The organism is Serratia sp. Ag1, from assembly GCF_000743355.1.
Classification (GTDB): Bacteria; Pseudomonadota; Gammaproteobacteria; order Enterobacterales; family Enterobacteriaceae; genus Chania.
Genome location: NZ_JQEI01000014.1, coordinates 1 through 57,392, shown reverse-complemented (window position 1 = coordinate 57,392; position 57,392 = coordinate 1). Strand labels below are relative to the sequence as shown.

Below are 57,392 nucleotides of genomic sequence, written 5' to 3'. Positions count from 1 at the left end.
GGAAGAGTAATAACAGGCATTAATAATTCCTTATCTACAGTGGTGACCCACACGACAGATCACATGCAGTACAGATATTTTGATTAGTATTGAGTAAGTTATGCATCATATCTCGCCCACAATTGCCAGATTGACGCACAACTTGATACGCCATTAGAACGCGTACCTTCAGCGGCTTTTTACAGCCTCGCGGATAGTAACATTAAATTTGTAGCGGATAAATAAAGTGCAATCACACCAGCATCAACAGGTTATTACTGCTGGTGATAACCCGTGCCAAAGCGATTTGTAAGACATCAGAATGAACGTTGAACTTGACTTTTAAATAGAATACGCTCAAATTCACCCGGGTAAAATAATAAAACCCGGATATAAAGTGACTATTATGACGATTCCAAGATGCACTGCGTTTTTGCGTGACCAACGTGTTGCTGCTGGTTCTTACTCTGAAGTCGCCAATACGTTGGCAGAACTCGACCTTTCGGCTGGTGGGCTGCTGGTGTTTGATGATACCACCGGGGCGCAAGTCGACTACCCATGGCCGGAAGAAAAGTGCCGTACCGATGAGGCTGCCTCAACAGCCCAACCCTCTGTAGGGCGGCCAAAACTCGGGGTAGTCGCTCGTGAGGTAACTCTCCTGCCCCGCCATTGGGAATGGCTGGCACAACAGCGGGGCGGGGCTTCTGCTGCCCTGCGGCGCCTGGTGGACGAAGCGCGGCACAATACGGCAGAACAAGATCGTGAACGCTTGGCAAAAGAGAGCGGTTACCGTTTCATGACAGCGATAGCCGGGTGCTTACCTGGTTATGAAGAAGCAGTGCGAGCCCTGTTTAGCCATGATGCCAAAGCATTTACCGCACAAATTGCGCATTGGCCAGCCGATATTCAGGCACATTTAGCCTGGATGACCCGAGATGCCTTCACCTCTTGATATCACAGCCACGGCATGATGTATGCCATTACACTCTTTTTTAGTGCAGGGAAACCTTTAAATGCCAACCCGCTCGCAACAAAAGCAGAAACCGCTCTGGCACATCTATCTGATCTTTCTGGTGCCCATGGTACTGTCCAATTTCCTGCAAGGATTTTCTGGCACTCTTAACGGTATCTATATCGGCCAAATGCTTGGCACCCAGGCGCTGGCCGCCATTGCCGGTATGTTTCCCGTGGTGTTCTTCTTTATCTCATTGGTGATTGGTGTCGGTGCCGGTGCATCAGTGCTGATTGGGCAAGCCTGGGGAGCCAATGAGCCCGAGAAGGTGAAAACTATCGCCGGAACAGCACTCATGCTGGGTGTCCTCATTGGTTTACTGGCTGCCGTGTTTGGCTCTTTATTCTCTCGTCAGGCGTTACAAGCGCTGGGAACTCCGCCAGATGTGCTGGAGGAAGCCGTTTCCTACGCCCGCATCATGATGCTGATTATGCCACTGCTGTTGGTGTTTATTCTGTTCACTCAGTTGTTACGCGGCGTCAGTGATACGATTTCTCCGTTGTTGGCACTGCTGTTATCAACCTGCGTTGGTTTAGTACTGACACCCGCATTGATCCTGGGCTGGTTAGGGTTGGCCCCGATGGGGATCCAGAGTGCGGCCCTGGCCGGTATGGTGGGGTACGCGCTAGCAATGGCGTATCTCGCCGTGCGTCTTCGTCGTAAACAACATGTTTTAGCCCCCGATCGTGCCATGTTGGCTGCGTTGAAGCTAGACAAGGCGGTGCTGCGCAAAGTTTTGCGTATTGGCTTGCCGACCGGTTTGCAGATGGTGGTGATTTCACTCTCCGAACTGGCCATTCTAGCGCTGGTTAACCGCCACGGCTCGGATGCTACTGCAGCCTACGGGGCGGTTACACAGATCGTCAATTACGTGCAGTTTCCGGCGCTGTCGATCGCCATTACGGCTTCTATCCTCGGTGCCCAAGCGATCGGCGGCGGACACATGGAGCGGATTAGCCCCATTCTGCGTACCGGCTTATTCATCAATCTCTGGCTGACCGGAACACTGATCGTGCTTAGCTACCTGCTTTCACATTGGCTACTGGGATTGTTCCTCACTAACCCTGATGTCTTGGCACAGGCTGAACATTTGTTACACATTATGCTTTGGAGCATGCTGGTATTTGGTTTTCAGGCTATCGTCGGTGGTATTATGCGCGCCAGCGGCGTAGTAATGGTGCCCGTATCTATTTCGATTCTGTGCATTCTGGTCGTTCAGTTGCCTGCGGCTTACCTGCTCAGTACCCATTTTGGTTTGGAAGGCGTATGGATGGCGTTTCCAATCGCTTATTTGGCCATGCTGGCATTGCAGACCACTTTCTACAGGCTGGTATGGCGACACAAAAAAATCGAACGCTTGGTATAACGTTGTTGATATCCAGAGTTTTTACTTAGGCCCTTTGCTGACCTCCACCATCCACACTTTTTGGGATTTGTTTTATGTCGACCATTTTGCAGTTGTTTCAAGCCGTCGGGCTAGGGTTGGTGTTACTGCTCCCGCTGGCCAACCCGCTGACTACCGTGGCGCTGTTGCTTGGCCTTTCGGGCAATATGACGAGTGAAGAGCGCAATCAGCAGTCACTGATGGCTTCGGTGTATGTTTTCTTGATCATGACGGTGGCGTTCTATGCTGGCCAACTGGTCATGAAAACTTTCGGCATCTCGATTCCGGGCCTGCGTATCGCGGGTGGGCTAATCGTCGCTTTTATCGGCTTCCGTATGCTGTTCCCGCAGCAAACCGCAGGTGAAACGCTGGAGGTGGAAACCAAAAGTAAGGAGCTGCGCAAAAAGACCTCCGCTAATATTGCTTTTGTGCCATTGGCAATGCCGAGCACCGCTGGGCCGGGGACGATTGCGATGATCATCAGTTCAGCCTCAAGCATCAAAGAAAACACGCTGGGGTTTGCTCATTGGGTGTTACTGGTAGCACCGGTGGCTACTTTCTTGGTGGTTTCGGTGATCTTATGGGCCTGCCTACGCAGTTCGACCAGCATTATGCGCTTGGTTGGCAAGAGCGGCATTGAAGCTATCTCACGCCTGATGGGCTTCCTGCTGGTCTGTATGGGCGTTCAGTTTATTATCAACGGCGTACTGGAGATTATTTCCACCTATACGCCAAACGTTATCTAAATACCCCCCAAGGTGAACCAGGTTGGTTCGCCTTACACAACTTAAGCACTGGCTGCTGCAACCAATCGGCGTATTTCCGTCAAGTGCTGTGGGCCGTAGGCACACTGCCCCACTTCGATTTTCGGTTTGTTACGCCCGTGGAAATCACTGCCACAACTGACAAATGCCGAGCGTTCAACGGCAAAGTCATATAATTGGTCAGCTAGCTTCGGCGAATGATAGCTGGAAAACACCTCTAGCCCCATCACCCCAACTTTCAGCATCTTATCAATCACCTGGGTGTGATCCTGCTTAACGTTAGCACCAATATGCGCCACGATCGGTATCCCACCGTTATCGCGAATCACTTCAGCCATCGCGCTCATTGCCGGGTAGGTTACTGGCATGTAGCAGACTTTGCCGGGGCCAAAGAAATCCCAGTAAAAGTTGATCAGTGGCATATCTGCTCTGGCACCGCCAGCACGATAAGGAAGTAGCAGCGGATGACCGTCATTACGTTCATCTTCCAGGATCACTTCCCCCATCTGCTCCTCTTGCGGAATGGCCCCACCGCACACTTGCTCCAACCGCTGTTCATCAAGATAGAAATTCAGTTCACGCAGTTTTTCGAACTTTTGGGGTGTCAATTCACGCTGGATCGCACTGAAATTCTGGTAAATCGCCGCGAAATCCTCAGCAGGGGTAAAGCCATAGCCCAACAGATGGTAGTTACGCCCCTCAAAGGTGCAGTCAATTTCAATGCCGGATAACACATTCAGGGTGGATGACGCCAAGGCCTTGGCTGCTGCTACCGAATCAGCGCGGTTATGGTCGGTCACGGCCAGCGTACTGATCCCCTGTTTCTGGCAACGCGCAATTAACACATCAACCGGTAAATCTGCGTCATCGCTATAGTTAGAATGCATATGCAGGTCAATCTTTTCCATCTTTCCCCCTCAATTCCTGTTGTTTGAGATGCCCATTGATTTTGTTGATTTTATCAACGGCTCATTTGGTCTTTTAAGCAAAGCACACTATGTTTAACCTGAAATCGAAGCACAGATTCATTGGATGACGAGAGCGGTAAGCCAAGCACTGAAGCCCCGCACGTTAGCCATGTTATATCAATCCGCCATACCTATCTGCAGTTCGCACAGTGATTATATTGAGGGAACATCGATGCTAAAAAAATTTCACGTTTTCATTTACCTGTTACTGACTTGCTGGCTGCTCCCTGCCACCGCAGAAACCAACAATAACCCTCAAGTTCAGGTCAGCGACAGTGTTTCTTATCAGTTGATCGGCCATTGGAGCAGCGAACGCCTGAACCAAATCCTCACTGTCGATACCCCCAAGTTTGCCGGAGTCACCGTTCAATACACCCCTGCTCGTAACGCCGTAAACCTGTATCGCATTACCTATCATTCGGTAATACCGGAACTGGGCAACCGGCCAACGGTTGCTTCAGGCTTACTGGCGATCCCTGACACGGCAGAGAAAACTTTCCCACTGCTCTCCTATCAGCACGGCACGGTCTACGGTAAATATCAGGTTCCCTCCTTCCCTGAACAGTCACCAGAAACCCAGTTGATGCTCGCACAATTTGCCGGGCAAGGTTATCTGGTGATTGGTGCTGACTATTTTGGTTTAGGGGTTTCCACAGAGCCTGAAGGCTATATGGTGAAAGGTAGCCACCAGCAGGCCACTTACGACATGTTGATCGCCGCCCAAAGCGTGCTCAAGCACATGGGGTTGAGCAACAATCGTCTGTTTCTTTCCGGCTGGTCACAGGGCGGGTTTGTCACCATGGCCATGCTCGAGAAGCTGGAGAGTGTTGGCATCAAACCTCAGGGCACCACCACCGCCAGTGCGCCCGTTGACGTGTTTGCTCTGATGAACGGTTTTCTGGTTTTCCCACGTAAGTTTGACGCCAGTTGGTTGAACAGCATCATGATCCTATCGGCTTTCGCTTACGAAAATTACTACGGAGTACCAGGCCTGGCCCGCGCCTTGCTCAACGACGACTACTACGAGGTTGCCAAAAAAGCTTATGAGCGCCAGCCATTTAATCCAGAAGACATTCCGACCGACCTGCATAAGCTGATCAGGCTGGAATATTTCAACCCGCAGTATTTTGCTAACTCGGCATATGGCAGGCTGATCGCTGCCGCCCAGGCCTATCGGTGGGTGATTCTGTCTCCGGTGCGTAACTATTACGGTGAAACAGATGAGGCTATTACAGTTGGCGTTGGCCGCATGGCAATGACCTATGCACAAGCGATGGGATCAGGTAACACCAAGGTTGAGGCTATCTCCACGGGGGACACCACTCACCGGGGCACCTTCGCTACTGCGGTTCCGCAATGGAAGTTGTGGTTCGATACCAAGTAGCGGCACTCGGCCCCTGATAAAGCAAGGCCCCATCAGGGGCCTTAGAATGATGATTCAACAAAAGAAGTGAAATATTACTCAGACATCGCCTGATAGGCGGTAGTCACTTTCCAAAGATAGCGCGGTGCCTGCGGTGCCGGGTGCTTCTTTTGGATATGCTGATAGAATTCGTTCGGGCTCATCTGGTTAATACGGTTTACCGCCACGCGTTTGTCAGATGAGAACGTCCTCAACATCGCCCCCGCACCATTCACATAAGAGACAATAGTGGCATAGCGCAACGTTTGCGGATCGGTAATCCCGGCTAGCTGCTGGCTTTGAAGAATATTGATATAGGCTGTTCCCAGATCAATATTAACCGCCGGATCCTTCAATTCGCGTGAACTTGGTTGCCCGTTCTTTCCTTTCAGGCGATAGGCATCACGACCTGCGGTTGAAGCTTTCAACTGCATCAAGCCCACCGCATTGGAGGTGCTGACAACGTTCGGGTTAAACCCGGATTCCACCTGAATAATTGCCTTAATCAGGGTTTCATCAACGCCGTAGTTACTGGCGGCCTGACGGATATAATCATTATACGCAACGGGTGTACCGGTTCGGTTACTGGGTATTTGCGAGGGAGGTTTGAGCCAACCGCCCGTTGTACCAGTGCCTGTTGTGTTGTTCGTTGTTTGCGGTTCGCTGGCGCAACCCGCTAATAGTAGGGTTGCCAGCAGGCAACTGATTTTTGTTTTCACAGAATCCCTCACTCCTTTCAATAAGTTGCGTAGCATATACAACCTGTAAGGACGCCTGTATTACTTTTTTGGTCTATTCTCTGGGTATCCATATACCAAGAGGTGATTTATGAGTCAATCTCCACCCACCTGTTTTGTGGTGACTTTCAACGTTCAGGAAGATGGTTTCGTCGATTTATCCAGGCTGAGCGGGCAACTTACTCGCGAAGGTTTTACCACCTCGATCACTGATGAACGCGGTGTACACCATCAACTGGAGAAAACGAGTTTTGCTTTGACGACACCGTTAGATCAACAGATTGTACAACAGTTGGCTCAGGGGTTCGGGCATGTGGCCCTAGGAAAGCCTCCGCAGGTCAGCGTTGCTACCTCTAGGGACTACGTCAAGCGGTTACATATTGATACATAAAAATGAGATAGTTCACCGTCGCGGATTTCATAACCCGCTGTAGTAACCAAATCTGCGACGGCTCCCACAATCTTTATGGCTGCTGATAAATATCGGGCCGCACGATGTGCCAGGCAAAATTCTCTTTATTGATGGGCTGATAGCCCACTTTCTGATACAACCAAGGAGCACTGTCGGTGACCAGCATAATGCGCCGTAGACGCGGGAATACCGGGTGTTCCAGTGAACATTCCATTAGCCAACGCGCCAGCCCCTGCCGTTCAAATTCTGGCGTAACGAAGACATCACACAGATAGCCAAAAGTGACATAGTCGGTCACCAGGCGGGTAAAACCAATTTGCTGATGCCGATGATAAAGCCCAAAACACAGGCTGTTTTCTATCGACAGACGCACCGTTTCCAGTGAAATTCCCTTTGCCCAACTGCTGGTGGTCAAAAAAGCATGGGTAAAAGCTAAATCCAGTTCACTCTTATCACTGCTGATACGAAACTCACCACGCTGCCACTGCACATTCTGCTCCATCAACGATCCCTCATTATCCTGTTAAGACGCGGCACATAAACATCGCTGAGCGGCTTGTAAGTTGCAATAGTCACGCACTTAAATTTATCAACAGCGTATATACTTTGTACGGAAACACCTCAGTGAAATTATCACCAATAGTTGGTGTTGCTGTGCGCCATGTCGTGTTTTCGCGACAGGAAAGACGCTAGCCTAATGAAATCGCAGGCAACACAGAGGGGAAGACTATGTGGCAAGCCGTTAGTCGTCTGTTAAGTGAGCATTTTGGCAGCGCAGAAATACGCGAAAGGACTGAACTACCCGGAGGAGAAATTCATTCGGCGTGGCGCGTGAGTTACGGTGACAGCGAGGTGTTTGTGAAATGCGATATCCGCGAACTGCTGCCAATCTTCACTGCAGAAGCCGATCAGTTAGCACTTCTGGCGCGCAGTAAAACCGTGCACGTCCCCGAAGTGTACGGCGTCGGTAGCGATCGCGATTACAGTTTTTTGCTGCTCGAGTATCAACCGCTTAAACCGTTAGATGCCCATGGTGCACACTGTCTGGGCCAGCAGTTGGCCCGTTTGCACCAATGGAGCGAGCAACCTCAGTTCGGTCTGGACTTCGATAACGATCTTTCAACCACGCCGCAGCCTAATGCCTGGCAACGCCGCTGGGCCGAATTTTTTGCCGAACAGCGTATCGGTTGGCAACTGCAGTTGGCAGCGGAAAAAGGCATGACCTTCGGCGATATCGATGAAATCATTGATATAGTGTATCAGAGGTTGCAGAACCATCAGCCACAACCGTCCCTACTGCACGGTGATTTATGGCCTAATAACTGCGCACAGGCTGCGAATGGCCCCTTCCTGTTTGACCCCGCCTGTTACTGGGGCGATCGCGAGTGCGATCTGGCGATGCTGCCACTTTATCCAAGCTTGCCGACGCAAATCTATGATGGTTACCAAAGCATCTGGCCACTGGAGGCAGGTTTCATTGAGCGGCAACCGCTGTATCAGCTTTACTATCTGCTCAACCGCAGCAACCTGTTCGGCGGCCAGCACCTGGTGACCGCACAGCGCGCCATCGACTCTTTGCGCTATCCCGACGGTAACTAAGTTAGTAGGGCGCTGATTGCAGCGCCCTACTCCTCAGACCACCGATACTTTAGACAATCCCAGCCATCTGCCCCAACAGCTTAAGCGCAAAATAGGCAACAACGGCGATCACCGTCGGCAGGATGTACAACGGGAAGTACTGCAGAAAGATAGTATGATGCGGCAGCGTGATACGTTCTTCTAACTGCGCACGCGTTTGCCCGTCACTTCCCTTGGCCTGCTCCAAGATCATCTGATCCTCCAGCCCTTCACGGATAAACTTCACCTGCCGCGACATCCGGGCACCAGAAGCCTGCAACGCCAAGCCAACAAAAATCAGCAAATAGATAATGATAAACATCAGGTTGGCACCGCTGAACAAGCTCTTTTCGACGTCTGGCACTGGCGAGTTGTACCAGAAAATATTCAGGAACGAGGTATTAAAACGCAGCATATCAACGATGACATGCGCAAAATCCAGCATCACTGCGTTAATGCCTTTGGTTTTTTCACTGTGCTGATAAACAAAGCTCAACAGTGAAATCAGCGTTGAAAGTAACGCAGGGATAAAAACAACCCACCCGAGAATACGTTTCAGTATGGCAACGCGCCCTGCCTGTTGATACGTCATGTGCTCCCCTTGTTTGTGACGTAACCAGAATGGGCTAAGTCTACCTGTAGTTAATCAAACTCGCCCACCGTTTTCTTTATTAATCAATTACGCATTAGCAAAACGAGCAAAAATGATAGAGTGGTGTGAGTATGATCTTTTACCCGCGCTGTAGGAGCTAATGATTAAATGACTTATTTACAACGCATTGATACCGCTATTTTTGATATGGACGGTTTATTGATCGATTCGGAACCCCTATGGTTACAGGCTGAATTGGATATTTTCGGTTCGTTGGGGCTGGATTTGTCCGATCGTCATAGACTGCCGGACACGTTAGGCCTGCGCATCGATCTGGTGGTAAAAATGTGGTACCAGTCGATGCCGTGGCAAGGGGTGTCACAAGAAGAAGTCGCCGGGCGCATTATCGAGCGAGCCATCGAACTGGTACGTGAGCAGCGCCCGCTGTTGCCTGGTGTGCAACAGGCGCTGGAATTGTGTCGCAGCCTGGATTTGAACATCGGCTTAGCCTCCGCTTCACCATTACATATGCAGCAACAGGTGTTGCAGATGTTCGAGTTGGAAAGCTACTTTGATCAACTGGTTTCTGCCGAATATCTGCCTTACAGCAAACCGCACCCGGAAGTTTATCTGATCGCCGCAGAGCGTTTAGGCAGCGATCCATCGCGCTGCATTACGCTGGAAGACTCCTTCAACGGCATGATTGCCACCAAAGCCGCACGCATGCGTTCCATTGTAATTCCGGCAGAAGAATATCGTCAGGATCCCCGCTGGGCTTTGGCAGATTATAAGCTGCACAGCCTCGAGCAGTTGACTGCCAAACATCTGACCTGACCCTGTTGGCATCGGCCCTGGCCGGTGCCCTCTCTTTTATTCCCCCTTTCTTCCTCATTTTTATTGTAAAACCCCGACTGCGTCATAAAAAATTAAAACAGCGTTTCATTTTTATTGAGTTCATTCGTCATGCGTTTTATGCTGAGGCCATCAAGAAAACGCCGGGCAACCGGTGAGCGCTGTTACTGCCACACAGCGCCTGCTGGCGGCCCGGTGCTTTCTTCCTCAATGGTGAGTTTCAGAGAAGAGAGATACCGCTAATGGACGTTCGTCAAAGCATTCACAGTGACCATGCTAAACAGCTCGATACCGCTGGATTACGCCGCGAATTCCTGATTGAAAACATCTTCGAAGCCGACAATTACACGATGACCTACAGCCATATTGATCGCATCATTGTTGGTGGGGTGCAGCCGGTGAATGCCATCGTCACTCTCGGGGACGATGTGGGCAAGCAGCTAGGGGTTAGCTATTTCCTTGAGCGCCGCGAGTTAGGCATGATTAATATTGGCGGACCAGGCGTAGTGAGAGTGGATGACCACAACTACGAAATTGGCCATCAGGAAGCACTGTATATAGGCAAAGGGGCACAGCACCTTGAGTTCAGCAGCGTGGATGCCCGCCAACCTGCCAAGTTCTATTACAACAGTGCCCCTGCACATACTCATTATCCCAATAAAAAGATCACGTTGGCACAAGCCTCGCCACAAACACTGGGGGACGATGCCACCAGTAATCGCCGTACTATCAATAAATTCATCGTGCCAGACGTTTTACCTACCTGCCAGCTCACCATGGGTCTGACCAAACTGGCAGAGGGCAACCTCTGGAATACCATGCCCTGCCATACTCATGAACGCCGTATGGAAGTGTACTTTTATTTCGATATGGACGATGACTCCGCAGTATTCCACATGATGGGGCAACCACAGGAAACTCGTCATTTAGTGGTACAGAACGAACAAGCGGTGATCTCGCCAAGCTGGTCTATCCATTCTGGCGTAGGCACCAAGCGGTATACCTTTATCTGGGGTATGGTTGGCGAAAATCAGGTCTTTGGTGATATGGATCACGTTGCTACCCGTGATTTGCGCTAAATCTCTTCAGCCACATCTGCCCGGCATCACCCGCCGGGCAGCACGAGAATAGAGTCATGATTTTAAATTCTTTTGATTTAACGGGCAAAGTAGCACTCATCACCGGCTGTAATACCGGTTTGGGCCAAGGTGTAGCGGTTGGGCTGGCTCAGGCGGGGTGCGATATCATTGGCGTCAACCGCAGTGAGCCACAGGAAACGATGGCTAAAGTGACACAACTTGGGCGTCGCTTCCTGAATCTGAACGCCGATCTCGGCAAGATTGACGCCATTCCTGCGTTATTGGCAGAAGCTCTGGGCGAATTCGGCAAAATTGATATTCTGGTTAATAACGCCGGTATCATTCGGCGTGAAGACGCACTCAGCTTCAATGAGAAAGATTGGGACGATGTGATGAACGTCAACATCAAGACCCTGTTCTTTATGTCGCAGGCCGTGGCGAAGCAATTTGTCAGCCAAGGAAACGGTGGCAAGATCATAAATATCGCCTCAATGCTCTCTTTCCAGGGCGGTATTCGAGTTCCGTCCTATACCGCATCAAAAAGTGCCGTCTTGGGTATCACCCGTTTGCTGGCAAACGAATGGGCGCAATATGGCATCAATGTGAATGCGATTGCCCCTGGCTATATGGCCACCAATAACACCCAGCAGTTGCGTACCAACGAGGAACGTAACCAGCAAATTCTGGAACGTATCCCTGCCGGGCGCTGGGGCACACCGGAAGACATTATGGGGCCGATCGTGTTTCTGGCCTCTACCGCTTCTGATTATGTGAATGGTTATACCGTTGCGGTTGACGGAGGCTGGCTAGCACGTTAAATAGCTGCTATCAATACCCATGCCAGGCTCTGCATTGCAGAGCCTTTTTAATGGATCATATTTTATTCAACTTGTTGTAATACCCCGTGAAATAAACAATTAGTTACGTGGTAACATCTTCCGCAACTGTAAAAAAAGCCATATACTGGATAAATTAACAGTTTAGTAACCGGAATAACCACTGCATGACCGCGGAAGGACATCTTATTTTCTCTGTTGCCTGCGCAATCTTCGCTAAAAAAGCAGAGATCACACCTGAATTAGCCACAGGCGATTGGTGGCATATTATTCCTGCTGCATTGCTGACATCATTATTACCGGATATCGACCATCCTAAGTCAGTGTTGGGTCAACGTTTGCGCTGGATCGCCATTCCAATATCGCGCGCTTTCGGTCATCGCGGTTTTACTCACAGCCTGTTGGCCATCATCGGCGGCATGATGCTGTTCCGTTTAGATGTGCCGCGCAGTTGGCCAATCCCCGCTGACGTATTGCATGCGATGATTATTGGATACTTCAGCCATTTACTGGCCGATATGCTTACCCCTGCCGGGGTGCCACTGCTTTGGCCCTGCCGCTGGCGCTTTGGGCTGCCGCTGCTTAACTCGCAGAAAGGTAATCAGTTGGAGCGGGTCTTATGCCTATGCCTGGTCGCGTTTGCACTTTATTGGCAAGGGGGGTACACCTTTCCGGTGCATTCATACTTAGAACAAATAAAAAATATTCGACTGTGATCACAAAAAACCGACGTTTTATTCCTCTTTCAGCCTAAAATTTAAACAAAAACGCGCTAAAAGTTATATTCAATTCCATTTGGATATAAATGAGCTTTCCAGCAAACTGTTACGATATTTACATCGCTACACCTCGGGATGGGTAGCACTTTCAGATTATAAAAAGATGATTGGAGATATGGGATGAATCTACCGCTCGTAATAAACGTGCTGGTTTTTGTCGCCCTCCTTCTGCTCTTGGCGCAAACCCGCCATAAGCAATGGAGTCTGGCAAAGAAAGTTTTGGTCGGTCTGGTGATCGGCGTGGTATTCGGTTTGGCACTGCAAGGGGTTTACGGCTCAGACAATCCGGTGCTGAAAGAATCCATCACCTGGTTCAACATTGTTGGTAACGGTTATGTGCAATTGTTGCAGATGATCGTGATGCCGCTGGTCTTCGCCTCTATCCTGAGTGCCGTCGCCAAGCTGCATAATGCGGCTTCTCTGGGTAAAATCAGCTTCCTGACCATTGGTACTCTGCTGTTCACCACGCTGATAGCCGCTCTGGTGGGGGTGCTGGTTACCAATCTGTTCGGCCTGACTGCCGAAGGCCTGGTGCAAGGCACGCAAGAAAACGCGCGTCTTTTAGCAATCGAGAGCAACTATGTCGGCAAAGTGGCCGATCTGACAGTGCCGCAATTGGTCTTGTCATTTATACCGAAGAACCCGTTTGCCGATCTGACCGGTGCGAACCCAACCTCGATTATCAGCGTAGTGATTTTTGCCGCCTTCCTGGGTGTTGCATCACTGCAACTGATGAAAGACGATAAAGAAAAAGGCCAGCGCGTACTCGCGGCGATCGACACCCTGCAAGCCTGGGTGATGAAACTGGTACGTCTGGTCATGAAGCTCACACCCTATGGTGTACTGGCATTGATGACCAAAGTGGTTGCTGGTTCCAATATCCAAGACATCATCAAGCTGGGGAGTTTTGTGGTAGCGTCTTACCTCGGCCTGGGCATTATGTTCGCAGTTCATGCCTTGCTATTGGCCTTCACTGGAGTAAATCCGCTGAAATTCTTCCGCAAAGTCCTGCCCGTTCTGACCTTTGCTTTCACTAGCCGTTCTAGCGCTGCCAGCATTCCGCTGAACGTAGAAGCACAAACCCGTCGTCTGGGTGTGCCGGAATCTATCGCCAGTTTCTCTGCGTCGTTTGGTGCCACTATCGGCCAAAACGGCTGTGCGGGCCTATATCCGGCTATGCTGGCCGTGATGGTAGCACCCACCGTGGGTATCAACCCGTTAGATCCGCTGTGGATTGCGACGCTGGTCGGCCTGGTTACCATCAGTTCCGCTGGCGTTGCCGGGGTCGGTGGTGGTGCAACCTTTGCCGCTCTGATCGTTCTGCCTGCGATGGGTTTACCGGTGACGTTGGTTGCCTTGCTGATCTCCGTTGAGCCGTTAATCGACATGGGCCGTACTGCACTGAACGTCAGCGGTGCAATGACCGCTGGCACCGTGACCAGTCAATTAATGAAGCAGACCGACAAGTCCATCATGGACAGCGAAGACGAAGTGGATCTGGCACACCGCTAGCCGTTTGTGGCAGATAAAAAAACCGGCGTTCAAAAATACGCCGGTTTTTTTGTTTGCGGCAACACCAGGTAAAAGATTAAAACGGGTAATCGTGATACCCCATCTGCTCTGAAATCAGGCGAGCAGCGGTATGTAGTTGTGCGACATAGCCATCTTTGGCTTCTTCTGAAAAGCGGATTGTCGGGAAAGAAATACTCAAGCCCGCAATCACCACACCAAAGCGGTCAAACACCGGGACCGCGATACAACGCAGCCCTTCTTCCTGCTCTTCAATATCTTCGCCAAACCCTTGCTCACGTACTTTATCTAACACTGGCAGCAACGCTTCAGCACTGACGATGGTATGAGGTGTACTACGGGTAAATTCGACGTGAGAGAGGATCTCTTTAACCTCGCCCCGATCGCGCCATGCCAGCAGCACCTTGCCAATGGCGGTACTGTGCAATGGGTTACGACGCCCAATGCGTGAGTACATACGCAGGTTATACATCGAATCAATTTTATGAACATAGACAATGCTGTCTTCATCCAAAGCACCCAGGTGAATAGTTTCACGGGTCTGATTCGACAATTCACGCATCTGGATGTCGGCACTACGGATCAGATCGACGTTTTGCAGTGATTTGGCCCCCAGCTCAAACAATTTCAGGGTGAGCGAATACTTCTCCGACTCCCCTTCCTGAGCCACATAGCCCAACGACTTCATCGTCTGCAAGAAACGATAAACGGTGCTTTTGGACATCATTACCCGTTGAGAAAGTTCGGTAATACCGATCTCGCGTTCATCGCCCAATGCTTGCAAGATGCCAAACACTTTCAGCACTGATGAGACCGAATCCGGTTGCTTGTCTAGATCTGCGTTAGCCATGGTCAATACCTTACTTACCTGTTTTTGTTTTAGGAAATTTGAACAAGAGTTTCAGTATAATCGGAACATTTCACACCACGCAATGAAAGTTGCGGAATAATGGCCAGCAATGAAGCAATTAGCGATACACTTCTCACCACGTTTACGCTTGCCGCCAAAAGCGATAGGTGCATTTAGTCGCGAATATGATTAGCATGTTAATACTCACTTTGCTGATAAATATTCATACTATGACGCGTTCTTGTTCTGACGGTCTACCCATTCCACAACGGTATGGCGCGATCCTCGCCATTGCGTTGGGTATTACCGTTTCTGTACTCGACGGCACGATCGCCAACGTTGCTCTACCGACAATTGCCCGCGCTCTGCAAGCGAGCCCAGCCAGTTCGATTTGGGTTGTAAATGCCTATCAATTGGCTGTCGTCATCTCGCTTTTGTCGCTGGCATCGCTCGGTGATCTGATTGGTTATCGCCGGATCTATCTGGCTGGCCTGCTGGTATTCAGCATTACCTCACTGTTTTGCGCCCTGTCTGATTCACTCATTACGCTGACTGTCGCCCGCGTACTACAAGGGTTTGGTGCCGCAGCGATCATGAGCGTCAATACGGCGCTTATCCGTATTATCTATCCACAGCGTTTCCTGGGCCGTGGTATCGCCATCAACTCACTGATTGTGGCATGTTCTTCCGCTGCTGGCCCTACAATCGCCGCAGGCATTCTGTCAGTGGCATCATGGCAGTGGCTGTTTGCCATCAATTTGCCAATAGGAATTATTGCCCTACTGCTGGGGATTAAATTCCTACCGGCTAACAGCCAGAAAGGCAGCAAGCGGCGTTTTGACTTTATCAGTGCACTGATGAACGCGCTGACCTTTGGTTTATTAGTAACCGCCATCAGTGGATTTGCTCAAGGGCAAAGCCTGCTACTGCTCGCGGGTGAAATCGCTGCCTTATTGGTCATCGGTTACTTCTTTGTGCGCCGCCAGTTAAACCAGGAATCTCCGCTGTTACCCGTGGATTTATTGCGCCTTCCTATCTTCGCACTTTCGATGGGGACCTCTATCTGCTCCTTCACCGCGCAAATGTTAGCCATGGTGTCACTCCCCTTTTTCCTGCAAGGCGCGCTGGGCCGTGACGAAGTAGCTACCGGGCTGCTACTGACGCCTTGGCCGCTGGCCATTATCGTAGTAGCACCGATTGCAGGCCGCCTGGTGGAGCATATTCATGCTGGGCTACTAGGGGGGATTGGTCTGGCGACTTTCGCTCTAGGCTTGTTTTTGTTGGCCATGTTGCCGCAGCATCCAACGGATCTGGACATCATCTGGCGCATGGTTCTGTGCGGTATCGGCTTCGGGCTGTTCCAGTCCCCCAATAATCACACCATCATTTCTGCTGCACCGCGTCACCGCAGCGGTGGTGCCAGCGGCATGCTCGGTACTGCACGCCTGGTTGGGCAAACTGCCGGGGCCGCGTTGGTTGCTTTAATGTTCAACCTGTTCCATAGCAATGCCACCCACGCTTCGCTGGTGCTGGCTGGCGTCTTTGCCAGTGTTGCAGCGATAGTCAGTTGCCTGCGCATCACTCGGCCCCGCTTAACGCCGCCAGAGAGCAGCAATAACCCCAACTCACCAACGTAAAAAACCCCGGCTAGCCGGGGTTCAGGTTATCTGTTAACGGTTACTTCAGGTATTGGCCTGAGCGCAACGCTTCGATACGCTTGTCTAACGGCGGGTGAGACATGAACAACTCGCTGAACGACTTGGACTTGCCGTTGATGCAAAACGCCATCATGCTGCCCGTTTCCTGTGGTTCGTAGCTGGTTTTCAAGCGTTGCAGCGCCGCAATCATCTTCTCACGCCCCACCAGTTTGGCAGAACCCGCATCGGCATGAAACTCACGGTGACGCGAGAACCACATGGTGATGATACTGGCCAAAATACCAAACACCAGCTCCAGCACCATCGACACACCAAAGTAGATCATCGGGTTACCGTTGCTTTCACCTTCACCATCGCGGTTACCCAGGAAGCCAGCGGCCACCTGTGCAATCAAGCGTGAAATGAAGATAACGAAGGTGTTTACCACCCCTTGGATCAGGGTCATGGTCACCATGTCCCCATTGGCAACGTGACTGATTTCGTGCGCAATAACTGCTTCCGCCTCATCGCGGCTCATGTTTTGCAGCAGACCGGTGCTGACAGCCACTAGCGAGGCATCACGGCGGGCGCCCGTAGCAAACGCATTGATGTCCGGTGCGTGGTAAATCGCCACCTGTGGCATGGCAATACCAGCCTGCTGTGACTGACGGCGTACCGTTTCCAGCAACCAGTTTTCAGTTTCGTTACGCGGTTGCTCAATAACTTCTCCGCCGACGGAGCGCAACGCCATCCATTTAGACATCAGCAGTGAAACGAACGCGCCACCAAAACCAAACAGACCGGCCATGATCATCAGGCCCTGAACGCTACTGGATCGGATTCCTGTCAGGCTGAGCACCAGCCCGAAAACCAACATCACCGCCAGGTTGGTGAGCAGGAACAGAGCTATACGCATCATAAAATGTTTACTTCCTCATAAATGTTAACAAACACGGTCTCAGATACCCTGATCGTATGGGCATACATCACAGTTTCAAGAGTTATGTTCCATTAACCTACTAAAAATACGAAACTTTACAAAAACGACGTTCAGTAAAGGGCTTTACATATTGTAAATGATTGTTGCGTAAATGGTGAGATTTCTAGCGATTGCTTAACGGTGTTTACTATTCAAACGTCCGAGGTGCGTAAAAGAAAATCCCTCGGTGTATTTTAACCCGTAACCAAGAAGTCGATCGAAACTGATATGAGCACACCAGATCAACGCTATGACCAAAAGCAATGACTGTTGAAACATAACAAATAACAGGCCGCACAACATCGGGCCACTATAGGAATGCGCCACATTATAACTCAGTGCACCAACCTTCTTACCGAACGCATAACCTAAAAACGAGATATCAGGAAGTAAAAAACAGGTTGCAAATATACCCCAGCTATAATGCTGAGTGTTATAAACAACCAGGCATAGCGCTAAAACTAGCAGAGACTCCAACTGCAATGTTGTCCGCATTGGCTTAGTTAAGTAGCTCATCCTGACCTCACAAATAATCTCAATTTTGTATTGATATAAAAAAACGCACCTTCTGCAGGTGCGTTTTCAACTAAACATTCAGCAATCTCTTACTTGGCAGCAGTGGGTAGCTGTGGCTGCTGAGATGGCTGTTGTTTTTCGCTATTGGCAAGATCCAAGGCGATTCTAACCGTCTCATCCAGATACGGATCCGGATATTTGTAATCCTTTGGTAGGTCATCCAAGGATTTCAACGGTTTTTTACCCTCACGTTGCATGCGCTCATTAATCCGTTTTAAGCGCGTAGCATCATCGTCATGGTTCTCTTTCTCGCGCGTGGCCAGGTTGAGGGAAACGATGTTACGCTTGTCTTTCAACGCCTTGTAATGAGCAATGTCCTGCGCGATATATTGGAACTCAGGATCCTTGATAATGCGCTGTTCGTGATCTTTCAACAGTTGTGGTTCAAACGGCTTCAGATTCCCTGTCTTGGTATAGGTCGCTGCATTGACGCTATCCCACGGCATGGCGTTGTCTTCAAAGCTTTCACCGGTTTCTGCCGGGTCGATCCCGGTTGGCATCAGGATATCCGGTGTCACACCTTTACGTTGCGTACTGCCGCCATCAACACGGTAGAATTTCTGAATGGTGTACTGCAAGGACCCCAATGCAGGCCATTCAGGGCGCAGCATCTGATCGTAAATACGATTCAGTGAGCGATACTGCTGCACGGTACCTTTGCCGAAGGTAGGTTCACCCACAATTAAGGCTCGGCCATAATCCTGCATTGCAGCAGCGAAGATCTCAGAAGCAGACGCGCTAAAACGGTCAACCAGTACCACCAGTGGGCCTTTGTAATAAACCACCCCGTCGGTATCCGCATCTTCACGGATCTTGCCGTTATTATCACGCACCTGCACCACTGGGCCACTCGGAATAAACAGACCAGAGAGTGAAACAGCTTCCGTCAGCGCACCGCCACCGTTGCCACGCAGGTCAATGATCAGGCTATCAACGTTCTGTTTGGCCATTTTCTGCAGTTGGACTTTGACATCATCAGTCAGACCCACATAGAAGCCAGGGATGTCCATCACCGCGACTTTTTGGTTACCGACGGTTTTGATCGTCATTTTCACCGCACGGTCTTCCAAACGGATACGCTCACGGGTCAGCGTTACCACTCGGGTTTTGGTGCCCTTGCCGGCTGGCAGGATTTCCAAGCGTACCTTGCTGCCTTTCGGCCCCTTAATCAGGGAAACCACATCGTCCAGACGCCAGCCGATCACATCCACCATCGGTTTGCCCGCCTGGCCAACGCCGACAATCCGGTCGCCAACGGTGAGCACCTTACTCTTCGCTGCCGGGCCACCCGGCACCATGGAGTTGATCAGGGTGTAGTCATCGTCCATTTGCAACACCGCGCCGATCCCTTCCAGGGAGAGGCTCATTTCAGTATTGAACTGTTCAGTATTACGCGGCGACAGATAGTTGGTATGCGGATCAATCTCGTGAGCAAAGGCCGTCATAATCAGGCTGAAAACATCTTCACTGTTGCTTTGCGTCAGGCGCTTGATTGCGAACTGGTAACGCTTGGTCAGCGTGTCACGGATTTCTTTCTCCGTTTTGCCGGTTAACTTCAGGTTGAGTTGGTCATATTTGACCTTCGCATCCCACAGGCGATCCAACTCCGCTTTGTCTTTTGGCCACGGCGCTTTGCCACGATCGGTATCGATAGTGTCATTGCCGGTAAAGCTCATCGGTTTTTCCAGCAGCGACAACGCGTACTGATAGCGCTCCAACCGGCGTTTCTGTGCCAGATTAAACAACGCATAAGGGGTATCCAGCTTGCCAGACTTAAGTTCTTCACCCAGCGTGTTGCGTTTGTCGGCAAACTGCGCAACATCGGATGCCAACAACACATTGTGGCTATAGTCCAGCATATTCAGGTAGCGATCGAAGATCTTGCCTGAAAAATCTGCATCGAGGGCAAACTGGCGATAATGAGAGCGAGTGAAGCGCGAAGTAACGCGCTCACTCACGGTAGCATGTTGCGGTTCCTGCTCGAGCTGTGGCAGTTGATCGATGCGGACGTTGGCTGTATCCGCTCCGTAACTGACACCCGCCCACATCAGAGCAACGGCTGCTGCTAATCTGACAAATTTGTTCATGCCTTGGTTGGCCTCCGTATCAGAACTGCAAGTGTTCTGCGCGCACAATCATCGCCAGACCGGAAGAGAGTTGCACACGTACGCCATCTTTAGCGATTTCAAGTACGGTTGCATCCATCGCACTCTTCCCTGCTCTGACTTTGATTTCTTGGCCAATTTGCAGTTTAGAGATATCCGTGACAGGCACATGACGCGGCTGGCTTTCCTCTGTTACTGCGACTGCACGAGGTTCACGAGCGGGCTGTGGGCGAGTTTGTGGGCGCGGCTTGCGGTTCTCTGACGCGGCACCGCCTTCACGACGCACCGCAGGCTTTTTGCCAGCAGGGCGCGGACGACGAGGTTCAGCGGTGGCAGATTCACCCGCAGCTTCACGTTTTTTGGCGTTTTGCTCAGCACGCTGAGCCTGAACGCGTGCTTTGGCTTCTTCAAGCTGCTGACGGGCATGATCGACATGCTGCTGTTCCAGCTCGCCGCACGGGTTGCCATCAAGATCAACGCGCTGTGCGCCAACTTTGACACCGTACAGATAACGCCAGCTTGAAGTATACAGGCGCAAGGCTGAACGCAGCTGAGTTTTGCTGAGGTTTTCTTCCTCTTGCAAGCGTTCTACCAAATCCTGAAAAATACCGATTTTCAGCGGGCGAGCTTCGCCTTCGGCGCTAAAGCAGAGCGGAAAACGCTCGGCAAGAAAAGCAATGACTTCTTTAACTGTGTTCAACTTGTGTTGATTTTCCATGAAATTTCCTGATTACAACGGGTTGCCAACAAGCCGCAGGCATGAACAGGCGTCATTATAATGACGCCATCGCTAAATGCCACGTTAACCGTAGATCAACTTGTCGCTACAGTGACGTATTTCGCACAATCGCACTGTGCCAACTGCGCACAAAGCCCAGCCACCACGGCTTTCAGGCCAATTTCGTCCTGTTCATCGAAGCGTTGATAAACCGTGCTGTCAATATCCAGAACGCCTAAAATTTGACCATCGACTTCCAACGGCAGTACGATTTCAGCATTGCTGGCTGCATCACAGGCGATATGCCCCGGAAACGCATGGACGTCACCGACACGTTGCACCCGCTTTTCTGCTACCGCAGTACCACAGACGCCTTTACCCACCGGAATGCGTACACAGGCAACGTTGCCCTGGAACGGGCCGAGTACCAATTGATTGCCGTCCATCAGGTAAAATCCTACCCAATTCACGTCAGCCAGGCGCTCATTGAGCAAAGCGCTGGCGTTGGACAAGGCGGCAATCAAATGGGTTTCCCCCTCCAGCAGCGCCCCCAGATCACGTTTTAATTCCGCGTAGAATTGTTTTTTAGTCATTATTAACCGTTCACACTTTCAGAAAGCTTAAGCTTAGCCCGTATAAAATAAGCATTAAATGCCGATAGCCACAAGATTAATCATCGATTACCCCCTAAAACCTTGCTCAACAAGACGGGTTAACCACGCAGAAAGCGTTTGAAATGGCTCTTCTTATCCAGCTTATGTAGCCTGAAAAAATCTCGCCAATATACCCTGTTCTCTACGGTTACTTTAAAGGTTCATAAGTCAAAGAATCTAAAACTGATCACTTCCTGGCGCTTTAAGATATTAAGGCCTGTATATATTCTCAAAGCAACATTTTATGCTAAACTAACCCCTTCGATTTTTTTCCGCCCTGAGAGTCCCCCGTGGCTAAAACTGCCTCTGTTTATTTGCCTTCTGCTTTTCTCGACGCCACCCGCGCCATCATGCCAGACCACTTATCCATGGATGATTTTATCGCCGCCTGCCAGCGCCCATTACGCCGCAGCCTGCGAGTGAATACCTTGAAAATCAGCGTAGCTGATTTTCTGACGTTGGTGCAGGGCTACGACTGGCGACTGGAACCCATCCCCTGGTGCTCTGAAGGTTTCTGGATCGATCGTGATGATGAAGCGTTGCGGCTCGGCAGTGCTGCAGAGCATCTCAGCGGGCTATTTTATATTCAGGAAGCCAGCTCCATGCTGCCGGTGAGCGCGTTATTTGCCAACCGGGAAACGCCGCACAGAGTTTTGGATGTAGCCGCAGCTCCAGGTTCAAAAACCACACAGATCGCCGCATTACTGGGAAACCGGGGCGGCATCGTTGCCAATGAATACTCTGCCAGCCGGGTGAAAGTGCTGCATGCCAATCTCAGTCGCTGTGGCGTCAAAGATGTGGCACTGACGCATTTTGATGGCCGGATCTTCGGTGCAGCGTTACCGGAAAGTTTTGATGCCATTCTGCTGGACGCCCCTTGTTCTGGTGAAGGTGTCGTACGCAAAGACCCGGATGCCATGAGTAACTGGTCGCCAGAGAGCGTAACCAACATTGCCACCACCCAGCGAGAGTTGCTCGACAGCGCGTTTCACGCACTGGCCCCTGGAGGAGTGCTGGTTTACTCCACTTGCACCCTGAATGCTCAAGAGAATCAGCAAACCATCAATCACTTGCTGGCTACTTATGGTGATGCGGTCAGTATTGAACCCTTAGGGGAGCTCTTCCCAGGCGCAGAAAAAGCCTTAACCGCCGAAGGTTTCCTGCACGTCTTCCCACAGATTTACGATAGCGAGGGGTTCTTTGTCGCACGTTTGCGCAAGAATCACACCATTCCGGCCTTGCCAAAACCCAGCTATCAAGTCGGCAAATTCCCATTCACCCCGCTTTCGGCCAAAGATGCGGCACTGGTTACTCAAGCTGCCAACGCTTCCGGGTTGAAATGGGATGACACCAGCAAATTGTGGGCGCGTGATAAAGAGATTTGGCTGTTTCCGGCAGAGCTGGAGGCGTTGATTGGCAAGGTGCGTTTTTCACGCATCGGTCTCAAACTGGCAGAACGTTTCCCAAAAGGGTTTCGCTGGCAACATGAAGCCGTCATTGCTTTAACTGCCCGCGATAACAGCCCGCACACTTTTGAGCTGAATGCCGAACTGGCACAGGAGTGGTTTCATGGCCGCGATCTTTATCCGCCACAGTTACCGCAATGCGATGAATGTATTGTCACCTACCAACAGCAACCACTGGGCATTGCCAAACGCATCGGCAGCCGGATTAAAAATAATTTGCCGCGGGAATTAGTTCGCGATGGCGTGCTGGATTTCCACCAGTAAGCAAGAACAGGCGGATTCGCTGTGGCGTGAACATCTCGCTCTAGCCCAGCAACACGCCTGCTTGCATTATTTCTGTGACATTTTTTGCTCAGCTAGTTATGCTCATACGGGTGACCCTAACTGGTCGCACCTCCTACCACATGCATAAGCAAGGAGTTCCAATGGGCAAAACCGTTGTAAAAATAGGCAGTTTTGAGGTTGATGACGCGCATTTGACATCCACGTCTGAGAGCGCTGAAGGGAAAACCACTCTCACCATTCCTTGCAAATCAGATCCCGATCTGTGTATGCAGTTGGATGGCTGGGATGAACATACCAGCATCCCCGCCATGCTTGATGGCAAACAATCGCTGCTGTACAAACAACATTATGATCGGCAGGCAGATGCTTGGGTTATGCGGTTGGAATAAGGTCACAAACTTGGAAAACGCGCAGTGTTTCCATTGGGCACCGTGCGTTTTCTTTAATAACGAGGCCGTTTAAAATGTTTCGATCACCTTAAAATGCATCAGCACCAGCATCATATCCGGTGAAAACAGTTCGTACTCTTCAAAAAAACGTTTATGTTCTTTGCGCCAGTAAGCCAGTGAACCATCGCCCTCGCCTTCAGCCTGAGCATGCGCCTCGTCCACCTGCTCATAAGTACTCAAATTGACGCCAGTCAGCTCGATCGCACAAACGGGCTCATTCTTACCATCCACTACGACAAAAACATCGCCGGGTTGTGGAATACCTTCGCCATCCAGATTGGAACAAGTCGCCGTTTTTACCCCATCCAGCACTCGTTTTGCCAACTCATCCGCCTGCTGCTCAGTATCACCGAACGCCCAACGCTCTATATCTTCATATTTTGCCGCAAATGCCATAAGGTTACCTTTATTGATTGAGTCACTGATGCACACAGAATAGTACACTTGCACCTGCCGTATTGCACCGGGCAAGCAGGATTCAGCCTGACATTGCCCACTTTTTAGCTGATTTTAGAGTAAATTCCTGTGTGTGGCACGCCGCAACAGGCATACTGTGGTGCATGATATCTCAGCATCTACATCCAGTGGGATAAGGAGACGCCATTGCCAACCAAACGCATGCGAACCAAACATTGGAAAATGTTTGTGGTACTGATATTGATCTGTCTGGCGTTGCTATTACTGCGTTGGGCGGCCATTGCCTTTAGCTAATCAGCTTTCCTTCGTTCTGCTTCAATGGCCTACCGTTTTATCGCTCGCAGGGGTGACGGGTAGCGAGTCAGGCTGACAACTGCTACATTGAACAAAACATCACCCAACCGAGGTTAACCATGAAGCTCTCGGAACAGGAGATAAAACCCGTCTGGGATGAAGTTGCCCGTTTGATTGGCGATGCGGTGATGCAACTGCGCCATCGCGGTGAGGTTCTATCAGTAGAATCACTGACCCAACATCTGACACAGCAATTAGCCGCCTGCCACGACATTGAACACCGGATTTTGCTCGGTGCAGCGATCAATATGTTGAAAAACAGCAAGTGAATCGCCAACCAGATGGCTGGCGATTCTAAGAAAGCCCGAGGTATGCAAGCTCGGCCTCTCTCAGGGAGATGATTGCACACCCGGTTTACTGGCATTAATAGGAATTGTCGGGAATATGCATTTTATTGTTTACCTGCTTTATTATTCCGGTGCTGAAGAAAGAATGTTTGCAGGTAATAACTCCTGGGGCTTCGTTCGGTTGCCGCCTACAAGCAACTCGAATTATTTTTGGTATATATTGAAATGACGTTTTAATAAATAATTAAAATTAAATCAATTGGTTAAAAACAACCCAGTCGTAATGATAATTCAATCTTCGTTGCTTATTCTATATTGCAGTTAATTCACTGGCGACAAAGCCCGGTTATTAAAATCGTCAGGCATTGATACAATGTTATGTTATAGTAAGTGCTTGGTTAATAAATAGAGCCGGAACGGTAAAAGCTGAATCCGGTCAGCAGGAACCGAGTTCCGTTGTTGTACACGACACAGTACAAAACGGGCAGAACATAGCCAAATAAGGAAGTAGATATGCCTTCAACTGTTACCCCACAAACTCTTACTCGTTACGGTATTCATCACGCTAATGAGATCGTTTACAACCCAAGTTATGAACAACTGTTCGCCGAAGAAACCCGCACCGATTTACCCGCCTTGGAACGCGGTACGCTCACCAAGCTAGGAGCGGTCAACGTCGATACTGGTGAGTTCACTGGCCGCTCGCCAAAAGACAAATACATCGTGCGTGACGACACCACACGCGATACCGTCTGGTGGTCCGACAGCGGTACCGGTAAAAACGATAATCAACCGCTCTCGCCAGAGGTTTGGCAGCATCTGAAAACGCTGGTTGGCAATCAGCTCTCCAACAAGCGTCTGTTTGTCGTGGACGCTTTTTGCGGTGCCAACGCTGACACCCGCTTGAAAGTCCGGTTTATTACCGAAGTGGCTTGGCAGGCGCATTTCGTCAAGAATATGTTTATCCGCCCTACGGAGCAGGAACTGCAGGGTTTTGAACCTGATTTCGTGGTCATGAACGGTGCTAAATGCACGAATCCTGACTGGCAGCAGCAGGGGATGCATTCAGAGAACTTTGTTGCCTTCAACCTGACCGAACGTATGCAACTGATCGGCGGTACCTGGTACGGCGGCGAAATGAAGAAAGGCTTGTTCTCGATTATGAACTACCTGCTGCCACTGAAAGGCATCGCTTCTATGCACTGTTCCGCTAACGTGGGTGAGAAAAGCGATGTGGCGATTTTCTTCGGCCTGTCTGGCACTGGCAAGACGACCCTTTCCACCGATCCGAAGCGCCAGTTGATTGGCGACGATGAGCACGGTTGGGATGACGATGGGGTGTTCAACTTTGAAGGGGGTTGCTACGCCAAAACCATCAAGCTTTCTGCCCAGGCTGAGCCAGAAATTTATCAGGCGATCCGCCGTGATGCCCTACTGGAAAACGTTCAGGTGCTGGCCGATGGCAGTATCGATTTTGACGATGCGAGCAAAACCGAAAATACGCGCGTTTCCTACCCGATCTACCATATTGAAAACATCGTCAAGCCGGTTTCCAAAGCCGGGCATGCCAAGAAAATCATCTTCCTGACGGCAGATGCCTTTGGTGTCTTGCCGCCGGTTTCACGCCTGACACCGGAACAAACCCAATACCATTTCCTCTCTGGGTTCACCGCCAAACTGGCCGGTACCGAACGCGGGATCACCACGCCGACCCCAACCTTCTCTGCCTGCTTTGGCGCAGCGTTTTTGGCATTGCACCCAACGCAGTACGCTTCGGTGCTGGTGAAACGTATGGAAGCGGCTGGCGCCCAAGCCTATCTGGTGAATACCGGTTGGAACGGCAGTGGTAAGCGTATTTCGATTAAAGATACTCGCGGTATTATTGATGCCATCCTGAGCGGTGAGATCGAACAGGCTGAAACCTTCACGTTGCCGATCTTCGATCTGGCCGTGCCGTTGTCATTACCTGGAGTAGATCCGTCAATCCTCGATCCGCGCAAAACTTATGCCAACGAATCGCTATGGCATGAGAAAGCACAGGATTTGGCACAACGCTTTATCGATAACTTCAGCAAATATACTGTGACTGAAGCAGGTAAAAAACTGGTTAGCGCTGGGCCACAACTGTAGGTTCTCCCTCTGGGATGATTAATATCAAGGTTCAGTTCAGGCTGAACCTTTTTTATTGCCCTAACTAATCCCAAACATCTCCCTTATTATCTGCGGTTGTCATGCGTAACGTTTATCCGTGGGACAATTCACAACCCATAAGTGTTTGTCCATCAATGAACCAGCCATAACTATCGTTCTTTACATCGAAGCACGTAACAACAACGGGCAGTTAACCCGCACCGTTTCTTGGTGCGTAAGCTGATTAATCAGGTGCAGTGCTGCCTGCCGCCCTAACTCATAATGCGGCAACTGCACGGTGGTTAACGGTGGTTGAAACAGCTCACCAATTCCCACCATATTGTCATAACCCAATACCGCGACCTGCTCAGGAATTTTAAAGCCCTGGGCCAGCAAGATTTGATAGACCAGAAAGGCCACGCGATCGTTACCACACACCACGACATCACAGTCCTGCACACCTGGAGAGAAATGCCGGGCAAGAATAGTGACAGTGTCACGATAATTTCCATCATTGCCGCTAAGATCCAGATGATATTGGCGCAATTGGGCCACATCCCCACCGGCCTCACGCCAGGCACGTTCTAATCCGCGCTGCCGCAAACCCGCGGCCAACGCGCTTTCTGGCAGTTGAATACACAAAGGCGCACGATAGCCACGGGCAATCAGCGCTTGCATAGCGTCATACTGGCCTTGTTCATCGTCAGGGATATAGCTGGCAACCGCATTTTCTGGGCTGATGCAGTTAGCCAGCACCAGTTGCTGGTCCAGCAACTTAGCCGGAATGGCGACCTGACGCAGCCCCATGGTGGTAAAAATCACACCGTCTGGTCGGTGTGCCAACAGCAGGTCGACCGTCTGCTCGGCGTTATCGTCAGCAAACAGGTTGACCACAAAACTGTTCCACCCTTGCTCACGGGCAGTTTTTTCAATCGAGAGGATGATATCAACCGAGAATGGTGTCGTGGCCGTATCCAGCGCCAGCACGCCGAGGGTCCTCACCCGGCTGCTGTCGCCACGAATACGCCGTGCAGCGAGATCCGGCACGTAATCCAATTGATCAATAGCCTGCTTTACACGCTGGTAGGTTTCTGACCGCAATTTGCCAGGTTCGTTGATGGCACGGGACACTGTCATCAACGACACGCCAGCGAGTTTAGCTACATCTTTCAGCGAAGCCATGCGCCCTTCTTTGTTCGGGATAGAAAGCCTGATAATCCCATAACTTAGCCACAGACTCTAGCGAACAGTGATATCGGCCCACAACGCAATCGCCCCTGGTTGTGGCGCAAAACGCAACGCCTTCTGTTGCGGTTGCCACCAACAGCCTTGTCGACACTCTAGTCGGCTGCCGTCCTCCAGTTGCCACTCACCCTGTAACACGTAGAGCACACCAGCCCGTGATGCAGGGGCGGATACTTCCGAGGTAACGCGCTGAACATCGGCTTTACAGCGCCCACGCCGAGTCATGATGTTGAAATCCTGGCTGCTGCCACCGAGCAAAAACGCTTCCAGCGCCACATCACCGGAAAAGGCAAACGGCTCGCCCACATGCTGCAAGCGATGATCGATCAAACCCGCGCTGTACAGATGTACACCATCGCCTTCCAGCAGCGTGATTGAGCGATCGATGCCGTTAAAGGCCGAGAACGGGCCATCTTGTGCGATAGTGGCGATGCTGGCGCGCCAGTCAAAATCGGCGTTACCGAGCGGTTGGCTGGTGATTTCACGGGTTTCACCCCCGCCATTGCGCCATGGGCTGACCGGCAGGCTGGCAAAATCGAAACGGTTCAGGTTCATCAGGCCTCCTGCTGGAGGGTTTTCAGCACTTGCAGGAACTCGGCGCTACTCTGCTGTTGCAATGCGTGCTGCCGCTGTTCAATCACCTGACGCCCGGCCACAAACACATCGCGGATCTGCTCTTTGCCACCGGCAAACAGCCAGCGGTTGAGGATCGAAGCGTCCGGTGCTGCAGCCAGATACGGATCGTCGCCATCCAGCACCAGCCAGTCGGCACGGTAGCCCACCGCCAGTTGACCGATCGCCGTACCGCACGCCTGCGCACCGCCCTGTAACGCTTGCTGATAGAGCACATCGGCCACTGCAGGCTGTTCCGGCGTGGTCAGACGGTTACGGCGCTGATCGCGTAACCGCTGCCCATATTCAAACCAGCGCAACTCTTCCACCACGTTCAAAGAAACATGGCTGTCAGAACCAATGCCCCAACGTCCTTGATGATGCAAATAACTGTCGCCGGGGAAGATCCCGTCCCCCAAGTTGGCCTCGGTGGTTAAACACAGCCCGGCCACGGCTTTACTGCGCGCCAACTGCTCTAACTCTTCGCGATCCAGATGCGTGGCGTGCACCAGGCACCAGCGGCTTTCCACCGGTAAATGCTCGTACAACCAAGCCACCGGTCGTAGACCGCTCCATGCCAGGCAGTCATTGACCTCTTTCTGTTGTTCCGCAATATGGATATGCACCGGTAAGGCCGAATCTGAGGCGGCTAAGACCTGTTGCATCTGGCCGAGTTCGACCGCGCGCAACGAATGGAAACACAGCCCATGATTCTGCAGTGGTTGCCCTGCCAGTTGGCGGGCGATGACCTGCTGCTGTGCCAGATAGCTTTCCACGTTCTGAATAAAACGCTTTTGCCCCGCTTGCGCTGGCAGAGCACCAAAACCGGCATAACTGTAAAGCACCGGCAGCAGCGTCATCCCTATTCCCGCCTGCTGCGCCGCATTGCTGAGCCTGCCAGTCATTTCACCACGATCGGCATAGGGTTTACCGTCTGGCGCATGGTGTAAATAATGAAACTCTGCCACCTGGGTATAGCCGCCTTTGAGCATTTCGATATACAGTTGACGGGCAATAACTTCTACCTGCTCCGGGGTTAAACGTTGCACCAAACGATACATCAGATCGCGCCAGGTCCAGAAGCTGTCTTGCGGATTGCCAGCCACCTCGGCCAAACCGGCCATTGCGCGCTGGAAGGCATGAGAATGCAGGTTTGGCATGCCTGGCACTACATCGCCGTGCAAACGTAAACAGTCGGCGGATTCAGCATTCGAGGTGACCTGGGTCAGTAGGCCATGTGGATCAACATCGAGCCGCACGTTGTGAGCCCAACCAGACGGGAGCAGTGCGCGAGAAGCAAAATAAGCAGGCATAGCAGTATTCCAATGTAGGTGTAACAGCTAATAACGCGCGGCAGGCGCATGTACCCGTCATACTTCAAGTTGCTTGGGTGTTGGCTTCGTTCCGTTGCCGCCGACAAGCAATTCGAATTATTTTGGGTATAGGTAAAAAATTTGTGAACCAATTTCACTCATCGAGTGAATGGGCCCTACTTGTATATACATATACATATGCCGACATCAACAGTAAACTGATGTTATTATTTTTTTATTTGACGAGGTTAACGTCATGGTAGATCAACAAACCGTGCTGCAACTGTCAGCAGCAATGAGCGATGCCCCCGCCCCGATCTATCAACGGGTCAAACAGGCAATCGTAAGCCAAATTCGCGCAGGCCACTGGCAACCGCACCAGCGCGTACCCTCTGAAAGTGAACTGGTGGCCGAACTTGGCGTCAGCCGCATGACCATCAACCGCGCCCTGCGCGAGCTAACCGGTGAAGGTTTTCTGATCCGCATGCAGGGCGTTGGCACTTTCGTCGCCGAGGCCAAGGCACACACCGCACTGCTCGAAGTGCATAATATTGCCGATGAAATTGCCGCACGTGGCCACCGCCACAGCAGCAAAATTCTGGAACTGAAAGCCCGCCCGGCCAGTGATGAAGAAGCCAAGGCGCTGGATATTCAACCGGGGCAACCGATGTTCTACTCACAGATCGTTCACTACGAAAACGACGTGCCGGTACAGGTAGAAGATCGCTGCGTGAATCCACTGGCAGCACCGGATTATATGAAACAGGATTTCGATCAGGTCACGCCTTATATTTATCTGATGCAAGCGGCGCCGTTGACTGCCGGTGAGCACATCGTGGAAGCCGTCATACCCACGCGGCACGAACGTGAATTACTGCAGTTGGAAGAGCATGAACCGGGCTTGTTGATTCATCGCCGCACCTGGTCAGGCAAAACGGTGGTCACTTCTGCCCGCTTGCTGTACCCAGGCAGCCGCTACCAGCTGTTTGGTCGCTTCACTAATCAGGTCTGAACTCGGTGGGGCTAATTCGCCCCGCTGCGCGCTTTATCACATTCCCATAACAAATATTCCTCCCCTCTCTTGTCGCAGCCTGACGAATGCGTTAGCTTGGCTTTAATTGTATATACAACCATGTGGGAGCAGGAACACCATGACGTCTGAAATCCACTGTGACAGCCTGTGGCACGGTGCCGATATTGTCACTATGCGTGACGGCAAATATCACATCATCAGCAATGGCGCGATTGCCGTGCGCGATGGCAAGATTGCCTGGATCGGCGAAGAAGCCAACATGCCAGTGCTGGCGGCAGCCAAAACGGTGCGTTTCAGCGGCGGGATCCTGACGCCTGGCCTGATCGACTGTCACACTCACCTGGTTTTTGGCGGCAACCGCAGCGGTGAATTCGAACAGCGTTTAAACGGCGTAAGCTATGCGGAGATCGCTGCACAAGGTGGGGGCATTATCTCCACGGTCAAAGCCACGCGTGATGCAGAAGAAGCCCTGTTATTTGAACAGGCCCAGTCCCGCCTGCAGCCCCTGCTGGCCGAGGGTGTTACCTGCGTCGAGATCAAGTCCGGTTATGGTCTGACGCCGCAAAGCGAACTGAAAATGCTGCGCGTGGCGCGTCAATTGGGTCATCAGTTGCCCGTTGAAGTCAAAACTACCTGTCTGGCGGCGCACGCGCTGCCACCGGAATATGCCGGGCGGGCCGACGATTATATCGATCTGGTCTGTCATACCATCATCCCAGAAGCGGCAGCGGCGGGTTTAGCGGACGCGGTGGATGCTTTCTGCGAGCATCTGGCGTTTTCTCCGGCACAGGTTGAGCGGGTATTTAACGCTGCAACGCAGGCCGGGTTACCGGTCAAATTGCATGCCGAACAGCTTTCTGCCCTCGGCGGCAGTACGCTGGCAGCACGCCATCACGCCCTTTCTGCCGATCATCTTGAATATGCAACCGCAGAAGACGCAGCCGCCATGGCCGCCTCTGGCACCGTGGCCGTCCTGCTGCCGGGTGCGTACTACATGTTACGCGAAACCCAGTGCCCACCGGTCGAGTTGTTCCGCGAACACGGCGTAGCGATGGCGATCGCCAGCGATGCCAACCCGGGTACTTCCCCAGCCCTGTCGCTGCGCCTGATGATCAACATGGCCTGCACGCTGTTCCGCCTGACGCCAGAAGAAGCGTTGGCGGGCGTGACGTTGCACGCCGCCAAAGCACTGGGGTTGCAGGCCAGCCATGGCTCGCTGGAGGTTGGCAAGGTGGCTGACTTTGTTCACTGGCCGCTGGCACGCCCGGCAGAACTGGCTTACTGGTTGGGTGGTCAGTTGCCCTGCACGGTGATTTTCCGAGGAGAAGTTCGTCAATGATTAGCGATCCCTTTGAGTTCCAGAGCGGTAATCTGCCGCTGTTGATCAGCATTCCCCACGCCGGTACGCGGCTGACCCCGGCAGTTGAGCACGGTTTGAGTGAGGATGCGCGGCCATTGCCAGACACCGACTGGCATATTCCACTGCTGTATGATTTTGCCCGCCAGATGGGTGCCAGCATGTTGGTCGGTAACTATTCGCGCTTTGTGATCGATCTTAACCGCCCAGCAGACGATAAGCCGCTTTATACCACCGCCACCACCGGTCTGTATCCTGACGTACTGTTCGATGGTCGCCCAAGTTTTCTACCCGCTCAGGCCCCAAGCGATGAAGAACGTGCAGGCTATTTACAGAACGTCTGGCACCCCTATCACCAACAGTTGCAGAACGAGCTGGCTCGGCTGAAAGCCCTGCACGGTTATGCGCTGCTGTTTGATGCCCACTCTATCGCTTCGGTGATACCACGGTTGTTTGATGGCAAACTGCCGGATCTCAATCTAGGCACCAACAGCGGGGCCAGTTGTGCCAGCGCGATAAGCGATCGGTTGGTGGCCTGTTGTGAACAGCAACAGCAATTCACTCATGTGCTCAACGGGCGTTTTAAGGGCGGGTATATCACCCGTGCTTATGGTCAACCACAGCAAAAACAGCATGCGGTACAACTGGAACTGGCACAGGTGAATTATATGTCGGAACAGTACCCATTTGCGTTTGATGCAGCACGGGCAGCACCGTTACAGCACCTGCTGCAACAGATGCTCGAAACTATGCTGGCCTGGAGTGAGCAACAGGCTTGATGCTGGCCTGATTTTTTGCTTCGGTGCAACTGATGCACCGAAGCTCCCTCCCTTAAACTTGTCACTACCGGGACAATACCGCACGTTACATTCACCATGATTATATTTAACTGAAATGACGAAAATTTATTCACAAATGAAACTACTCACAAAAACCGAACTAAAAAAGCATATTTCTCTTGCGACAAAATAGGCCATCCAGTACTTTGTGAGAGTCACAAAAAGAGAGATTGTGCTCTTTTTCGTTGCACCTCAAAAATATCATTTATGTCATCAGAAATTGATGATACGCATTATTTCCCGCCTTTATGTGCGGGATTTCTTTATGTAAATTACCGTTATTTTTCATACTCTTTCTTGAGCTTTTGCTCACAATAAACTAAATTTCAGTACTCACAAACCTTAACCTCCCGCGGTGGCCAGGCTGGCAACGGGTGGGTGTTCAGGAGTTACAGCCATGCAAATGACCCTAATGGAATACATCACGCAATACTTCAATGGCGATCTCTATCGCTATGCACGATATGAAGGTGTAAGCCGTGAGCAAATTCTGAAATGGATAAATAACGAATGTTATGTCATCAAAGGGAAACTAGTCATACCGGTTAAGCATTTTCCCGGTTGATTAGTGATTGTAACGGAGAGCAAAAAACCCGCCTGGCGGGTTTTTTGTCATTTGAATACTGCGGAAAATCAGAAGTTATAACCTACAACCGCGTAGTAACCCCAGCCAGTGGACTTGATCGGCCCCTGTGGTGTACCGATATCAACCCCATCCTGCCATTGACCACCATTATGGAAGTAACGGGCAACGAACGAGTAGTGCCAATGATCGTAGTTCAGCGCCAGAACATGGCTGGAAGCTATCGAGTTGCTGGTACGCGCCTGACGGCCATTGACGGTGAAATCATTCTTACCCAGATCGGAACCAAAATCGAAGTTAGTGAAACCAATATAAGTCAGGTTACCACCCCACATCTGGGTCAATGGCACAAAGTATTTCACTTTGAAACGGTAGCCATCCCAACTGTCTTCGTTAGCTGCACCGTAGTTTTGCCACTGATACTTGGCATAGATGTTCATCGACAGGCTCATCGGCAAACCCGTATCGATGTCGGTTCCCAACCCCATGTACCAGGTGCTCTGGCGCGATGCGTTGTTGCGGCCCATGTCATAGATATAGTTGTTGGCGAAATACCACTCTTTAAACGGCCCAAAGCTCAGATTGGCACCGGTCAGTTTGTCGATCGAGAAACGCGGTTCGATCTCCATAAACAGCGGTGAACCGTTATCCCAGATACCCCGGTTTGGCGTATTACCGGTGCCAAAGAATTTCGGTACATCCACGTAGCCATAAAAATCCAGCCAATCTTTCTTGGTGAAGGCTTCGTACTCCAGATACACGTCATTGTTCAGTTGCGGCCCGAAACGGGTATGGTAGCTACCCACTACGTTGACACTCTGGTGCCACCAATCTGAAACGAACTGGCTATCGTTGCTATCCGCCATTGATGATGTGCTGTAAGACGCGGTGAGAAGCACACCTGCTGCGAGAGCTATTTTTTTCATTTTATTACCACATGCTGAAAGGGCCATTTGTGCCCCGTTAGAAAGATGACGATGAGTCTGGTGTAACGAACGGTTAATTCGACGCGCGCATTATAAAAACCTGCGGGCGCAATAATCTGTGATCCAGTGAGCTATTTCGCGCTAGATTAATCGATTGCGTTATCAATTTTGAAATTATTTTTCACTGAAAATCACAATGAGTGTGACAAAAATCACGGTTGATGTTTTTTGGAGCAGATTGTGTGCGATTTACGCACAGCTAACAACGTTAGTCTGATAGTCAAAAAAGCCGACTATTATGTCGGCTGAGATTGATGACAGAGTGGTCTTTAACCCGAGATGCTCGGGCCTAGGGCCCCTGGGAGCGCCTTGGCAATATTCTCCTGTCGAAATACCACTTCATCCCCCCGGGCAATTTCCCAGCGGGCGACCGGAATATCGGTTTTAGGTGCAGCAACCACGACGGAACCATAAATCAGCTTATCGTCACGGCGCAGAATGACCACATCAAGCTGGTATTCGTTCGACAAGTTAGCGGTGGTCAAGCGCACAATATCGCCAGTTGCGAAACTCGCGCCATCAAGCACAGGTTGCTGAATAAACTGAATATCATTTCTCATTTTGCACGTTCCTTCAGGCAGAACTCTTAATTTGAGATTAGCTGATATTCGTCACTTCGCTAATGGCAAGATCAGGCCGCGCGCGTTGCCCGCCAACAGATCAACGAACCCGTGGTGACCATGGCGACCCCTTGCCAAAAATTGATGGTTAACGAGGTATTGAGAACCACCGCAGCAAATACCGCAGACAGCACCGGAGTAAAATAAGAAACCGTCGCCAGCAGGGTCATATTGCCGTGCAGGATGCCAACATTCCAGGCCGCATAACCGGCCCCCATGGCGATCCCGGCCGACAGCAGCGCGATGGTCACCGGCAGGCTGAAATGCATGCCGTTTTCATGGCTGAACGGATATTGCAACCACAAAGCCAGCGCGGTCAGCGTAATAAACAGCACCACCGCATTTTTGCCTTGCGCGATTTTTTTGGTGACGTTGCAATAAACTGCCCAGATTACCGCACCACTAAACGCCAGCACATAACTGAGAGGGTTACTGCGCACATTGGCCAGCATTTGCGCTGGAGACCAGCCCCCATCGCCACTCATGATCCAACCAATGCCGAACAGCGACAGCAACAGCCCAGGGATCACCCACCATTTGGCCTTTTGGCCGTTAAACAAGATCGCCATCAGCACGGTAAAACAGGGCCACAGATAGTTGATCATCCCGACTTCAATCGCCTGCAGGCGGTTACTGGCAAAACCCAACGACAGTGAAAGGCAGATTTCGTAAGCCACGAACAGCACACTGCCCGCGATCAAATAAGAACGGGGGAAATCGCGCAGCTTCGGGAGCCCCATCACCAGCAGCAAAAACAGCGTGCTCACGCTATAGATCATCGCCGCGCCGCCTACCGGCCCCAGGCCTTCGCTGACGCTGCGGATCAGGCCGACAACGCTGCTCCACAGTACAATAGCCAACAGGCCAAACAGAGTTGCTTTATGGGATACGGACAACGCTGGCATCAAAATGAGATCCAATCATCGGTTTTTCAAGGCGTTCACTCTACTGGCCTGCACGGTAAAAATAAAGGCGGGAGAGCCCGCCTTGAAAGATTACTGCTGCGCCTGCCGCTCAAATTGCGGTGGCGGCTGGCGGAAACGACGGGTGAGATACGCCAGATAGGCAAACCCCAGTGCGGCCCAAATCAGCCCCATGGTAAGGGAGCTTTTCTCCAGATTCAGCCACAGCACGCTCACCGTCAACGCCCCAACCAGCGGCAGGAACAGAAAGTGAAAACGATCCTTCCAGGTTTTGTTGCGCCCTTGGCGAATAAAGAAATGACTGATCACCGAAATATTGACGAAGGTAAAGGCCACCAGCGCACCAAAGTTGATCAAGGCGGTCGCAGTAACCAGATCAAAAGATATTGCCGACAGCGCCACCAGCCCAACCATCAGCACGTTAAGCGCAGGTGTGCGCCATTTAGGGTGCACATAGCCGAAGAACCTTTCCGGGAACACATTATCGCGCCCCATAACATACAACAACCGAGAAACGCTGGCATGCGAAGCCAAACCAGAAGCCAACGTATTAATAAAGGTGGTGCACAGAAAAATAGCCTGGAACAGCTTCCCGCCCACGTACAACGCAATTTCTGGCAGTGCGGCATCCGGCTCTTTAAAACGCACAATGCTGGGGAAAAACAGTTGTATAAAGAAGGATACACTGATGAAAATCACCCCACCGTACAACGCGGTGAGAAAGATCGCCTTGGGGATCACTTTGGCAGCATCCGGTGTTTCTTCACTCAGTGTGGTAACGGCGTCAAAACCCAAAAAGGAGAAGCAAAGAATGGTCGCCCCGGTAATAATCGGCAACAGGTGAGCATTTTCGCTGACGAACGGTTGCAGGCTCCATACGGTTCCCACCCCTTCCCCCTTACCCAGGCCATGGATAACCAGGAAAATAAACACCACGATAATCGCTATCTGGGCCAGGACAAACAGAGTGTTAAAGTTGGCAACCACGTTAACGCTTTTCAGGTTGATTGCCGTCATGATAACCACAAAACCCACCACCCAGACCCAGGGGGGAACCTCGGGGAACAGCGCGGTGAGGTAAATCTTCGCCAACAGGGTGTTGATCATCGGCAGGAACAGGTAATCCAGCAACGACGACCAGCCAACCAGAAACCCTACGTGCGGATTAATCGCCTTCTGCGCGTAAGTATAAGCCGATCCCGAGGTCGGAAACTGACGCACCAGCTTGCCGTAACTGATAGCGGTAAACAGCACCCCCGCCAGCGCCAACAGATAAGAGGCCGGAACGTGGCCATCCGTTACGCCAGAAACAATGCCGAAGGTGTCAAACACCGTCATCGGCGTCAGGTATGCCAGGCCCATCATTACCACTTGCCACAGTTTTAATGTTTTACGCAGTTGCGGTTTGCCCGCGCCATTACAATCGATGGCACTTATCGTCATGGGTTATTCCTCACTGGCGACCTGTACGCCAAGTTGGAAGACAGGAATCACCACTGCACACAGCTTCGACGAACCACAGGCAGCCCGCTGGAATACGCTGTGCACAGGGTGGGTGCATGCTGAACGCTTCAGGCGTTTTTCAGCATCCACTCGATTTCGGTTTCGGTGATCAGCCGTTCAAACTGCACCAGCTCATCAGTTTTGCAGGCCAGATAGACGTGGCTGAATCTTTCCCCCAGCAGCGCTTTCAGCGCCAACTGGTGTTCAAACTCATACAAAGCATCACTCTGGCGAATCGGGAATGGCAAACCCTCTTGCTCTAATCCATTACCGGTAACGGGTTCAGGCAACGGCAAGCGAGTTTCCAGGCCGTACACCATTCCGGCGAGTATCGCGGCCATCACCAGATAAGGGTTAGCATCCGCCCCGGCCACACGGTACTCCACCCGGTGATTATCGCGATCGCCACAGGGAATGCGCAGTGCAACGGTGCGGTTATTGTGCCCCCACGAAGCCTGCGTCGGCACGTACATACCGGGCTGGAAGCGGCGATAGGCATTCACGTTGGGAGCCAGCAGCGCCATAGAGGCCGGCATCAGGGCGATCATACCTGCCAGTACTTGCTTAAGCAGCGCAGAATCTTCGCCGTCTTCGTCGGCCAGCACGTTGTTACCTTGATTATCCAACATGCTGATATGCACATGCATGCCGCTGCCCGCGTGCTCTTCGTAGGGCTTCGCCATAAAGGTCGCCTGGATGTTGTGCTTCTCTGCCACCATCCGCACCAGGCGTTTCAGCGCCAGGCCATGATCGCAAGCCAACAACACGTCGTTAGTGTGATGCAGGTTAATCTCGAACTGGCCGGGTGAAGCTTCTGCCACCGCACCGTCCGCCGGGATCCCTTGCAGGCGAGCCAGTTCATCAATTTCACTCAGCACGTCGGCAAAGTGATTAAGGTTATCGACCGAATACACCTGGCTTTGGGTATTGCGCTCCTGAGTTCCAGGCGCACAAGGGGGTTGCAGGTAACCTTCAGCATCGCGCTGACGATCGATGAGATAGAACTCCAACTCTACCGCTACTACGGGGGATAACCCGCGCTGACGCAAACGCTGCCACACCTGGTTCAGCACATTACGCGGTTCAACGTCAAAGGGAGTACCATCTTCATCCAGCATGGTGAGCAAGACCTGCCCGATATATTCTGGATCGGCTGCCGACGGCATCAGGGTTCCGGCGACCGGTACGCAGATATGATCCGGTTCACCCAACTCTTGCCCTAACCCGGCCTCTTCAACCACGTTGCCGAGAATGTCCATAGCGAACACCGAGGCTGGGAAGTAACAGCCTTTCTCCAGCTTGCTTAACCCACCCACCGGGATACGTTTGCCACGGAAACTGCCGTTGAGATCGGTCAGTAAAACGTCGATATGCTGGGTTAACGGATAACGTTCCAGATACTTCTTCACTTCGCGCTGGAACGCGCTACTTCGCCTTTCTTCATTGTGCTGCACAAAGTTTTCCACTTCTACGATGTTGGTTTGCATGATTCACCCGTCATATGTGTTTGGTCTGTGGTTCTCACACCTATTGCTTTCGATGTTTATTGACCATCTTGCTCAATATAATGCCCACCAATGAAACATAGTTGCAACAAATTTGTTTTGCAAGTGTTACTTTTGGTTTGAATATTGTCCACCCCACTGCTAGATTTAGACAATATTGAGCGAGAAAAGGCGATATATTGATATATCGGTCATAATTTCGAACAAACCTAGAGGCCATTATGGGCAATATATTTAACAGACCAATCATCGGTGTTGTGATGTGCAGGTATAGGTTAAACAAACACCTCACACAGACCTTGCAAGAAAAATACCTGAACGCGGTTTTATCCGCAGGCGGGTTACCCATCGCTTTACCCCATGCGCTGGCAGAGCCGGCAATGCTGGAACAACTGCTGCCCCACCTCGACGGTATCATGCTGCCAGGTAGCCCCAGCAATGTGCAGCCGCACCTTTATGGTGAAAACGGCGATGAGCCTGACGCCGATCCTGGGCGAGATGAATTGAGCCTGGCGCTGATCCGCCAAGCGCTCAACAGGCGCATTCCCCTTTTCGCCATTTGTCGCGGGATGCAGGAGATGGTCGTTGCCACTGACGGCACACTGTATCGCCGCCTGTATGAATTACCCGAATTGCTTGAACACCGTGAAGATCACGAGCTGCCGCTGGAACAGCAGTACGCTCCCGCCCATGAGGTGATTGTTCAGGATGGCGGGTTGCTGGCGCAACTGCTGCCGGATTGCAACAAATTCTGGGTGAACTCGCTGCACGGCCAAGGTGCCAGAACTCTTGGCCCAAGCGTGCGCGTCGAAGCACAGGCTGCCGATGGGCTAGTGGAAGCGATCAGCATCCGCGATCAGCCATTCGCCTTGGGGGTGCAGTGGCATCCTGAATGGAACAGCGATGAATACGCGTTGTCCCGCCTGCTATTTGATGGATTTATTACCGCTTGCCAGAATTATCAGAAGGAAAAACGCCTATGAGCGACGTCAGCTTGGCGCCGGGGAAACGCTTGTCGCAGATCCGTCAGCAATTAGGGTTGTCGCAACGCCGGGTCGCCGAACTGTCTGGATTAACACACAGTGCTATCAGCACCATTGAGCAGGACAAAGTCAGCCCCGCACTCAGCACGTTACAAAAGTTACTGACCGTGTATGGGCTGTCACTGTCGGCGTTTTTCACCGAACCGGAAACGCCGGAAGAACTACGGATCGTCATCAATCATGAAGACCTGATTGAAATTGGCAGCCAAGGGGTTTCAATGAAACTGATCCATAACGGTAACCCTGAACGCACGCTGGCCATGATGATCGAAACCTATGAGCCGGGGACCACCACCGGTGAGCGCCTCAAACATCAAGGGGAAGAGATCGGCACTTTACTGGAAGGTGAAGTCATGCTGCAGGTGAATGGACAGACCTATCACCTGCAGGCAGGCCAGAGCTACACCATCAATACCGGTATTCCCCATAGTTTCAGCAACACGTCGGCACGGGCGTGCCGCATTATCAGTGCCCACACGCCGACCACCTTCTGATTAAACGGAGCAAGGTATGGATTTCCACCACTTGCAGTATTGGCAACAACGGGCACAAGCCCTGAAGATTGAAAACCGACTGTTTATCAATGGCCGTTATCAAGCAGCGGTCGCAGGCGAAACCTTCGCAGTGGAAAATCCTGCCGCCCAACGCGAACTGGTACAGATGGCCCGTGGCGGCCAGGCTGATATCGATCTGGCAGTGAAAGCCGCACGCGAGGTTTTCGAACGCGGCGACTGGTCGCAGGCAACCCCTTCCCAACGCAAAACCACGTTGCTTAAACTGGCCGCACTGATGGAAGAACATCATGAACCATTGGCGCTGCTGGAAACACTGGACACTGGCAAGCCGATCCGCCACAGCCTGCGCGACGACGTCCCCGGCGCTATTCGCTGCCTGCGTTGGTATGCAGAAGCTATCGATAAAGTCTATGGCGAAATTGCCCCCACCGGCAACCATGCGCTGGCCCTGATCCAGCGCGAACCGATCGGCGTGGTGGGGGCGATTGTGCCATGGAACTTCCCACTGCTGCTGGCCTGCTGGAAGCTGGGCCCGGCATTGGCCGCTGGCAACAGTGTGGTGCTGAAGCCCTCAGAGAAATCACCGCTAACGGCAGTCTATCTGGCGGCGCTGGCGCAACAGGCCGGGTTACCGGATGGCGTGCTGAACATCATCCCAGGCTACGGGCATGATGCCGGTAAAGCGCTGGCATTACACCCTGATGTCGATGCCCTCACCTTCACCGGCTCCACCCAGGTCGCGAAACAGTTGATGACATATGCCGGTGAATCGAACATGAAACGCGTCTGGCTCGAAGCTGGCGGCAAGAGCGCCAATATCATTTTCGCCGATTGCCCAGACTTGGATAAAGCAGCACAAGGTGCCGCCGCCGGTATTTTCTACAACCAAGGCCAGGTGTGCATTGCCGGTACGCGTTTGCTGGTAGAAGAGAGCATCCAGCAGGAGTTCTTGCAGGCGTTGCGCAAGCATGCGGCGGCCTTCGAGCCCGGCAACCCGCTCGATCCGCAAACCATCATGGGCACGCTGATCGATCACGGGCATTGCGAAAAGGTGGTTGGATATATTGAACAAGGTTTAGAGCAAGGGGCTGCACTGTTCCTCGATGGACGCGATCACTCTCAGGGCAGCCAGCAAAGCTATCTCGGCCCAACCATTCTGACTCAGGTGGATAACGCCATGAGCGTAGCGCGCGAAGAAATTTTCGGCCCGGTGTTGGCTGTAACCCCCTTTAACGGTGAACAACAGGCGCTGGAGTTGGCCAATGACAGCGAATATGGCCTGGGTGCCGCCATCTGGACGCGCGATCTTTCCCGCGCCCACCGCATGGCGCGCCAGTTGAAAGCAGGCACTGTCTTCGTCAACAACTATAACGACGGCGATATGACCGTGCCTTTCGGCGGCTACAAGCAAAGCGGCAACGGACGCGACAAATCGCTGCATGCGCTGGATAAATTTACCGAATTGAAAACCACCTGGATTTCACTGGAATAAGGACTGAATCATGACTGAACACGTAAAAAGCTATTATGCGGCGACGGCCAATGACCATCAGCCCTATCCGCAGTTGAATGAATCGATCGAGTGTGACGTTTGTGTCGTCGGTGGCGGCTATACCGGCCTCTCTTCCGCTCTGTTTCTGGTTGAAGCCGGTTATAACGTAGTGGTTCTGGAGTCTGCCCGCATTGGCTTCGGTGCCAGTGGGCGTAACGGTGGGCAATTGGTCAACTCCTACAGCCGCGACATTGATGTGATTGAAGCCCGCTATGGGGCAGAAAGCGCTCGCCTGTTGGGCAGCATGATGTTTGAAGGAGCCGACATTATCCGCAGCCGCATCAAGCGTTATGCCATTGAATGTGACTATCGCCCCGGCGGTATTTTTGCCGCACTCAATAACAAGCAATACCACGCGCTCATCGAGCAGAAGCAGAACTGGGAACGTTACGGCAATACGCAACTTGAGCTGCTGGACAGCGAACGCATCCGTCAGGAAGTCGCCAGCGAACGCTACGTTGGCGCATTGCTCGATCACAGCGGTGGCCATATTCATCCGCTCAATCTGGCATTGGGTGAGGCAGAAGCCATTCGATTACAGGGTGGCCGGATTTACGAACAATCGGCGGTGACTAACATCCGCCACGGTGAACCCGCGCTGGTGAGCACCGCTAATGGGCAAGTCACTGCGCGCTATGTCATCGTCGCCGGTAATGCCTATCTGGGTGACAAACTGGAACCACGGTTGGCTAAGCGCAGTATGCCTTGCGGCACCCAGGTAGTGACCACTGAACCGCTGGCACCGGAAGTCGCGGCAGCGCTGATCCCAAAAAACTATTGCGTAGAAGATTGTAACTATCTGCTGGATTATTACCGCATCACGGGCGATAACCGCCTGCTGTATGGTGGTGGCGTGGTTTACGGTGCGCGCGATCCCGACGATATCGATAACCTGATTCGCCCTAAACTGCTGAAAACCTTCCCGCAGCTAAAAGGGGTGCGGATTGATTATCGCTGGACGGGTAACTTCCTGCTGACGCTCTCGCGCATGCCGCAGTTCGGTCGGCTGGAAAACAACGTCTACTATATGCAGGGTTATAGCGGCCACGGCGTAACCTGTACCCATTTGGCAGGCAAACTGATTGCAGAATTAATGCGTGGCGATGCCGAACGCTTCGATGCCTTTGCCAAACTGCCACACTTGCCGTTCTTTGGTGGGCGTAATCTGCAAATTCCGTTCACCGCGATTGGGGCTGCCTACTACACACTGCGTGATCGGATTGGGGTTTAAACTCAGTCAGCCTTACATTAGCTTGATTAAACAATCAGCAAGATGATCAATAATCGATCAAAAACATAGTTACAAGAGATTACATATGAAAATATTTAGCATAATCAGCGATATTGCATCGAAATTCTGATGAACTATCGTCTCAAAAATCATATAGTAATCATAGTTTAAGAATCACCGATTTCCCTGGTGTTGTTACACTTGCCCCTCACTGTTGCAGGGGCTTTTTTCCTTATGCTTTTTGCCAGATGCCTTGCCTTTGGTTGCAGCAAAATCCACCAAAGCTCACGGTTCCAACACCTGCATTGAACAATGCTGAGCTATCAGCCGCCGAACGGAGTACACTGCCAGCACCCCACCTCTACTTGGTGAAAGCTATGTCTATCCTGGATGCCCTTAAGATATTTAGCGATACATCATCAGCCAATGTGACTTGTCCAAAGTGTTTTAAAGTTTCGCCCCAGAGCCGCCAGAAGCTCAACAAGAACATCACGATGATCTGCCCCCACTGCGGGCATTACTTCCGTAAGAACGAAGATTAAGGCGCTCTGTCATTAGCCCATGCCCGTATTGTGGCTAATTAACCAGCCTTTTTGTGCTAACATCAGCCCGATTCATCGGTGCACGACTCCCCTTGCCCCATTTTAAATCCTTAGTTAACCTCTTGCCGCATAGGCAACATCACGCCAAAAGCTAACTCAGGACGGTGACATGAAGCATTATTTAATCCCCATTATCCTCGTTATTGCGACGATCCTGAGTGTTTTATACATCGCCAATCTGGCTGAATGGTTCATTCAGTGGTGGTATAAACCAGAAATTTTCTGATACTCAAAACGCGCCCAAAGGCACTGCACAACCCTCCCTCCCCCTGATAACGGCGATGCTCTCAGTCATCACATATCCTTTGCATATTATTCGCACAAATACTATCAGCCACCTTTACTGATAGTGTGCTAACTAAAATTTTAGGTGTTTCTGTGAAAATGATCATTTGTACTGTTTTAGTCATTTTGCTAGCAGGATGTTCCAACAACAGATATGCCATCAAAGTTCTGAGCATTTTTTGAACTATATCAAAGAATGATGCAATGAAGATTGTTTTATTAAAAAAACATTAGCTATTCTTCATATTAATGTGATTAAATATTCCAATCCTGAGTTAAGGTAACGAATATTTATTCCCTGGTGTTGGTCAAATTGACTCCCACCACTCAACGGAGAGTGGTGGTTTTTTTTACCTTCCGTTCACAAACGCGTTGCTCAAACTGCACATTTCCAAGACTCCAAGACCAGATTTTAGGTAAAAATGGGGGTTGGAGAACATTATCCCCACTGAATTCCTAATAATATTAAAATCCTATTTTTAACTGCTTCGATGACTTTTTCTGTCATATAACATGCATTATTAATACAATTAGAATCTGATAATAAATTTTACAAGATGCATCTGTAAGCAAGTTGGCCGTTGAGGCTATTGGCTATTACTGGTTTGTTGGCCAAAATGGTTAAATATTGGACTTTAAATGAAAAAGGATATTTTCATGACTAAAGCATCGTTCATCAGAGGTTGGTTTTTATTCGCAACCATGTACACCTGTATCACCCTAGGCAACCAAATAGGCGATCATTACTTAGATGGTGCCAAATGGCCCTGGTTCATCGCCGTTACGCTCATGTGCAGTATCGTTTGGACTGCCACCCCAAAATTAAAAGAACTAAAGTAATGCCACACCGGCTCATACAGGAAAAATGGCAGCAATGGGTCAATGGGGGTGAACAAAGAAAGGGTCAGATAGCTATCGCGGTTTGATTAGAGGTTTAATATAGAATTAATAACTGGATAGTAAAAAACGGGAACGATTAAGTTCCCGTTATCATTTTACGCTAAAACACCCTTACATGTGTTTAACGATCGCGTCGCCAAACTCTGAACATTTCAGCAGCTTAGCGCCTTCCATCAGGCGTTCGAAGTCATAGGTCACGGTCTTGGCAGCGATTGCACCTTCCATACCCTTAACAATCAGATCAGCCGCTTCGAACCAGCCCATATGACGCAGCATCATTTCAGCAGACAGGATCACAGAACCTGGGTTCACTTTATCCTGACCCGCGTATTTAGGTGCGGTGCCATGGGTTGCTTCAAACAGGGCACAATCGTCACCAATGTTGGCACCTGGGGCGATACCGATACCGCCAACCTGTGCCGCCAGAGCGTCAGAAATGTAGTCACCGTTCAGGTTCATACAGGCGATAACGTCGTATTCTGCCGGACGCAGCAGGATTTGCTGCAGGAACGCATCGGCGATCACGTCTTTAACCACGATCTCTTTGCCGGTGTTCGGGTTCTTGATCTTCAACCATGGGCCGCCATCGATCAGTTCACCGCCGAACTCTTCGCGCGCCAGTTCGTAGCCCCAATCTTTGAAGGCACCTTCGGTGAACTTCATGATGTTGCCTTTGTGAACCAGGGTCACTGAATCACGGTCATTGGTGATCGCATATTCGATCGCCGCACGCACCAAACGCTTGGTGCCTTCTTCAGAACATGGCTTCACACCGATGCCGCACTGCTCTGGGAAACGGATTTTCTTCACACCCATTTCTTCGCGCAGGAACTTAATCACTTTGTCAGCTTCTGCTGAACCGGCTTTCCATTCGATACCGGCGTAGATGTCTTCGGCGTTTTCACGGAAGATCACCATATCGGTCAGTTCAGGCTGTTTTACTGGGCTTGGGGTGCCTTGGTAGTAACGCACTGGGCGCAAGCACACATACAGATCGAGTTGTTGGCGCAAAGCAACGTTCAGCGAACGAATACCGCCACCGACCGGAGTGGTCAACGGGCCTTTGATCGCCACGCGGTAGTCACGAATAAGATCCAGTGTTTCGTCCGGCAGCCACACATCTTTCCCATAAACGTGGGTGGATTTTTCACCGGTATAAATTTCCATCCAGGAGATTTTACGTTCGCCGTGGTAGGCTTTTTTTACTGCTGCATCAACCACGTGAATCATCGCAGGGGTAACATCGACGCCAATACCATCACCTTCGATGAATGGGATGATCGGGTTATGCGGAACAACCAGTTTACCCTGGGCGTCAACCGTAATCTTTTTACCTTCTGCCGGAACAACTACTTTGCTTTCCATCAACCTCTCCTTCATTCTTCAAGCGCAATTTTTGTTAATGCTTTGTAAGATGCGTGTCAATACTACTTGAATATTCAGTCCGCGCCAATCCGAAACGGATTCGGTTATAATGCGCCTATCATCCGCAATATCAACGACTATGAATAAATTCCCTGTTAAAAATCACAAAGTTAAACGATTCAGCTCAACCAGGCCTGCGGCTCGTACCGTGCCGCAGGGGCCACGCCGAGTCGTGTTATTCAACAAACCCTTTGATGTCCTGCCGCAGTTTACCGACGAAGCCGGGCGTACCACGCTGAAAGCATTTATTCCCTTTACCGACGTTTACGCCGCAGGCCGCCTCGATCGCGACAGCGAGGGGTTATTGGTCTTAACCAACGATGGCAAGTTACAGGCACAACTGACACAACCCGGTAAGCGCACAGGCAAAGTTTACTTTGTGCAGGTCGAAGGCGAACCGCAGGAAAGCGATCTGGTTCAATTGCGCAGCGGCGTGGCGCTAAAGGATGGCCCAACGTTACCCGCGGGTGTGGAACGGGTGGAGGAACCGCAATGGTTATGGCCACGCACCCCACCGATCCGCGAACGTAAATCCATACCGACCAGTTGGTTGAAAATCACGCTGTATGAAGGCCGCAACCGCCAAGTTCGGCGCATGACAGCGCATATCGGCTTCCCTACCCTGCGCCTGATTCGTTACAGTATGGGGAACCTTTCCTTAGGCAACCTGCAGCCCGGCGAATGGCAAACTCTTGATTCGCTGTAACCACAAAAGGAATCACCATGTTCAAACCACACGTCACCGTTGCCTGCGTGGTTCATGCCGCGGGTAAATTTTTGATCGTTGAAGAAACCATCAATCACAAAACCCTGTGGAATCAACCTGCTGGCCATCTGGAAGCGGATGAAACGCTGGCCCAGGCCGCCGAACGCGAACTGTGGGAAGAAACCGGCATTCGCGCTACGCCGCAGGCGTTCCTGCGCATGCATCAGTGGATCGCGCCAGACAACACTGCGTTTCTGCGCTTCAGTTTTGTGATTGAGCTGGAAAGCCCGTTGCCCACCGAGCCGCACGACAGCGATATCGACCGTTGCCTGTGGCTGAGCGCCGAACAAATTCTGGCGGCCAATAACCTGCGCTCCCCGTTGGTGGCCGAGACTATTCGCTGCTACCAGCAGCCGGAACGTTATCCTTTGTCGCTGGTCGCCAGCTTTAACTGGCCATTTTGACAACATCGATACCCACGTACTCGGCGTTAAGGCTTCGAGTAATAGGGGTATAAGTGCCGTGCGCCTGGGCGGCCAACGTGGTAAAGTACTGCGCTTGTTTTTTATCGCACAGTCATGTGTTCAAGTTCGCGAGATCCCCATGTCAGACAACAGCCAGAAAAAAGTAATCGTCGGGATGTCCGGCGGTGTCGACTCTTCCGTTACTGCCTATCTGTTACAGCAACAGGGCTATCAGGTCGCTGGGCTGTTTATGAAAAACTGGGAAGAGGACGATGACGAGGAATACTGTTCAGCCGCCACCGACTTAGCCGATGCGCAAGCGGTTTGCGACAAACTCGGCATTGAGCTGCACACGGTGAACTTCGCCGCCGAATACTGGGATAACGTGTTCGAGTTGTTCCTTGAAGAATACAAAGCAGGCCGCACGCCAAACCCGGATATTCTGTGTAATAAAGAAATCAAATTCAAAGCGTTCCTGGAATTTGCCGCCGAAGATCTGGGGGCTGATTTTATCGCTACCGGCCACTATGTGCGCCGCCAGGACGTTGACGGCAAAAGCCGCCTGCTGCGCGGTATCGATGGCAACAAAGATCAGAGCTATTTCCTCTACACCCTCAGCCACGAGCAGGTTGCACAAAGCCTGTTCCCGGTGGGGGAACTGGAAAAACCCGAGGTGCGCCGCATTGCGGAGCAACTGGATCTGGTCACGGCCAAGAAAAAAGACTCCACCGGCATCTGCTTTATCGGCGAACGCAAGTTCCGCGACTTCCTTGGCCGTTATCTGCCTGCACAGCCTGGCCCCATCGTCAGCGTTGATGGGCAAACCATCGGTGAACACCAGGGGTTGATGTATCACACCCTTGGCCAACGCAAAGGGTTGGGCATTGGCGGGATGAAAGACAGCAGCGAAGACCCGTGGTATGTGGTGGATAAAGACGTTGCCAACAATATTCTGATCGTCGCCCAAGGCCATGAGCACCCGCGCCTGATGTCCACTGGCTTAATCGCCCAACAGTTGCACTGGGTCGATCGCCAGCCGTTGACGCAGCCCTTGCGTTGCACGGTGAAAACCCGCTATCGCCAGCAAGACATTCCCTGCAGCGTAACGCCGATCGACGCAGAGCGCATTGAGGTGCGCTTCGACGAGCCGGTTGCTGCCGTGACCCCAGGCCAGTCTGCCGTATTCTATCTGGGTGATATCTGCCTGGGCGGCGGCATTATCGAACAACGCTTACAGGAGTAATCGTGGCGAAGAATTATTACGACATCACGTTGGCGATGGCTGGCATCAGCCAGTCAGCGCGTTTGGTACAGCAATTGGCGCACGAGGGGCAAGCCGACCCTGAGGCTTTCCGTACCTTGCTGAACAGCCTGTTGCAAATGGATCCCCCTTCTACGCTGGCGGTATTCGGCGGCGAAGAACGTAACCTGAAAATGGGCCTTGAAACGCTGATGGGCGTGCTCAATGCCAACAATAAAGGCCTGTCCGCAGAGTTGACCCGTTACACCATCAGCCTGATGGTGCTGGAACGCAAACTGCACGCCAACAAAGCGGCGATGAATACCCTCGGTGAACGTCTGAGCCAGTTAGAGCGCCAGTTGGCACATTTCGAGCTGGAGTCAGACACCATCATCAGCGCGCTGGCCGGTATTTATGTCGATGTGGTTGCTCCGCTGGGGCCACGTATTCAGGTGACAGGTTCACCGGCTATCCTGCAAAATTCGCAGGTGCAGGCTAAGGTGCGCGCCACGCTGCTCGCAGGTATCCGTGCTGCAGTGTTGTGGCAGCAGGTTGGCGGCAGCCGCCTGCAATTAATGTTTTCCCGTAATCGTCTGTTCAAACAGGCGCAAAATATCGTTGCTCATTGTTAACCGATCCCAGGAGTTGCTACCGATGGAATTATCCTCACTGACCGCCGTCTCACCCATTGATGGACGCTACGGTGATAAAGTCAGCGCACTGCGCACCATTTTCAGCGAATACGGTTTGCTGAAATTCCGCGTGCAGGTTGAAGTACGTTGGCTGCAAAAACTGGCTGCCTGCACACAGATTAAGGAAGTACCGGCTTTTAGCGCCGACGCAAACGCTTACCTCGATAAGATCGTCGCAGAGTTCAGCGAACAAGACGCACAGCGTATCAAAACCATTGAACGTACCACGAATCACGACGTGAAAGCGGTTGAATACTTTCTGAAAGAAAAGGTCGCAGCCGTCCCTGCCCTGCATGCGGTATCGGAGTTCATCCACTTCGCCTGCACCTCGGAAGATATCAACAACCTGTCACACGCGCTGATGCTGCAAACGGCACGTCAGGACGTGGTGCTGCCGTTCTGGCGCACAATCATTGACGCGATCAAAGCTCTGGCGTTGGAATACCGCGACATTCCGTTGCTGTCTCGTACCCATGGCCAGCCCGCAACCCCATCCACCGTCGGTAAAGAATTCGCTAACGTCGCCTACCGCATGGAGCGGCAGTTCCGCCAGTTGTCGGGTATTGAAATCCTGGGGAAAATCAACGGTGCAGTAGGTAACTACAACGCGCACATCGTGGCTTACCCGGAAGTGGACTGGCACCGTTTCAGCGAGGAGTTTGTCACTTCGCTGGGCATTACCTGGAACCCGTACACCACCCAGATCGAACCACACGATTACATCGCCGAGCTGTTTGACTGCGTAGCGCGTTTCAACACCATTCTGATCGACTTTGATCGTGATATCTGGGGTTATATCGCCCTTAATCACTTCAAGCAGAAAACCATCGCTGGCGAAATCGGTTCTTCCACCATGCCGCACAAAGTCAACCCAATCGACTTCGAAAACTCTGAAGGTAACCTGGGCCTGGCCAATGCCGTGCTGGGCCACCTGGCGAGCAAATTGCCGGTTTCCCGCTGGCAGCGTGACCTGACCGACTCCACCGTGCTGCGCAATCTGGGGGTTGGCCTGGGCTACGCACTGATTGCCTATCAGGCCACCTTGAAAGGCATCAGCAAACTGGAAGTGAATCAGGCACATCTGCTGGATGAACTGGATCACAACTGGGAAGTGCTGGCTGAACCGATCCAAACGGTCATGCGCCGTTATGGCATCGAGAAACCTTACGAGAAGCTGAAAGAACTGACCCGAGGCAAGCGTGTGGATGCCGCCGGGATGCAGGCATTTATCGACGGCCTGGAACTGCCGGAAGCAGAAAAAATCCGCCTGAAAGCCATGACTCCGGCCAACTACATTGGCCGTGCGACCAGCATGGTTGATGAGCTGAAATAAGTTCGCGACAACACTATTAAGGCGGCCTTCCAGCCGCCTTAGACAACTGACAAAGCCCGTTATTAGGGAGAGCGTACCGAAGGGGTCGTAGCGGCGTAAGCCGCCGGAGCGCCCCTCGGTGCGCTAGGCCCGGGTATCTCGGGTTAAAAGACCACGTTGTCATCACGCTAAGGCGGCTTTTCAACCGCCTTAATTTTTACAACATAAACGCCTGCAATCGCTGCTTCTGCTGCCCATCGGCAGTAAAGTTACCCTCATCCAACCACCGTTCGAACGCGGTACGCACGGTAGGCCAGCGATCTTCAGTCATGGCAAACCAGTCGGTATCCCGGTTACGCCCCTTGGTCACCAAAGCTTTCATAAACCGCCCTTCATAGCTGAAACCAAAACGCAGCGCAGCCTGCCGGGATGGCTCATTCAGGCTGTCACACTTCCATTCACAACGGCGATAACCCAATTCGTCGAAGGCAGCACGTAGCATCAGATAAATGGCTTCTGTGGCACATGAGCGCCGCTTCATTAACGGAGACCAATTGATATGGCCAATCTCCAGCACACCAATCGCCTCTTCAATACGCATAAAAGCTAACGTGCCCACGGGTATTGAGTTATGCGAGTCGAACACCACAAAATTTACCAGCGCCGTATTGCCCTGAAGCATTTCCAGATGCCCCCGCATCGCCGTTGGGGTTTCTGGCCGCTCGCCCATTAAATAGGTCCAATCACGGCCATCAGCCGCTTGCTGATAGGCATTAAACAACGCAGTAAAATCCCGCTCAGCGTCCAAAGGCGCAAGATAACAAAACTTACCGTTGAGGGTCGCGCGGCTTGGGCGTAACCTTGATTGCCATTGCGGTAGTGGGTCGCCCACCGGTTGACCATATTGGTTTGTCACCATAAACGTATTCCATCTGATTGTTGCAAAGGTTGAAGTATAAAAGTATCCCTATTCGTTTAAGTTTGGTTTACCTTTGTCTTGATGCTGTTTATCCTGCGTTTATTACTCACTGCGATAATTGCCGCACCCGTTTGCGGTATCAGCAGCTATACCTACAATAACTTAATATGCAATCAGGGTAGCTGCGCGTTAATCGCAAAATGTGCTGAAAAACGTGTTCCTTTTCAAGCGTGGGTGGGCGTAACTTCACCCACCTATTAACAGGAGTTCAGACCATGCGAATACTGGTTGTTGAAGATAATGGTCTATTACGTCACCACCTTTCCGTGCAAATGCGTGAAATGGGGCATCAGGTGGATGCAGCCGAAGATGCCAAAGAGGCGGATTATTTCTTGCAGGAGCATGCGCCAGATATTGCCATTGTCGATCTCGGCCTGCCAGGGGAAGATGGCCTCAGCCTGATCCGCCGCTGGCGCGCCCATCAGATGAAATTGCCCATTTTAGTGCTGACCGCTCGTGAAAGCTGGCAGGATAAAGTCGCGGTGCTGGAAGCCGGTGCCGATGATTACGTTACCAAACCGTTCCACCTGGAAGAGGTGATCGCCCGTATGCAAGCGCTGATGCGCCGCAACAGTGGCCTGGCCTCGCAGGTGATTGTTCTGCCACCGTTTCAGATCGATCTTTCACGCCGCGAGTTGAGCGTGAACGAACAGCAAATCAAACTGACAGCGTTTGAGTACACCATTATCGAAACGCTGATCCGTAACACGGGCAAAGTAGTGAGCAAGGATTCGCTGATGCTACAGCTTTATCCGGATGCTGAACTCCGCGAAAGCCACACCATTGACGTGCTTATGGGCCGCCTGCGTAAAAAGTTACAGGCTGAATATCCGCAGGAAGTGATCACTACAGTACGTGGCCAAGGCTATCGTTTTGATGCTAAGTGAACATGATATTCAAAAAAAATAAAAAACCCTTCTCGCTACGCGCGCGCTTCCTGATGGCAACCGCCGGGGTGATCCTGGCGCTGTCGCTCTCCTATGGGCTGGTAGCGGTAGTGGGTTATATCGTCAGCTTCGACAAAACCTCTTTCCGCCTGCTGCGCGGTGAGAGCAACCTGTTTTTCAGCCTGGCGCAATGGAAAGACGAGCAGTTGACTATCGCCATTCCGCCCGACATTGATATCAACGCCCCGACGTTGGTGTTTATCTATGACGAGAAAGGCAACCTGCTGTGGAGCCAGCGCAAAACCCCGCAGTTAGAGAAGCTGATCCAGAAAGAGTGGCTGAAAGAGCCGGGCTTTTATGAAATCGATACCGATACGCGTATCAGTAGCGAAGCATTGGGTAATAATCCGACCGCCCAGGATAAGCTCAAAAACTATGACGACACCGATCGGAATGCCTTGACCCACTCGGTGGCGATTAACACCTACGCCCCCACCGCGCGGCTACCCGCGTTGACGATTGCCGTGGTGGACAGCATCCCACAGGAGCTTCAGCGCTCGGATGTGGTCTGGGAATGGTTCAGCTACGTTTTGCTGGCGAACCTGTTGCTGGTGGTGCCATTGCTGTGGCTGGCGGCTTATTGGAGCCTGCGCCCGATCAAAGAACTCGTTAACCAGGTCAGTGAACTGGAAAATGGCGAACGTGAACAGTTGGATGAAAATCCCCCCAGTGAGCTGCGTGGGCTGGTGCGAAACCTAAATATTCTGCTGCGTAATGAGCGACAGCGTTACACCAAATATCACACCACCTTATCAGACCTGACTCATAGCCTGAAAACCCCGCTGGCGGTGCTGCAAAGTACGCTCAGATCGCTGCGCTCCGGTAAACAGACCACTATTGAAGAAGCAGAGCCGATCATGCTTGAGCAGATAGGCCGTATTTCGCAGCAGATTGGTTATTATCTCCACCGCGCCAGTATTAACTCAGGCCATACCGTGCTGACGCGCGAGATTCATTCGGTATCCGCGCTACTCGACAGTTTGGTGTTGGCACTAAACAAGGTTTACCAGCGCAAAGGGGTGGTGATCACTCTGGATATCTCGCCTGAAGTGACTTTCATGGGCGAAAAAAACGACTTTATGGAAGTGATGGGCAATGTGCTGGAAAACGCCTGCAAATATTGTCTGGAATTTGTCGAAGTATCCATGCTGCATTCAGACAAATACCTGACCATTGTGATTGATGACGATGGCCCCGGCATCCCCGAAAGCAAACGTGAACTGATCTTCCAACGTGGTCAGCGCGTCGATACTCTGCGCCCTGGTCAAGGCATCGGTTTGTCAGTCGCCGCCGAAATTATTGAGCAATACGATGGGCAGATTACCATTAGCGACAGCCCGCTGGGCGGCGCTCGCATGGAAGTGACCTTCGCTCGCCAGCATGACTCCCACCAGCATGAATAAATTCTGTCGTCCAGACCGCGTCTACTGGAGTGAACTTCCGTTATAATCCCCCCAATGCTCACTCAATCCTGGAATAGAACATGGATTATCAATTAGATCTGGACTGGAACGACTTTCTGCAGCATTACTGGCAAAAACGCCCGGTGATCCTGAAGCGCGGTTTCAAAAATTTTATCGACCCGATCTCCCCAGATGAGTTGGCCGGATTGGCGATGGAAAATGAAGTGGACAGCCGCTTGGTCAGCCATCAGGATGGCCGCTGGCAGGTTGCACATGGCCCATTTGAAAGCTACGACCACCTGGGGGAAACCAACTGGTCGCTGCTGGTACAAGCGGTCGATCACTGGCACGAGCCTTCCAGCGCCCTGATGCGCCCGTTCCGCAAACTGCCGGATTGGCGCATGGACGATCTGATGATTTCGTTCTCCGTGCCGGGCGGCGGTGTCGGCCCACATCTCGATCAATACGACGTCTTTATTACGCAAGGTACTGGCCGTCGCCGCTGGCGTGTGGGTGAGAAGGTGCCAATGAAGCAGCACTGCCCTCACCCAGACCTGCTGCAGGTCGAACCCTTTGAAGCGATTATTGATGAAGAAATGGAACCGGGCGATATTCTGTATATCCCACCGGGATTCCCGCACGAAGGCTATTCACTGGAAAACTCTCTCAATTATTCCGTAGGGTTCCGTGCCCCAAATGGCCGTGAGTTAATCAGCGGCTTTGCCGACTACGTGCTAGCCCGCGATCTGGGTAGCCAACGTTATAGCGACCCGGACATTGCCCTGCGCGATCGCCCCGCTAACGTCTTGCCGCAAGAGGTGGATGCGTTACGCCAGATGATCCTGGATTTAGTGCAACAACCGGAACATTTCCAGCACTGGTTCGGTGAATTCGTCTCGCAATCGCGCCACGAGTTGGATATCGCACCGCCAGAACCGCCCTATCAATCTGGAGAGATCTACGAACTGCTGCAACAAGGCGAATCGTTACAGCGCTTGGGTGGCCTGCGTGTGTTGCGTATTGGCGAGCAGTGTTTTGTCAACGGTGAACTGATTGATACCCAGCACTCACAGGCCGCTGATGCACTGTGCCAGCATTTCAGCGTTGATGCAGCGATGCTGGGCGAAGCGATGAACGATCCTTCCTTCCTGGCGTTGCTAACCACGCTGGTCAACAGCGGTTACTGGTATTTTAACGACTGATTCGTGTTGCAAGCGCATCCCTCTTCCTGCGGAAGAGGGACTATAAATTCATATCCATTTGATATTAAAAAATATTTAAGTGAGCCAACCCCAATGTATCGGGGACACGAGTGCCAAACCGTGTTCTTTCTGCCACAGCGTCCTGTTCAATGTACCGGTTAGCTCCCAGGGTAAACTCGATACGCAGTAGCAACGTGACTTAAACGTTACTGTACAGCCAACCCGTCACTGACGTGACCGACTTAGCTTATCACTGTGATAGTTAACCATTTCTTTTGCAATAATCATTCATAAGTGATAAAGGATCCTGTATGGTCATGTAAACCCGAATTGATGATACATCTATTGGCCAAAGGGAATTCTTCGTCCTACGACGTCTGGCGAAGTGTGGGGGTTGTAGAAGGAAATACAGCCCCTCTCGATTTCTCTGGCTGGCTTTATCGGTATTTCCTGTTCGTGGTGGCGTGATTGAATGGTGTAGTCAGGGCCCCCCACGGTATTTTATGAGTACAAAAAACCGAGGATTTCATGGACGATTTTTCTCAGCACAGGGTTATTGCTCATCTTCCTGAAGAGGGGCAGTCTTTACTGTTTTATGCCGTCGAAGGCACCGAATCTCTTTCCTCATCATTCGTCTATACCCTCACATTACTGAGTCAAATACCACTAACGACCCCGAAAATACTGCTCGGCAAAACCATCACCCTGGAAATCCCGCTTCAACACAGCAAGGCGTTGAGGTATATCAACGGGTTTATCACCCATATCAGCCAGACCACCCTGGAGCTGAAAGGTGCCCAGTATCAGCAATACACCTTCACCGTTGAATCCGTTTTGTGGTCAATGAAATTGGACCGGGAATTTCGTATCTATCAGGAAAAAACCGTGCCGGAAATTGTCGGCGATGTGTGTAAACGTTTCGGTATTATTCCAGATATCCGTTTGTCGGGCAGTTACCGCTCATGGGGTTACTGTGTGCAGTATGGTGAGTCTTCTTTTAACTTTATTTGCCGCATGCTGGAGCATGAAGGAATATTCTGGTGGTTTCGCCATGAGAAGAACAGCCATACGCTAGTCTTGTCGGACAGCCCCTATTCACAGCCGGTTTCGGGTTATGAAACCCTTTCGTGGATCCCGACCTCTTCAGGCAGCACCACAAAACAGGAAGGGATCCGTGACTGGATCGTCAATTGCCAGGCCACGCCCGGTATCAGCATTATTGATGACTACGATTTCCGCAAACCTTATGCACAACTGCTTCAGGCTGTCCAGAACCCGGTTGCACATCAACCGGGCAGCATCCCTGTTTATGAGTGGCCAGGGCGTCTGGTGGAGAAAAATGATGCCGAACATTATGCCCATCTGCGCCAGGAACGCTGGCAGATTGAGCATGAGATGATAACAGGCACGGGCAGCGCGGGCGGGATCACCACGGGCTACACCTTTACCTTGGCAGCCCATCCCGCCCCCGAGCAAAATAAAGCGTATTTGGTCATTTCGTCCACCCTGTAGTGGATCAGTAATAC

At 51.6% G+C, this 57,392-nt stretch carries 58 protein-coding genes (1 of these 58 running past the window's edge); 36 read left to right on the top strand and 22 right to left on the bottom strand.

From position 1 onward, the window contains the following. Positions 1-20 carry the 5' end (the start) of a threonine--tRNA ligase gene (gene thrS / locus IV04_RS08445; RefSeq protein ID WP_037399819.1) on the bottom strand. 1,909 nt of this gene lie to the left of the window's left edge, so the window shows 20 of its 1,929 coding nt (coding positions 1-20); the start codon lies at positions 18-20; its stop codon lies beyond the left edge, outside the window. 365 nt (positions 21-385) lie between these two features. Here thrS and IV04_RS08440 point away from each other — a divergent pair, with 365 nt between their 5' ends. The 3 genes from IV04_RS08440 (at position 386) to IV04_RS08430 (ending at position 3,121) form a co-directional block, all read left to right on the top strand. Continuing rightward, positions 386-931, top strand: a complete 546-nt coding sequence (locus IV04_RS08440; protein WP_037399824.1) for a DUF2239 family protein — start codon at positions 386-388, stop codon at positions 929-931. A gap of 61 nt (positions 932-992) precedes the next feature. Further along, entirely contained in the window at positions 993-2,357 is a 1,365-nt protein-coding gene (locus IV04_RS08435; RefSeq protein WP_037399826.1) for an MATE family efflux transporter, read from the top strand. Between the two features lie 74 nt (positions 2,358-2,431). Continuing rightward, a complete protein-coding gene (locus IV04_RS08430) occupies positions 2,432-3,121 on the top strand; it encodes a MarC family NAAT transporter (protein ID WP_037399828.1) in 690 nt (229 codons plus the stop codon). Between the two features lie 41 nt (positions 3,122-3,162). Here the strand turns inward: IV04_RS08430 and IV04_RS08425 are convergent, their stop codons facing one another. Then, positions 3,163-4,047, bottom strand: a complete 885-nt coding sequence (locus tag IV04_RS08425) for a PHP domain-containing protein (protein WP_037399831.1) — start codon at positions 4,045-4,047, stop codon at positions 3,163-3,165. A gap of 232 nt (positions 4,048-4,279) precedes the next feature. Here IV04_RS08425 and IV04_RS08420 point away from each other — a divergent pair, with 232 nt between their 5' ends. After that, entirely contained in the window at positions 4,280-5,491 is a 1,212-nt protein-coding gene (locus tag IV04_RS08420; RefSeq protein ID WP_037399834.1) for a S9 family peptidase, read from the top strand. Positions 5,492-5,565: 74 nt separating this feature from the next. On the opposite strand, the gene IV04_RS08415 is transcribed toward IV04_RS08420, so the two are convergent. Beyond that, complete coding sequence (locus tag IV04_RS08415; RefSeq protein ID WP_037399836.1) at positions 5,566-6,228, bottom strand: transglycosylase SLT domain-containing protein; 663 nt, start codon at positions 6,226-6,228, stop codon at positions 5,566-5,568. Positions 6,229-6,337: 109 nt separating this feature from the next. Between IV04_RS08415 and ghoS the strand changes: the two genes are divergently transcribed. Continuing rightward, complete coding sequence (gene ghoS / locus IV04_RS08410) at positions 6,338-6,637, top strand: type V toxin-antitoxin system endoribonuclease antitoxin GhoS (RefSeq protein ID WP_037399839.1); 300 nt, start codon at positions 6,338-6,340, stop codon at positions 6,635-6,637. A gap of 73 nt (positions 6,638-6,710) precedes the next feature. Here ghoS and IV04_RS08405 read toward each other — a convergent pair whose 3' ends face one another. Next, positions 6,711-7,160, bottom strand: a complete 450-nt coding sequence (locus IV04_RS08405; protein WP_037399841.1) for a GNAT family N-acetyltransferase — start codon at positions 7,158-7,160, stop codon at positions 6,711-6,713. Between the two features lie 227 nt (positions 7,161-7,387). Here IV04_RS08405 and IV04_RS08400 point away from each other — a divergent pair, with 227 nt between their 5' ends. Further along, positions 7,388-8,257 carry a fructosamine kinase family protein gene (locus tag IV04_RS08400; RefSeq protein WP_037399843.1) on the top strand — a complete coding sequence of 290 codons (870 nt, stop codon included), beginning with the start codon at positions 7,388-7,390 and terminating at the stop codon, positions 8,255-8,257. A gap of 49 nt (positions 8,258-8,306) precedes the next feature. Here the strand turns inward: IV04_RS08400 and IV04_RS08395 are convergent, their stop codons facing one another. Then, on the bottom strand, positions 8,307-8,867 hold the full coding sequence (locus IV04_RS08395) for a YniB family protein (protein ID WP_037399845.1): 561 nt from the start codon (positions 8,865-8,867) through the stop codon (positions 8,307-8,309). 168 nt (positions 8,868-9,035) lie between these two features. Here IV04_RS08395 and hxpB point away from each other — a divergent pair, with 168 nt between their 5' ends. The 5 genes from hxpB to IV04_RS08370 all read left to right on the top strand — a co-directional run bounded on the left by hxpB (position 9,036) and on the right by IV04_RS08370 (position 13,925). Further along, positions 9,036-9,701: a hexitol phosphatase HxpB gene (hxpB, locus tag IV04_RS08390; RefSeq protein WP_037399846.1), complete on the top strand. Its 666-nt coding sequence runs from the start codon at positions 9,036-9,038 to the stop codon at positions 9,699-9,701. A gap of 260 nt (positions 9,702-9,961) precedes the next feature. Then, positions 9,962-10,798 (top strand): 5-dehydro-4-deoxy-D-glucuronate isomerase, encoded by an 837-nt coding sequence (kduI, locus tag IV04_RS08385; protein WP_037399848.1) that lies wholly within the window; start codon positions 9,962-9,964, stop codon positions 10,796-10,798. Positions 10,799-10,854: 56 nt separating this feature from the next. Continuing rightward, positions 10,855-11,616, top strand: coding sequence for a 2-dehydro-3-deoxy-D-gluconate 5-dehydrogenase KduD (gene kduD, locus IV04_RS08380; RefSeq protein ID WP_037399851.1), 762 nt, complete (start codon positions 10,855-10,857; stop codon positions 11,614-11,616). Positions 11,617-11,801: 185 nt separating this feature from the next. After that, positions 11,802-12,350: a metal-dependent hydrolase gene (locus IV04_RS08375; RefSeq protein ID WP_037399854.1), complete on the top strand. Its 549-nt coding sequence runs from the start codon at positions 11,802-11,804 to the stop codon at positions 12,348-12,350. 183 nt (positions 12,351-12,533) lie between these two features. Then, positions 12,534-13,925 (top strand): L-cystine transporter, encoded by a 1,392-nt coding sequence (locus tag IV04_RS08370; protein ID WP_037399858.1) that lies wholly within the window; start codon positions 12,534-12,536, stop codon positions 13,923-13,925. Positions 13,926-14,001: 76 nt separating this feature from the next. On the opposite strand, the gene kdgR is transcribed toward IV04_RS08370, so the two are convergent. Then, positions 14,002-14,793, bottom strand: coding sequence for a DNA-binding transcriptional regulator KdgR (gene kdgR / locus IV04_RS08365; protein ID WP_037399861.1), 792 nt, complete (start codon positions 14,791-14,793; stop codon positions 14,002-14,004). 230 nt (positions 14,794-15,023) lie between these two features. Here kdgR and IV04_RS08360 point away from each other — a divergent pair, with 230 nt between their 5' ends. Then, positions 15,024-16,430, top strand: coding sequence for an MFS transporter (locus tag IV04_RS08360; RefSeq protein ID WP_037399864.1), 1,407 nt, complete (start codon positions 15,024-15,026; stop codon positions 16,428-16,430). Positions 16,431-16,470: 40 nt separating this feature from the next. Here the strand turns inward: IV04_RS08360 and htpX are convergent, their stop codons facing one another. The 5 genes from htpX to IV04_RS08340 form a co-directional block, all read right to left on the bottom strand. Then, positions 16,471-17,349: a protease HtpX gene (gene htpX / locus IV04_RS08355; protein WP_037399867.1), complete on the bottom strand. Its 879-nt coding sequence runs from the start codon at positions 17,347-17,349 to the stop codon at positions 16,471-16,473. Between the two features lie 195 nt (positions 17,350-17,544). After that, positions 17,545-17,904: a DUF4260 domain-containing protein gene (locus tag IV04_RS25130; RefSeq protein ID WP_231566280.1), complete on the bottom strand. Its 360-nt coding sequence runs from the start codon at positions 17,902-17,904 to the stop codon at positions 17,545-17,547. A 110-nt stretch (positions 17,905-18,014) separates the two neighbouring features. Next, positions 18,015-20,072: a carboxy terminal-processing peptidase gene (gene prc / locus IV04_RS08350; protein WP_037399870.1), complete on the bottom strand. Its 2,058-nt coding sequence runs from the start codon at positions 20,070-20,072 to the stop codon at positions 18,015-18,017. Between the two features lie 19 nt (positions 20,073-20,091). Beyond that, positions 20,092-20,808 carry an RNA chaperone ProQ gene (gene proQ / locus IV04_RS08345; RefSeq protein ID WP_037399872.1) on the bottom strand — a complete coding sequence of 239 codons (717 nt, stop codon included), beginning with the start codon at positions 20,806-20,808 and terminating at the stop codon, positions 20,092-20,094. Positions 20,809-20,903: 95 nt separating this feature from the next. After that, positions 20,904-21,401, bottom strand: a complete 498-nt coding sequence (locus IV04_RS08340) for a GAF domain-containing protein (protein WP_037399875.1) — start codon at positions 21,399-21,401, stop codon at positions 20,904-20,906. Positions 21,402-21,751: 350 nt separating this feature from the next. Between IV04_RS08340 and rsmF the strand changes: the two genes are divergently transcribed. Together rsmF and IV04_RS08330 are read left to right on the top strand one after the other, a co-directional pair. Continuing rightward, positions 21,752-23,191 carry a 16S rRNA (cytosine(1407)-C(5))-methyltransferase RsmF gene (gene rsmF, locus IV04_RS08335; protein WP_037399878.1) on the top strand — a complete coding sequence of 480 codons (1,440 nt, stop codon included), beginning with the start codon at positions 21,752-21,754 and terminating at the stop codon, positions 23,189-23,191. A gap of 161 nt (positions 23,192-23,352) precedes the next feature. Continuing rightward, positions 23,353-23,601, top strand: a complete 249-nt coding sequence (locus tag IV04_RS08330) for a DUF1480 family protein (protein ID WP_037399881.1) — start codon at positions 23,353-23,355, stop codon at positions 23,599-23,601. A gap of 69 nt (positions 23,602-23,670) precedes the next feature. On the opposite strand, the gene IV04_RS08325 is transcribed toward IV04_RS08330, so the two are convergent. After that, positions 23,671-24,057 carry an ASCH domain-containing protein gene (locus IV04_RS08325; protein WP_037399885.1) on the bottom strand — a complete coding sequence of 129 codons (387 nt, stop codon included), beginning with the start codon at positions 24,055-24,057 and terminating at the stop codon, positions 23,671-23,673. Between the two features lie 207 nt (positions 24,058-24,264). On the opposite strand from IV04_RS08325, the gene yniD reads away from it, so the two are divergent. The 3 genes from yniD (at position 24,265) to pckA (ending at position 26,849) form a co-directional block, all read left to right on the top strand. Continuing rightward, positions 24,265-24,372: a small membrane protein YniD gene (gene yniD, locus IV04_RS26735; protein WP_231566274.1), complete on the top strand. Its 108-nt coding sequence runs from the start codon at positions 24,265-24,267 to the stop codon at positions 24,370-24,372. 119 nt (positions 24,373-24,491) lie between these two features. Further along, positions 24,492-24,701 (top strand): hypothetical protein, encoded by a 210-nt coding sequence (locus tag IV04_RS08320; protein ID WP_037399888.1) that lies wholly within the window; start codon positions 24,492-24,494, stop codon positions 24,699-24,701. A gap of 531 nt (positions 24,702-25,232) precedes the next feature. Beyond that, the gene (pckA, locus tag IV04_RS08315) at positions 25,233-26,849 is read left to right on the top strand and encodes a phosphoenolpyruvate carboxykinase (ATP) (RefSeq protein WP_037399890.1); all 1,617 of its coding nucleotides are present in this window, start codon (positions 25,233-25,235) and stop codon (positions 26,847-26,849) included. 180 nt (positions 26,850-27,029) lie between these two features. On the opposite strand, the gene IV04_RS08310 is transcribed toward pckA, so the two are convergent. From IV04_RS08310 to IV04_RS08300, 3 genes are read right to left on the bottom strand one after another with little or no spacing between them, the layout of a single operon-like run. After that, positions 27,030-28,031 (bottom strand): LacI family DNA-binding transcriptional regulator, encoded by a 1,002-nt coding sequence (locus IV04_RS08310; RefSeq protein WP_037399892.1) that lies wholly within the window; start codon positions 28,029-28,031, stop codon positions 27,030-27,032. A gap of 57 nt (positions 28,032-28,088) precedes the next feature. After that, entirely contained in the window at positions 28,089-28,649 is a 561-nt protein-coding gene (locus tag IV04_RS08305; protein ID WP_037399895.1) for a HutD family protein, read from the bottom strand. Beyond that, positions 28,649-30,019 carry a formimidoylglutamate deiminase gene (locus tag IV04_RS08300; protein WP_037399898.1) on the bottom strand — a complete coding sequence of 457 codons (1,371 nt, stop codon included), beginning with the start codon at positions 30,017-30,019 and terminating at the stop codon, positions 28,649-28,651. Before IV04_RS08300 ends, IV04_RS08305 begins: the two co-directional genes overlap by 1 nt. Before the next feature lie 256 nt (positions 30,020-30,275). On the opposite strand from IV04_RS08300, the gene hutC reads away from it, so the two are divergent. The 4 genes from hutC (at position 30,276) to IV04_RS26540 (ending at position 33,813) form a co-directional block, all read left to right on the top strand. Next, positions 30,276-31,031, top strand: coding sequence for a histidine utilization repressor (gene hutC / locus IV04_RS08295; RefSeq protein WP_037399901.1), 756 nt, complete (start codon positions 30,276-30,278; stop codon positions 31,029-31,031). Positions 31,032-31,170: 139 nt separating this feature from the next. Further along, complete coding sequence (gene hutI, locus IV04_RS08290; protein ID WP_037399904.1) at positions 31,171-32,391, top strand: imidazolonepropionase; 1,221 nt, start codon at positions 31,171-31,173, stop codon at positions 32,389-32,391. Continuing rightward, positions 32,388-33,188: an N-formylglutamate deformylase gene (hutG, locus tag IV04_RS08285; protein WP_037399906.1), complete on the top strand. Its 801-nt coding sequence runs from the start codon at positions 32,388-32,390 to the stop codon at positions 33,186-33,188. Before hutI ends, hutG begins: the two co-directional genes overlap by 4 nt. 457 nt (positions 33,189-33,645) lie before the next feature. After that, positions 33,646-33,813, top strand: coding sequence for a hypothetical protein (locus tag IV04_RS26540; RefSeq protein ID WP_197062173.1), 168 nt, complete (start codon positions 33,646-33,648; stop codon positions 33,811-33,813). A gap of 68 nt (positions 33,814-33,881) precedes the next feature. On the opposite strand, the gene IV04_RS08280 is transcribed toward IV04_RS26540, so the two are convergent. From IV04_RS08280 to IV04_RS08260, 5 genes are all read right to left on the bottom strand, one after another. Continuing rightward, a complete protein-coding gene (locus IV04_RS08280) occupies positions 33,882-34,757 on the bottom strand; it encodes a nucleoside-specific channel-forming protein Tsx (protein WP_037400113.1) in 876 nt (291 codons plus the stop codon). A gap of 329 nt (positions 34,758-35,086) precedes the next feature. Further along, the gene (locus tag IV04_RS08275; RefSeq protein WP_037399909.1) at positions 35,087-35,377 is read right to left on the bottom strand and encodes a hypothetical protein; all 291 of its coding nucleotides are present in this window, start codon (positions 35,375-35,377) and stop codon (positions 35,087-35,089) included. Between the two features lie 71 nt (positions 35,378-35,448). Next, on the bottom strand, positions 35,449-36,342 hold the full coding sequence (yddG, locus tag IV04_RS08270) for an aromatic amino acid DMT transporter YddG (RefSeq protein WP_037399912.1): 894 nt from the start codon (positions 36,340-36,342) through the stop codon (positions 35,449-35,451). A 90-nt stretch (positions 36,343-36,432) separates the two neighbouring features. Continuing rightward, on the bottom strand, positions 36,433-37,803 hold the full coding sequence (locus IV04_RS08265) for an APC family permease (RefSeq protein ID WP_037399915.1): 1,371 nt from the start codon (positions 37,801-37,803) through the stop codon (positions 36,433-36,435). 128 nt (positions 37,804-37,931) lie between these two features. Beyond that, positions 37,932-39,350: a glutamine synthetase family protein gene (locus tag IV04_RS08260; RefSeq protein WP_037399919.1), complete on the bottom strand. Its 1,419-nt coding sequence runs from the start codon at positions 39,348-39,350 to the stop codon at positions 37,932-37,934. Between the two features lie 239 nt (positions 39,351-39,589). On the opposite strand from IV04_RS08260, the gene puuD reads away from it, so the two are divergent. From puuD to IV04_RS08235, 6 genes are all read left to right on the top strand, one after another. Further along, positions 39,590-40,351 (top strand): gamma-glutamyl-gamma-aminobutyrate hydrolase, encoded by a 762-nt coding sequence (puuD, locus tag IV04_RS08255; protein ID WP_037399922.1) that lies wholly within the window; start codon positions 39,590-39,592, stop codon positions 40,349-40,351. Beyond that, complete coding sequence (gene puuR, locus IV04_RS08250; RefSeq protein ID WP_037399925.1) at positions 40,348-40,905, top strand: HTH-type transcriptional regulator PuuR; 558 nt, start codon at positions 40,348-40,350, stop codon at positions 40,903-40,905. Before puuD ends, puuR begins: the two co-directional genes overlap by 4 nt. Positions 40,906-40,921: 16 nt before the next feature. Then, the gene (puuC, locus tag IV04_RS08245) at positions 40,922-42,418 is read left to right on the top strand and encodes an aldehyde dehydrogenase PuuC (RefSeq protein WP_037399927.1); all 1,497 of its coding nucleotides are present in this window, start codon (positions 40,922-40,924) and stop codon (positions 42,416-42,418) included. 10 nt (positions 42,419-42,428) lie between these two features. After that, positions 42,429-43,709: an FAD-binding oxidoreductase gene (locus IV04_RS08240; RefSeq protein ID WP_037399930.1), complete on the top strand. Its 1,281-nt coding sequence runs from the start codon at positions 42,429-42,431 to the stop codon at positions 43,707-43,709. Between the two features lie 248 nt (positions 43,710-43,957). Next, on the top strand, positions 43,958-44,251 hold the full coding sequence (locus IV04_RS27090; protein WP_072010854.1) for a YnfU family zinc-binding protein: 294 nt from the start codon (positions 43,958-43,960) through the stop codon (positions 44,249-44,251). Between the two features lie 1,002 nt (positions 44,252-45,253). Next, positions 45,254-45,436, top strand: coding sequence for a hypothetical protein (locus tag IV04_RS08235; RefSeq protein WP_037399933.1), 183 nt, complete (start codon positions 45,254-45,256; stop codon positions 45,434-45,436). A 171-nt stretch (positions 45,437-45,607) separates the two neighbouring features. Here the strand turns inward: IV04_RS08235 and icd are convergent, their stop codons facing one another. Next, positions 45,608-46,861 carry an NADP-dependent isocitrate dehydrogenase gene (icd, locus tag IV04_RS08230; RefSeq protein WP_037399937.1) on the bottom strand — a complete coding sequence of 418 codons (1,254 nt, stop codon included), beginning with the start codon at positions 46,859-46,861 and terminating at the stop codon, positions 45,608-45,610. A gap of 139 nt (positions 46,862-47,000) precedes the next feature. Here icd and rluE point away from each other — a divergent pair, with 139 nt between their 5' ends. From rluE to purB, 5 genes are all read left to right on the top strand, one after another. Then, the gene (rluE, locus tag IV04_RS08225) at positions 47,001-47,627 is read left to right on the top strand and encodes a 23S rRNA pseudouridine(2457) synthase RluE (protein WP_037399941.1); all 627 of its coding nucleotides are present in this window, start codon (positions 47,001-47,003) and stop codon (positions 47,625-47,627) included. Positions 47,628-47,644: 17 nt separating this feature from the next. Next, positions 47,645-48,091: an NUDIX hydrolase gene (locus IV04_RS08220; protein WP_037399943.1), complete on the top strand. Its 447-nt coding sequence runs from the start codon at positions 47,645-47,647 to the stop codon at positions 48,089-48,091. Positions 48,092-48,230: 139 nt separating this feature from the next. Continuing rightward, entirely contained in the window at positions 48,231-49,334 is a 1,104-nt protein-coding gene (mnmA, locus tag IV04_RS08215) for a tRNA 2-thiouridine(34) synthase MnmA (protein WP_037400115.1), read from the top strand. 2 nt (positions 49,335-49,336) lie between these two features. Next, positions 49,337-49,963, top strand: a complete 627-nt coding sequence (hflD, locus tag IV04_RS08210; RefSeq protein ID WP_037399944.1) for a high frequency lysogenization protein HflD — start codon at positions 49,337-49,339, stop codon at positions 49,961-49,963. Positions 49,964-49,985: 22 nt separating this feature from the next. Continuing rightward, on the top strand, positions 49,986-51,356 hold the full coding sequence (gene purB, locus IV04_RS08205) for an adenylosuccinate lyase (protein WP_037399946.1): 1,371 nt from the start codon (positions 49,986-49,988) through the stop codon (positions 51,354-51,356). Between the two features lie 196 nt (positions 51,357-51,552). Here purB and IV04_RS08200 read toward each other — a convergent pair whose 3' ends face one another. Next, positions 51,553-52,254, bottom strand: a complete 702-nt coding sequence (locus tag IV04_RS08200; protein ID WP_037403321.1) for a GNAT family N-acetyltransferase — start codon at positions 52,252-52,254, stop codon at positions 51,553-51,555. Positions 52,255-52,529: 275 nt separating this feature from the next. Between IV04_RS08200 and phoP the strand changes: the two genes are divergently transcribed. From phoP to IV04_RS08180, 4 genes are all read left to right on the top strand, one after another. Further along, the gene (gene phoP / locus IV04_RS08195; RefSeq protein ID WP_037403320.1) at positions 52,530-53,201 is read left to right on the top strand and encodes a two-component system response regulator PhoP; all 672 of its coding nucleotides are present in this window, start codon (positions 52,530-52,532) and stop codon (positions 53,199-53,201) included. Positions 53,202-53,203: 2 nt separating this feature from the next. Then, on the top strand, positions 53,204-54,664 hold the full coding sequence (gene phoQ, locus IV04_RS08190) for a two-component system sensor histidine kinase PhoQ (RefSeq protein WP_304413319.1): 1,461 nt from the start codon (positions 53,204-53,206) through the stop codon (positions 54,662-54,664). A gap of 80 nt (positions 54,665-54,744) precedes the next feature. Further along, the gene (locus IV04_RS08185; RefSeq protein ID WP_037403319.1) at positions 54,745-55,866 is read left to right on the top strand and encodes a cupin domain-containing protein; all 1,122 of its coding nucleotides are present in this window, start codon (positions 54,745-54,747) and stop codon (positions 55,864-55,866) included. A gap of 528 nt (positions 55,867-56,394) precedes the next feature. After that, a complete protein-coding gene (locus tag IV04_RS08180) occupies positions 56,395-57,378 on the top strand; it encodes a type VI secretion system Vgr family protein (RefSeq protein WP_051916730.1) in 984 nt (327 codons plus the stop codon). The last annotated feature ends 14 nt before the right edge of the window (positions 57,379-57,392 follow it).

Bases quoted from the DNA above. Each gene is read 5' to 3' on its own strand.
- IV04_RS08430 (WP_037399828.1), top strand. From the start codon at position 2,432: ATGTCGACCATTTTGCAGTTGTTTCAAGCCGTCGGGCTAGGGTTGGTG.
- puuD (WP_037399922.1), top strand. From the start codon at position 39,590: ATGGGCAATATATTTAACAGACCAATCATCGGTGTTGTGATGTGCAGG.
- rluE (WP_037399941.1), top strand. From the start codon at position 47,001: ATGAATAAATTCCCTGTTAAAAATCACAAAGTTAAACGATTCAGCTCA.
- IV04_RS08260 (WP_037399919.1), bottom strand. From the start codon at position 39,350: ATGCAAACCAACATCGTAGAAGTGGAAAACTTTGTGCAGCACAATGAA.
- IV04_RS08375 (WP_037399854.1), top strand. From the start codon at position 11,802: ATGACCGCGGAAGGACATCTTATTTTCTCTGTTGCCTGCGCAATCTTC.
- IV04_RS08360 (WP_037399864.1), top strand. From the start codon at position 15,024: ATGACGCGTTCTTGTTCTGACGGTCTACCCATTCCACAACGGTATGGC.
- IV04_RS08300 (WP_037399898.1), bottom strand. From the start codon at position 30,019: ATGCCTGCTTATTTTGCTTCTCGCGCACTGCTCCCGTCTGGTTGGGCT.
- IV04_RS08395 (WP_037399845.1), bottom strand. From the start codon at position 8,867: ATGACGTATCAACAGGCAGGGCGCGTTGCCATACTGAAACGTATTCTC.
- IV04_RS27090 (WP_072010854.1), top strand. From the start codon at position 43,958: ATGCCTTGCCTTTGGTTGCAGCAAAATCCACCAAAGCTCACGGTTCCA.
- IV04_RS26540 (WP_197062173.1), top strand. From the start codon at position 33,646: ATGCAAATGACCCTAATGGAATACATCACGCAATACTTCAATGGCGAT.
- hxpB (WP_037399846.1), top strand. From the start codon at position 9,036: ATGACTTATTTACAACGCATTGATACCGCTATTTTTGATATGGACGGT.
- IV04_RS08200 (WP_037403321.1), bottom strand. From the start codon at position 52,254: ATGGTGACAAACCAATATGGTCAACCGGTGGGCGACCCACTACCGCAA.
- IV04_RS08400 (WP_037399843.1), top strand. From the start codon at position 7,388: ATGTGGCAAGCCGTTAGTCGTCTGTTAAGTGAGCATTTTGGCAGCGCA.
- IV04_RS08180 (WP_051916730.1), top strand. From the start codon at position 56,395: ATGGACGATTTTTCTCAGCACAGGGTTATTGCTCATCTTCCTGAAGAG.
- puuR (WP_037399925.1), top strand. From the start codon at position 40,348: ATGAGCGACGTCAGCTTGGCGCCGGGGAAACGCTTGTCGCAGATCCGT.
- kdgR (WP_037399861.1), bottom strand. From the start codon at position 14,793: ATGGCTAACGCAGATCTAGACAAGCAACCGGATTCGGTCTCATCAGTG.
- yddG (WP_037399912.1), bottom strand. From the start codon at position 36,342: ATGCCAGCGTTGTCCGTATCCCATAAAGCAACTCTGTTTGGCCTGTTG.
- phoQ (WP_304413319.1), top strand. From the start codon at position 53,204: ATGATATTCAAAAAAAATAAAAAACCCTTCTCGCTACGCGCGCGCTTC.
- IV04_RS08340 (WP_037399875.1), bottom strand. From the start codon at position 21,401: ATGACTAAAAAACAATTCTACGCGGAATTAAAACGTGATCTGGGGGCG.
- IV04_RS08265 (WP_037399915.1), bottom strand. From the start codon at position 37,803: ATGACGATAAGTGCCATCGATTGTAATGGCGCGGGCAAACCGCAACTG.
- IV04_RS08275 (WP_037399909.1), bottom strand. From the start codon at position 35,377: ATGAGAAATGATATTCAGTTTATTCAGCAACCTGTGCTTGATGGCGCG.
- IV04_RS08310 (WP_037399892.1), bottom strand. From the start codon at position 28,031: ATGGCTTCGCTGAAAGATGTAGCTAAACTCGCTGGCGTGTCGTTGATG.
- IV04_RS08405 (WP_037399841.1), bottom strand. From the start codon at position 7,160: ATGGAGCAGAATGTGCAGTGGCAGCGTGGTGAGTTTCGTATCAGCAGT.
- IV04_RS08420 (WP_037399834.1), top strand. From the start codon at position 4,280: ATGCTAAAAAAATTTCACGTTTTCATTTACCTGTTACTGACTTGCTGG.
- pckA (WP_037399890.1), top strand. From the start codon at position 25,233: ATGCCTTCAACTGTTACCCCACAAACTCTTACTCGTTACGGTATTCAT.
- mnmA (WP_037400115.1), top strand. From the start codon at position 48,231: ATGTCAGACAACAGCCAGAAAAAAGTAATCGTCGGGATGTCCGGCGGT.
- IV04_RS08235 (WP_037399933.1), top strand. From the start codon at position 45,254: ATGACTAAAGCATCGTTCATCAGAGGTTGGTTTTTATTCGCAACCATG.
- puuC (WP_037399927.1), top strand. From the start codon at position 40,922: ATGGATTTCCACCACTTGCAGTATTGGCAACAACGGGCACAAGCCCTG.
- kduI (WP_037399848.1), top strand. From the start codon at position 9,962: ATGGACGTTCGTCAAAGCATTCACAGTGACCATGCTAAACAGCTCGAT.
- IV04_RS08435 (WP_037399826.1), top strand. From the start codon at position 993: ATGCCAACCCGCTCGCAACAAAAGCAGAAACCGCTCTGGCACATCTAT.
- IV04_RS08370 (WP_037399858.1), top strand. From the start codon at position 12,534: ATGAATCTACCGCTCGTAATAAACGTGCTGGTTTTTGTCGCCCTCCTT.
- IV04_RS08305 (WP_037399895.1), bottom strand. From the start codon at position 28,649: ATGAACCTGAACCGTTTCGATTTTGCCAGCCTGCCGGTCAGCCCATGG.
- proQ (WP_037399872.1), bottom strand. From the start codon at position 20,808: ATGGAAAATCAACACAAGTTGAACACAGTTAAAGAAGTCATTGCTTTT.
- ghoS (WP_037399839.1), top strand. From the start codon at position 6,338: ATGAGTCAATCTCCACCCACCTGTTTTGTGGTGACTTTCAACGTTCAG.
- IV04_RS08240 (WP_037399930.1), top strand. From the start codon at position 42,429: ATGACTGAACACGTAAAAAGCTATTATGCGGCGACGGCCAATGACCAT.
- IV04_RS08325 (WP_037399885.1), bottom strand. From the start codon at position 24,057: ATGGCATTTGCGGCAAAATATGAAGATATAGAGCGTTGGGCGTTCGGT.
- IV04_RS08330 (WP_037399881.1), top strand. From the start codon at position 23,353: ATGGGCAAAACCGTTGTAAAAATAGGCAGTTTTGAGGTTGATGACGCG.
- phoP (WP_037403320.1), top strand. From the start codon at position 52,530: ATGCGAATACTGGTTGTTGAAGATAATGGTCTATTACGTCACCACCTT.
- hutI (WP_037399904.1), top strand. From the start codon at position 31,171: ATGACGTCTGAAATCCACTGTGACAGCCTGTGGCACGGTGCCGATATT.
- IV04_RS08425 (WP_037399831.1), bottom strand. From the start codon at position 4,047: ATGGAAAAGATTGACCTGCATATGCATTCTAACTATAGCGATGACGCA.
- IV04_RS08320 (WP_037399888.1), top strand. From the start codon at position 24,492: ATGAAGCTCTCGGAACAGGAGATAAAACCCGTCTGGGATGAAGTTGCC.
- IV04_RS08280 (WP_037400113.1), bottom strand. From the start codon at position 34,757: ATGAAAAAAATAGCTCTCGCAGCAGGTGTGCTTCTCACCGCGTCTTAC.
- kduD (WP_037399851.1), top strand. From the start codon at position 10,855: ATGATTTTAAATTCTTTTGATTTAACGGGCAAAGTAGCACTCATCACC.
- prc (WP_037399870.1), bottom strand. From the start codon at position 20,072: ATGAACAAATTTGTCAGATTAGCAGCAGCCGTTGCTCTGATGTGGGCG.
- hutG (WP_037399906.1), top strand. From the start codon at position 32,388: ATGATTAGCGATCCCTTTGAGTTCCAGAGCGGTAATCTGCCGCTGTTG.
- htpX (WP_037399867.1), bottom strand. From the start codon at position 17,349: ATGATGCGTATAGCTCTGTTCCTGCTCACCAACCTGGCGGTGATGTTG.
- hutC (WP_037399901.1), top strand. From the start codon at position 30,276: ATGGTAGATCAACAAACCGTGCTGCAACTGTCAGCAGCAATGAGCGAT.
- IV04_RS08185 (WP_037403319.1), top strand. From the start codon at position 54,745: ATGGATTATCAATTAGATCTGGACTGGAACGACTTTCTGCAGCATTAC.
- IV04_RS08220 (WP_037399943.1), top strand. From the start codon at position 47,645: ATGTTCAAACCACACGTCACCGTTGCCTGCGTGGTTCATGCCGCGGGT.
- IV04_RS08440 (WP_037399824.1), top strand. From the start codon at position 386: ATGACGATTCCAAGATGCACTGCGTTTTTGCGTGACCAACGTGTTGCT.
- purB (WP_037399946.1), top strand. From the start codon at position 49,986: ATGGAATTATCCTCACTGACCGCCGTCTCACCCATTGATGGACGCTAC.
- IV04_RS25130 (WP_231566280.1), bottom strand. From the start codon at position 17,904: ATGCGGACAACATTGCAGTTGGAGTCTCTGCTAGTTTTAGCGCTATGC.
- icd (WP_037399937.1), bottom strand. From the start codon at position 46,861: ATGGAAAGCAAAGTAGTTGTTCCGGCAGAAGGTAAAAAGATTACGGTT.